The sequence below is a fragment of the Tautonia marina genome, assembly GCF_009177065.1.
Lineage (GTDB): Bacteria > Planctomycetota > Planctomycetia > Isosphaerales > Isosphaeraceae > Tautonia > Tautonia marina.
Genome location: NZ_WEZF01000011.1, coordinates 173,015 through 230,685 on the forward strand (window position 1 = coordinate 173,015; position 57,671 = coordinate 230,685).

General features: G+C 65.1%; 45 protein-coding genes and 1 pseudogene (2 of these 46 running past the window's edge). 27 read left to right on the forward strand and 19 right to left on the reverse strand.

Features of this window, described 5'->3' with window-relative positions:
- Positions 1-88: the start of a DUF309 domain-containing protein gene (locus GA615_RS14925; RefSeq protein WP_152052104.1), read on the reverse strand. Its footprint begins 434 nt before the window's first position; only the first 88 of its 522 coding nucleotides appear in the window; it begins with the start codon at positions 86-88; the stop codon falls past the left edge of the window.
- Between the two features lie 242 nt (positions 89-330).
- On the opposite strand from GA615_RS14925, the gene eutB reads away from it, so the two are divergent.
- The 3 genes from eutB (at position 331) to GA615_RS14940 (ending at position 3,407) form a co-directional block, all read left to right on the forward strand.
- Positions 331-2,634: an ethanolamine ammonia-lyase subunit EutB gene (gene eutB, locus GA615_RS14930; protein WP_152052105.1), complete on the forward strand. Its 2,304-nt coding sequence runs from the start codon at positions 331-333 to the stop codon at positions 2,632-2,634.
- A 90-nt stretch (positions 2,635-2,724) separates the two neighbouring features.
- On the forward strand, positions 2,725-2,997 hold the full coding sequence (locus GA615_RS14935; RefSeq protein ID WP_152052106.1) for a hypothetical protein: 273 nt from the start codon (positions 2,725-2,727) through the stop codon (positions 2,995-2,997).
- Between the two features lie 11 nt (positions 2,998-3,008).
- Positions 3,009-3,407: a helix-turn-helix domain-containing protein gene (locus GA615_RS14940; protein WP_152052107.1), complete on the forward strand. Its 399-nt coding sequence runs from the start codon at positions 3,009-3,011 to the stop codon at positions 3,405-3,407.
- Positions 3,408-3,570: 163 nt separating this feature from the next.
- On the opposite strand, the gene GA615_RS14945 is transcribed toward GA615_RS14940, so the two are convergent.
- The gene (locus tag GA615_RS14945; RefSeq protein WP_152052108.1) at positions 3,571-4,224 is read right to left on the reverse strand and encodes a PEP-CTERM sorting domain-containing protein; all 654 of its coding nucleotides are present in this window, start codon (positions 4,222-4,224) and stop codon (positions 3,571-3,573) included.
- A 225-nt stretch (positions 4,225-4,449) separates the two neighbouring features.
- On the opposite strand from GA615_RS14945, the gene GA615_RS14950 reads away from it, so the two are divergent.
- The 4 genes from GA615_RS14950 (at position 4,450) to ygfZ (ending at position 8,898) form a co-directional block, all read left to right on the forward strand.
- Positions 4,450-5,127: a sigma-70 family RNA polymerase sigma factor gene (locus GA615_RS14950; protein WP_235905446.1), complete on the forward strand. Its 678-nt coding sequence runs from the start codon at positions 4,450-4,452 to the stop codon at positions 5,125-5,127.
- 128 nt (positions 5,128-5,255) lie between these two features.
- A complete protein-coding gene (locus GA615_RS14955; protein ID WP_152052109.1) occupies positions 5,256-6,362 on the forward strand; it encodes an anti-sigma factor family protein in 1,107 nt (368 codons plus the stop codon).
- A 253-nt stretch (positions 6,363-6,615) separates the two neighbouring features.
- A complete protein-coding gene (locus GA615_RS14960) occupies positions 6,616-7,812 on the forward strand; it encodes a lactate racemase domain-containing protein (protein WP_152052162.1) in 1,197 nt (398 codons plus the stop codon).
- A gap of 78 nt (positions 7,813-7,890) precedes the next feature.
- The gene (gene ygfZ / locus GA615_RS14965) at positions 7,891-8,898 is read left to right on the forward strand and encodes a CAF17-like 4Fe-4S cluster assembly/insertion protein YgfZ (protein ID WP_152052110.1); all 1,008 of its coding nucleotides are present in this window, start codon (positions 7,891-7,893) and stop codon (positions 8,896-8,898) included.
- 256 nt (positions 8,899-9,154) lie between these two features.
- Here ygfZ and GA615_RS27525 read toward each other — a convergent pair whose 3' ends face one another.
- Positions 9,155-9,424, reverse strand: coding sequence for a hypothetical protein (locus GA615_RS27525; RefSeq protein ID WP_161602350.1), 270 nt, complete (start codon positions 9,422-9,424; stop codon positions 9,155-9,157).
- Between the two features lie 403 nt (positions 9,425-9,827).
- Here GA615_RS27525 and GA615_RS14975 point away from each other — a divergent pair, with 403 nt between their 5' ends.
- The 8 genes from GA615_RS14975 to GA615_RS15010 all read left to right on the forward strand — a co-directional run bounded on the left by GA615_RS14975 (position 9,828) and on the right by GA615_RS15010 (position 20,532).
- Positions 9,828-10,550, forward strand: a complete 723-nt coding sequence (locus tag GA615_RS14975) for a glycosyltransferase family 2 protein (RefSeq protein ID WP_152052111.1) — start codon at positions 9,828-9,830, stop codon at positions 10,548-10,550.
- A complete protein-coding gene (locus GA615_RS14980) occupies positions 10,547-12,178 on the forward strand; it encodes a hypothetical protein (protein ID WP_152052112.1) in 1,632 nt (543 codons plus the stop codon). Before GA615_RS14975 ends, GA615_RS14980 begins: the two co-directional genes overlap by 4 nt.
- A gap of 175 nt (positions 12,179-12,353) precedes the next feature.
- Positions 12,354-13,628, forward strand: a complete 1,275-nt coding sequence (locus GA615_RS14985) for a GNAT family N-acetyltransferase (RefSeq protein ID WP_152052113.1) — start codon at positions 12,354-12,356, stop codon at positions 13,626-13,628.
- 349 nt (positions 13,629-13,977) lie between these two features.
- On the forward strand, positions 13,978-15,612 hold the full coding sequence (locus tag GA615_RS14990; RefSeq protein ID WP_152052114.1) for a CTP synthase: 1,635 nt from the start codon (positions 13,978-13,980) through the stop codon (positions 15,610-15,612).
- 49 nt (positions 15,613-15,661) lie between these two features.
- Positions 15,662-16,255 (forward strand): Uma2 family endonuclease, encoded by a 594-nt coding sequence (locus GA615_RS14995; RefSeq protein ID WP_152052115.1) that lies wholly within the window; start codon positions 15,662-15,664, stop codon positions 16,253-16,255.
- 114 nt (positions 16,256-16,369) lie between these two features.
- The gene (locus GA615_RS15000; RefSeq protein WP_201750195.1) at positions 16,370-17,695 is read left to right on the forward strand and encodes a sulfatase family protein; all 1,326 of its coding nucleotides are present in this window, start codon (positions 16,370-16,372) and stop codon (positions 17,693-17,695) included.
- Positions 17,696-17,812: 117 nt separating this feature from the next.
- Positions 17,813-18,238, forward strand: a complete 426-nt coding sequence (locus GA615_RS15005) for an FKBP-type peptidyl-prolyl cis-trans isomerase (RefSeq protein ID WP_152052116.1) — start codon at positions 17,813-17,815, stop codon at positions 18,236-18,238.
- A 299-nt stretch (positions 18,239-18,537) separates the two neighbouring features.
- Positions 18,538-20,532, forward strand: coding sequence for a hypothetical protein (locus GA615_RS15010; protein WP_152052117.1), 1,995 nt, complete (start codon positions 18,538-18,540; stop codon positions 20,530-20,532).
- Between the two features lie 21 nt (positions 20,533-20,553).
- Here the strand turns inward: GA615_RS15010 and GA615_RS15015 are convergent, their stop codons facing one another.
- The 6 genes from GA615_RS15015 to GA615_RS15040 all read right to left on the reverse strand — a co-directional run bounded on the left by GA615_RS15015 (position 20,554) and on the right by GA615_RS15040 (position 27,280).
- Complete coding sequence (locus tag GA615_RS15015; protein WP_152052118.1) at positions 20,554-21,096, reverse strand: YkgJ family cysteine cluster protein; 543 nt, start codon at positions 21,094-21,096, stop codon at positions 20,554-20,556.
- A 39-nt stretch (positions 21,097-21,135) separates the two neighbouring features.
- Positions 21,136-21,840 carry a site-2 protease family protein gene (locus tag GA615_RS15020; RefSeq protein ID WP_152052119.1) on the reverse strand — a complete coding sequence of 235 codons (705 nt, stop codon included), beginning with the start codon at positions 21,838-21,840 and terminating at the stop codon, positions 21,136-21,138.
- 39 nt (positions 21,841-21,879) lie between these two features.
- Positions 21,880-23,058 (reverse strand): N-acetylglucosamine-6-phosphate deacetylase, encoded by a 1,179-nt coding sequence (locus GA615_RS15025; RefSeq protein ID WP_235905449.1) that lies wholly within the window; start codon positions 23,056-23,058, stop codon positions 21,880-21,882.
- A 5-nt stretch (positions 23,059-23,063) separates the two neighbouring features.
- A complete protein-coding gene (locus tag GA615_RS15030; RefSeq protein ID WP_152052121.1) occupies positions 23,064-23,756 on the reverse strand; it encodes a hypothetical protein in 693 nt (230 codons plus the stop codon).
- A 381-nt stretch (positions 23,757-24,137) separates the two neighbouring features.
- Entirely contained in the window at positions 24,138-25,490 is a 1,353-nt protein-coding gene (locus tag GA615_RS15035; RefSeq protein WP_152052122.1) for a hypothetical protein, read from the reverse strand.
- A 284-nt stretch (positions 25,491-25,774) separates the two neighbouring features.
- Positions 25,775-27,280, reverse strand: coding sequence for a type IV pilus twitching motility protein PilT (locus tag GA615_RS15040; protein WP_152052123.1), 1,506 nt, complete (start codon positions 27,278-27,280; stop codon positions 25,775-25,777).
- 278 nt (positions 27,281-27,558) lie between these two features.
- On the opposite strand from GA615_RS15040, the gene GA615_RS15045 reads away from it, so the two are divergent.
- From GA615_RS15045 to GA615_RS15070, 6 genes are all read left to right on the forward strand, one after another.
- Positions 27,559-28,632 (forward strand): hypothetical protein, encoded by a 1,074-nt coding sequence (locus GA615_RS15045; RefSeq protein WP_152052124.1) that lies wholly within the window; start codon positions 27,559-27,561, stop codon positions 28,630-28,632.
- A gap of 132 nt (positions 28,633-28,764) precedes the next feature.
- Positions 28,765-30,105 (forward strand): pentapeptide repeat-containing protein, encoded by a 1,341-nt coding sequence (locus GA615_RS15050; RefSeq protein WP_152052125.1) that lies wholly within the window; start codon positions 28,765-28,767, stop codon positions 30,103-30,105.
- 105 nt (positions 30,106-30,210) lie between these two features.
- Positions 30,211-30,519, forward strand: coding sequence for a DUF433 domain-containing protein (locus GA615_RS15055; protein ID WP_161602351.1), 309 nt, complete (start codon positions 30,211-30,213; stop codon positions 30,517-30,519).
- Positions 30,516-30,866: a DUF5615 family PIN-like protein gene (locus GA615_RS15060; protein WP_152052127.1), complete on the forward strand. Its 351-nt coding sequence runs from the start codon at positions 30,516-30,518 to the stop codon at positions 30,864-30,866. The genes GA615_RS15055 and GA615_RS15060 overlap by 4 nt, the downstream gene beginning before the upstream one ends.
- A 107-nt stretch (positions 30,867-30,973) precedes the next feature.
- The gene (locus GA615_RS15065) at positions 30,974-32,503 is read left to right on the forward strand and encodes an MATE family efflux transporter (protein ID WP_152052128.1); all 1,530 of its coding nucleotides are present in this window, start codon (positions 30,974-30,976) and stop codon (positions 32,501-32,503) included.
- 77 nt (positions 32,504-32,580) lie between these two features.
- Positions 32,581-36,252, forward strand: a complete 3,672-nt coding sequence (locus tag GA615_RS15070) for a hypothetical protein (RefSeq protein ID WP_152052129.1) — start codon at positions 32,581-32,583, stop codon at positions 36,250-36,252.
- Between the two features lie 4 nt (positions 36,253-36,256).
- Here GA615_RS15070 and GA615_RS15075 read toward each other — a convergent pair whose 3' ends face one another.
- The 4 genes from GA615_RS15075 to GA615_RS15090 form a co-directional block, all read right to left on the reverse strand.
- Positions 36,257-36,625 carry a DUF7670 domain-containing protein gene (locus GA615_RS15075; RefSeq protein ID WP_152052130.1) on the reverse strand — a complete coding sequence of 123 codons (369 nt, stop codon included), beginning with the start codon at positions 36,623-36,625 and terminating at the stop codon, positions 36,257-36,259.
- A gap of 212 nt (positions 36,626-36,837) precedes the next feature.
- Positions 36,838-38,265: an arylsulfatase gene (locus GA615_RS15080; protein ID WP_152052131.1), complete on the reverse strand. Its 1,428-nt coding sequence runs from the start codon at positions 38,263-38,265 to the stop codon at positions 36,838-36,840.
- A gap of 143 nt (positions 38,266-38,408) precedes the next feature.
- Entirely contained in the window at positions 38,409-39,329 is a 921-nt protein-coding gene (locus GA615_RS15085; RefSeq protein ID WP_152052132.1) for a carbon-nitrogen hydrolase family protein, read from the reverse strand.
- 64 nt (positions 39,330-39,393) lie between these two features.
- Positions 39,394-40,617, reverse strand: a complete 1,224-nt coding sequence (locus tag GA615_RS15090; RefSeq protein ID WP_235905452.1) for a potassium channel family protein — start codon at positions 40,615-40,617, stop codon at positions 39,394-39,396.
- Between the two features lie 145 nt (positions 40,618-40,762).
- Between GA615_RS15090 and GA615_RS15095 the strand changes: the two genes are divergently transcribed.
- Both GA615_RS15095 and GA615_RS15100 read left to right on the forward strand, forming a co-directional pair.
- Positions 40,763-41,755: an SGNH/GDSL hydrolase family protein gene (locus GA615_RS15095; protein WP_161602352.1), complete on the forward strand. Its 993-nt coding sequence runs from the start codon at positions 40,763-40,765 to the stop codon at positions 41,753-41,755.
- On the forward strand, positions 41,752-45,201 hold the full coding sequence (locus tag GA615_RS15100) for a PVC-type heme-binding CxxCH protein (protein ID WP_152052135.1): 3,450 nt from the start codon (positions 41,752-41,754) through the stop codon (positions 45,199-45,201). Before GA615_RS15095 ends, GA615_RS15100 begins: the two co-directional genes overlap by 4 nt.
- Before the next feature lie 104 nt (positions 45,202-45,305).
- Here the strand turns inward: GA615_RS15100 and GA615_RS15105 are convergent, their stop codons facing one another.
- The 4 genes from GA615_RS15105 to GA615_RS15120 form a co-directional block, all read right to left on the reverse strand.
- Complete coding sequence (locus GA615_RS15105) at positions 45,306-45,740, reverse strand: PPC domain-containing DNA-binding protein (RefSeq protein ID WP_152052136.1); 435 nt, start codon at positions 45,738-45,740, stop codon at positions 45,306-45,308.
- The gene (locus tag GA615_RS15110; protein ID WP_152052137.1) at positions 45,737-48,844 is read right to left on the reverse strand and encodes an FAD-binding and (Fe-S)-binding domain-containing protein; all 3,108 of its coding nucleotides are present in this window, start codon (positions 48,842-48,844) and stop codon (positions 45,737-45,739) included. Before GA615_RS15110 ends, GA615_RS15105 begins: the two co-directional genes overlap by 4 nt.
- Before the next feature lie 62 nt (positions 48,845-48,906).
- A complete protein-coding gene (locus GA615_RS15115; protein WP_201750196.1) occupies positions 48,907-50,049 on the reverse strand; it encodes an enolase C-terminal domain-like protein in 1,143 nt (380 codons plus the stop codon).
- Positions 50,050-50,121: 72 nt separating this feature from the next.
- The gene (locus tag GA615_RS15120; RefSeq protein ID WP_152052138.1) at positions 50,122-51,876 is read right to left on the reverse strand and encodes a thiamine pyrophosphate-dependent enzyme; all 1,755 of its coding nucleotides are present in this window, start codon (positions 51,874-51,876) and stop codon (positions 50,122-50,124) included.
- A 478-nt stretch (positions 51,877-52,354) separates the two neighbouring features.
- Here GA615_RS15120 and GA615_RS15125 point away from each other — a divergent pair, with 478 nt between their 5' ends.
- Positions 52,355-53,248, forward strand: a complete 894-nt coding sequence (locus GA615_RS15125; protein ID WP_152052139.1) for a glycosyltransferase family 2 protein — start codon at positions 52,355-52,357, stop codon at positions 53,246-53,248.
- Between the two features lie 3 nt (positions 53,249-53,251).
- Positions 53,252-53,674 (forward strand): lipid-A-disaccharide synthase N-terminal domain-containing protein, encoded by a 423-nt coding sequence (locus tag GA615_RS15130; protein ID WP_152052140.1) that lies wholly within the window; start codon positions 53,252-53,254, stop codon positions 53,672-53,674.
- Between the two features lie 251 nt (positions 53,675-53,925).
- Here the strand turns inward: GA615_RS15130 and msrB are convergent.
- Positions 53,926-54,312: pseudogene (msrB, locus tag GA615_RS28730) on the reverse strand (peptide-methionine (R)-S-oxide reductase MsrB); the annotation flags it as partial.
- Between the two features lie 428 nt (positions 54,313-54,740).
- On the opposite strand from msrB, the gene asnS reads away from it, so the two are divergent.
- Positions 54,741-56,156 (forward strand): asparagine--tRNA ligase, encoded by a 1,416-nt coding sequence (asnS, locus tag GA615_RS15140; protein WP_152052141.1) that lies wholly within the window; start codon positions 54,741-54,743, stop codon positions 56,154-56,156.
- Between the two features lie 57 nt (positions 56,157-56,213).
- Positions 56,214-57,233 carry a Gfo/Idh/MocA family protein gene (locus tag GA615_RS15145; RefSeq protein ID WP_152052142.1) on the forward strand — a complete coding sequence of 340 codons (1,020 nt, stop codon included), beginning with the start codon at positions 56,214-56,216 and terminating at the stop codon, positions 57,231-57,233.
- A 161-nt stretch (positions 57,234-57,394) separates the two neighbouring features.
- Here the strand turns inward: GA615_RS15145 and GA615_RS15150 are convergent, their stop codons facing one another.
- Positions 57,395-57,671 carry the 3' portion of a hypothetical protein gene (locus GA615_RS15150; RefSeq protein ID WP_152052143.1) on the reverse strand. It continues 155 nt past the right edge of the window, so 277 of the gene's 432 nt are visible here — the last part of the coding sequence; its start codon lies off the right edge, out of view; its stop codon occupies positions 57,395-57,397.

Consider the following 57,671-nt stretch of genomic DNA (forward strand, 5'->3'; position numbering starts at 1 on the left):
CCAGGTGCCCACCGGCGCCGCTGATCGGGTGCGGCCAGGGGCCTCCGGGGACGTAGGAGTAGGGGGGGAGGGGGTCGTCGGGAGCCATCGGCGAGGACCAAGAGGGGCGCGAGGGGATTCCCGATGCGCGACGGGAGGCCGCCGGAACCGACCCGACCGGGGGACGCGAACAATTCTCCTGGAGCATTGCGCGGCCGAGCGGTATTGTACGATGTCTAAGACATTCGAGACAGCCTGACCGGGACCGCATGGCCGTGATGCCGCCGGGGTCAAGCCTGGCTCGAACGGGTCCATCGTCAATCCCCCTTTTATGGGAAGACAACGCTCGTGATGCAACGCCGAACCTTCCTGAGCGCACTGGCGGGCGGGGCCTCGGCCGTCGCCTTCACTTCGATCTCGCAGCGATTGAGGGCCGGAATGCTCGCGGACGAGCCGCCGGTACGGCTCGATCCGTCCGGAGCGGGAGAGAGTGTTTTCGACCGGGTCCGGACGATGGCAGGGGCCTTTGACGCTCGGCTCTACACGAAAATCCTGGGCGCGGCCAATGCGTTCAAGGAGGGGGATGAAATTGTCGGCGTGGCCGCGGTGGATGAGGATTCGCGCGTCCAGGCTCGGACGCTGTTGAGCAACACGAGGATTGAGGAGATCGATGCACACCCGTTGATTGAGGACAGCCTGTCGGCATTGCTGCGGCGGTCGCGGGATGATCGGGCGGCGCAGCGGACGGAAGGAATGACCGTCGGGGACTTGAAGCGGTTCCTGCTCGATCGGGATGAGGACGCCATCAAGGGGATCATGCCGGGGTTGTCGAGCGAGGTGATCGGCTGCGTCGTGAAGCTGATGAGCAACGAGGAGCTGATCGCCGTCGGGTCGAAGGTGTTCAATCCGCTGCCGGGGAGCAAGGTCGGGGCGAGGGGGTATCTGGGGGCGAGGATCCAGCCGAACTCACCGACGGATGATGTGATTGACATTCGATGGCAGGTGTTCTCGGGCTGGTCGTTCGCGGTGGGAGACGTCTTGCTCGGCAATAACCCGGTGTCGAGCACCCCGGAATCGGTCGGGGCGATCGAGAAGACGTTGAAGGAGGTGATCGCCACGTTCGGGCTTGAAGACGTGCTGCCGCATTGCGTGCTGTCGCATATTGATGTGCAGGCCGAGGTGGAGGCATCGCAGCCGGGAAGCACGGCCCTCTGGTTTCAGAGCATCGCCGGGAGCGATGCGGCGAACCGGACGTTCGACGTGAGCACCGAGAAGATGCTGGGCTATGCCGACGCCCGATCGGGGCCGTTCGGCCTCTACTTCGAGACGGGGCAAGGTGCGGACTTCACCAACGGCCACGCGCAGGGCGTGGACATGGTGGTGCACGAAGCGCGCAAGTATGGCTTCGCCCGAGCCCTGGCCCAGCGTGTCGCCCAGGCCCGAGCAAATGCGGGGGCCGAGCCCGACGCCTGGTTGATCGTGAACGATGTGGCCGGGTTCATCGGGCCGGAGGTCTTCCGGACGAAGGAGCAGCTTGTCCGCTGCTGCCTCGAAGACATCGTGATGGGCAAGCTGCACGGGTTGTGCATCGGGTTGGATGTGTGCTCGACCCTGCACATGAGCGTATCGCTCGACGACCTGGACTGGTGCCTCGATCAGGTGACCCCGGCCTGCCCGGCGTACCTGATGGGATTGCCGACGAAGATCGACCCGATGCTCGGCTATTTGACGACCGGGTTCCAGGATCACGTGCGGTTGCGGGAGACGTTCGGGACGCGCGTCGAGGATCGCATGTGGGCGTTTTTCCAGGCACTCGGGGTCATCGACGCCGACGGCAGGCCGACCGAGCATTTCGGCGACCCGCTCTGGGTGTACTTGCAGTATTGCCGACGCAAGGGGGACGCGCGGAGCGACGCCGAGATCCTCTCCGACGGGACCGCCCAGATGGACGCCGTCCGGAGCCACGGCGTGTTCCTGCCCCGAGGGCACGGCGAGCGGCCGTTCGACCTGGAGCCGGGGCTCGGCGAGGCGATTACTCGGATTTACGACGACGCGAAGGAGAGCATCTGGGCCGAGCTTCCCCCGGCGTTCGTCGCCGGGGTGCCGGGGGCGGTTTCGGTGGCGACCCGATCGGCGGATCGAGAGGATTACATCCTTCACCCCGAATCCGGCGAGCGCCTTTCCGACGCGGGCCTTGAGACGATCCGGCGGCTCCGGCAGAACCATAACGGGCGCTTTGATGTTCAGATCGTGATTTCCGATGGTTTGAATGCCCTGGCGATCAGCGAGGAGGGGCACCTGGCGCCGTTCCTCGATCGCCTCCGCGCCCAGCTTGAGCGCGACGGGTTCCGGGCCGCTCCCGAGCACATCGTCGTCACCTCCGGCCGGGTCCGCGCGGGCTACCGGATTGGCGAGACGCTGTTCGGCGGCCTCGACGGGCGGCGGGCGGTCTTGCACCTGATCGGCGAGCGGCCCGGCACCGGGCACCGGACGTTCTCGGTTTACCTCACCTCGGCCGACGGGTCCGTCTGGGGTCGGGAGGACGCGGTCGACCACAACATCACCAAGGTCGTTTCGGGGATCGCCACGACGGCCCTCTCGCCCGCCCGGGGGGTGGACGAGACGATGAGCTTGTTGAATATCGTAAACCCCTGAGACGGCAGTCTGTCTTGGACACTTGTCCGGACAGTAATCGTTTGCCTAAAATTCAACTTCACCTATCAGGCTCATGAAACAAGGCTCTCGATGATCGAGTTCGACTTGATCGTCTGGGATGATGAGGACGATCCAAAAGGAAACGTCCAGCACATCGCGGCGAATGGGTTGACGATCGAGGACGTTGAACAGGTCTTGAGAGACCCGTCACAACGGGTCACTGTGAGCCGCTCGACGGGACGACCTCTTGTCTTCGGGATGACCGAGACGGGGACGATGATCCTCGTCGTTTATGAGATTCTGGAAACCGAACCCGTCACGGTCATTCGCCCCGTCACGGCGTACGAACCGGAGTCGGTGTGAGGAGTCATTCGATGCATCCCCGAACCCGTCACTCGCTGGACCAACTGCCTCCAGAGGCGAGAGCCGCCGCTGAGGCTGCCATCGCCCGAGACAAGGCCCGGCGGGCGACTCCCGAAGGGCAGGAGGAGCAAGCCCAGGTCATCCGGAAGGTCCGCGAAGAATTCCCTCCCCTGACGATCGATCCGGAGCTCGCCGATGCGCTTGCGCAGCTCCGAGCCGAGAGGCAGCGGCAAGGGTTGAGCCTGTCCGAACTTTCGGCACGTTCCGGGATCGACCGGGCTACGCTCTCGAAGCTCGAAACCGGCAAGGTACCCAACCCCACTGTCGGAACCCTCCGAGCCCTGGCAGGTGCCTTGAAGAAGCGGATCTCGTGGTCGCTGACCGACGACCCCGCCGTTGCGGGGCGTTGAGAATGGACCGGGCAGGAGATCGCTCCTTGCTGGGTGCCCTGGCCAGGAGGCGAAGGCGTGAGGGTCGCTGCGTGAGGCAAAGGTTACAAGCATCGGGATAAACACCGGGCTTGCCCACGAAGACGTGGGCAGGGCACCCGGCAGACTGGGTAGACTCAAATCGTCATTCCGCCGAAGGCTTATCCATCGACTTGCGACGCCAGTGCCGGATGACGAGAGCCGCAAGGCCGACGGCGCCCCAGCCGGCGACGGTCGAGGGCTCGGGTACTGGCTCGGCGAGGTATTCGGCAGGGATCGGGGGCAGGATGAAGGATGCGATGAGTTCGCCCTCCGAACCGCCGGTGACGTAACCGGAGAACGACACCTCATCCCGGAAAAACTCGATCAGCGGAAGCTGGATCTGCGGAGAGTCGTGCCATTGCCAGTCTGATGACAAAACCGTCCCTTGCCAGGCACCATCGGGTGTCATGCCGCCATCGGGTCTGGTCGTGACGAAGCCATCCATCTCCACGTCGAAGGAGAGTGAAGGTCCACCCGTTGCCACCGGCCCCTCGATCAAGCGATCGAAGTGAAGTTGGAGCCGGAAGTTGGCTGACACCGGCTCGGCCTGTCCGTGTTGCGGCGGTCGGACGTGAATGCTGTTGAGGCGATAACTCTGCCACGCCGGCTCGTCGGGGAGGATTGCCGAGAATGTCCTCGGCTCATTCGAGCCGAAGCCGGCCTGATCGCTCATCTCGAACGTGACCCGGATTGGGGCCGCCGCGGCGGGGGTGGCGAGCAATGCCAGAGCAAGGCAGGACAGAAAGACCGGTCGCATGGCAAATGCTCTCCAAATGGTCGGACCATCGCCAGTGATGGAGTCCCATGTGGGACAATAGCGACCAGGGAGGGAGCGTCAATACGAATTGGTGCAATTACGATTACACCGGGCGACTTCATGACGTATTGAGGTATACCGCAACCGGTCCCCCTGACCGAGGCGTCTGGGAGGCGCGGGGTATCGGGGCGGGTCGGGATTGGGGATCATTGAGGAGAGAGAGCGATGGCCCGTCGGTCGAGGGGGAGGGTCGGCGGGAACCTTTGGGCGACGAAGGGCGTCGAAGGGCATACGATGACCGGGTTCGAGGATGACCAGGAGCTGGTCGAGGCGAGTCGGGCGGGTTCGGCGGAGGCCTTCGGGGAGCTGGTCAGGAGGCATCAGGATCGGCTCTATCCGACCCTGGTGAGGTTGACCGGGTCGGCGGAGGATGCCCAGGACCTGCTGCAGGAGTCGTTCCTGCGCGCCTACCGGAAACTGGGGAGGTTTCGGGGGGGTAGCTCCTTTTATACGTGGCTGTACCGCCTGGCCGTGAACCTGGCGTTGAGTCATCGGAGGCGTCGGAAGGGGCCGGCGAGGCTCTCGGAGCTGTGGGTCGATCGGGAGACCGAGCTTGACCCGGCGGACCTTTCCGAGCGATCCGACCCCACCTTGCCGGCCGAACGGGCCGAGCGAGACGCGATGATCCAGGCCGCCCTGGACGCGCTGGCACCCGACCACCGGGCCGTGGTGGTCCTGAAGGAGTTCGACGGCCTGCGGTACGAGGAGATCGCCGCGATCCTGGACATCCCCGTCGGCACCGTCCGGAGCCGATTGCACCGGGCCCGCAAAGAGCTTCGCGATCAGCTTTCGGACTTCCTGGATGAATCGCCGGTTCGCCAGGGGCCGCTCGACTCGGACTGAAACGCCTCGGACTGATTGAACATGGCGGAGGGATCGTCTCGTTTTCGAATCCTTCTTGATCCGTCTCCGTCTGGTTGTGCTTGCCTCGCGTTCGCTTCTTCCTCATTCTTCCTTCCCCGTTGCTCCCAATGCCCACAATTGACGATTCCCTGATTCACGCCTACGTCGATGACGAGCTTGACCCCGAGTCTCGCTTGCTCGTCGAACAGGCGGCCGAGGCCGATCCTCGGGTGGCTCACTCGCTGAGTGAGCTGGCCCGATTGCACGGCCTGATGGCGAATGTTCACCGGCCACCCGACCTGCCGGACGTTTCCGGGGCGGTGGTGGCACGCCTGAATCAAGCGGCCACCCGGCGGCGAGCCTTGCAGCCGATTGCCTCGTCGACCATCCTGGCGCTGGCGGCGCTGTTGATGGTCACCCTGTTCTGGAACCGGCCGGTTCCTCAGGGCGGTCAGGGGCAGGGGCCACTGGCGGGGGTCGAAGACCCTGCCGATGCGCTGCCGGAGGAGACGATTGCCCCGGCCGGGACCGAGGCCGAACCAGAGGTTGAGGTCGCCGCCAACGACTCGACCCCGGAGACGATCGTGGCCGAAGCGGCTCCCGAGGACCCGGACGTGACGGTGGCCGAGGCCCCCGTGGAACTGGCCGCGGACCAGGCAGCGTTTCTGCTCGACCTGGTCGATTTCGACCGGTCCCGGACGTTCGTGATCGAGCCGATGGTCGGCGTCTCGGCCGAGGAGCTGGCCGAGGAGCTGAACCATCTGCTCCGCGACACGCTACGGAGCGACCCCCGCTATGGCCATCTGGCGACGGCGGAACCCGAGGCGGACGGCCGCCCGGCCGACCTGTTCTTGCTGGTTGCCAACCCGACCGAAGAGAAGAACCTGCTCGACCAGCTGGAGGAATCGCTGGGGGACCGCTGCCGGGTTGTCGAGCCGGTCGAGGCGGATCCGGCGCAATCGCTGCTGCTCGGCGATGCCGGGAGCCTGGTGCTCAAGTCCGTGGAGCAGGCCGCCCCGTTGCGATCGCGGGAGGAGCGGCTGCTGGCCAATCGCGGGCACGATCACGAGCCCGAGGCCAAGGGGAACGACCGGCTCGTGATCCCCCCGCCTCAACCGCAAGGGGTGCTGGAGTTTCCGTTGCCACCGAGGCCATCGCCCGAGGCGGTGGAAGACTCGGCCAACACCGATGACCGTCCCAACGTGATGGTGTTCTGGGTCAGACCATCGCGCTGAGGAGGCTCGATCGACCGGCTTGAACGAAAGGGGGGGAGCCGTCCTTGCCGCCAACGGCGAAGACGACTCCCCCCCCTTGCCGCGCGCCTGGCGAAGGTTTCGGGCGATTGAAGAGGGGGGGATGACCTTCCCTTTCGGTTCGCTTGAAGCGGGGAAGGGCCGGGCCTAGGATGAGGGGGAAGGCCGGTCGTGATCGGATCAGATCACGGAATCCGGCGGGGGTGGGTCTTCGGTGGATCGAGGGATGATTCCCATGCGGGTCGCGGTCGAGTTTCAGGACGATCAGATAGCCTTCGACGTGAGCGACGATCGTCTTGTCGCCGCCTGGAACGGCCCGGAGGGGATGCCGCTCGACGCCGTCCGCGAGCAGCTCCGCCGCGACCTCGAAGCGCCGAGAGGCTATCCGCCGCTCCGGCAAAATGTCGTGCCCGGCGACCGCGTGGCCCTGGCGATCGACCCGAACGTGCTGGACGTGTCGCGACTGGTCGCTCTTGTGGCCGAGGTGCTGACCGAGGCAGGGGTGGAGTCGATCGAGGGGGTCAGTCTAGGGCCGATTCCGCCGTCGCAGCGCGACGATTGGCCGGCGACGATCCGGCTGGAAACGCACGCTCCCGGCTCTGAGAACGCGCAAACGATGGCCTACCTGGCCAGCACCCAGGCGGGGCGTCGGATCTACCTGAACCGAACCCTGACCGAGGCTGACGTGGTGGTGCCGGTCGGGGCGCTCGGGTTCGACGAGGTGCTCGGCTACCGAGGCCCCTGGAGCACCATCTTTCCCGGCCTGAGCAATGCCGAAACCCAGCAGAGCGAACGGGATGCGCCCGCAGGGGTCGGCAAGCGAGGGGCGGTGCTGGAGGAGTCGGGCGAGGTGTCGTGGCTGCTCGGGAGCCTCTTTCACGTGGGGGTCTTGCCCGGTCGATCGGGAACCGCCGGGCTGGTCGTCGGCGAGGCCGGCGCGGTGCGCGAGGCGGGGATTCAGGCCGTGGACGCCGCCTGGACCTTCCGCCCCGAGAGCCGGGCCGAGCTGGTGATCGCCGGCATCGGCGCTCCGGGTCGGCCGACGAGCCTCAACGACCTGGCGCGGGGTCTGACGACGGCCGCCGGGCTCGTCCAGCGAGGCGGCAAGATCGCCATTCTCTCGCGCGTCGAAGGAAGTCCTGGCCCGGCCTTGCAACGTCTGACGGCGCTCGACGACCCCTCGCGGGGGGGAGTCAAGGCTCTCCGGGACGCCCGGAAGGAGCCCGATGCGCTCACCGCCCTTGCCATTGCCGAGGCGTTGGCCTGGGCCGATCTTTACTTGCTCAGCGCGCTGGACGATCAACTCGTCGATGACCTGGCGATGATCGCGCTCGCCTCGGCCGACGAGGCGCGCCGCCTGGCCTCGGGGGCGTCGTCGTGCCTGGTGCTGAGCCAGGCCGACCGGACCCGGCCGCAGGTGATTGAGGATTAACGGGGGATCTGCCCTCTGGTCGAGCTGACAATTTCCCCGACTGGCCAATCGAGACGATCAACGGACGAGATGTGACCGATGCCCAGCTTCCCGACTCCCGCCGCGATTGCTCTGGATTCGAAGGTTGTGATGGCCGACTTGCCGGGAAGGGCCAGGGTGCGGGTGATCGGGCCGGACCGGGCGAAGTTTCTGCATAACCTGACGACCAACGACATCAATCGCAAAACCCCAGGATCGGGCTGCGAGGCGTTTGTCACCAGCCCGCAAGGCAAGACGCTCGGGTTCATCACGCTGGTGATTCTCGACGACGAGATTCTGCTGCGCACCGAAGCCGAAGGGCTGCCGCCGATCTTGCCCCATCTGCGGAAGTACGGCGTGCTGGAGGAGGTCGAGCTGGAGGAGGCGACCGCCTCGACGTTCGAGCTGCATCTGGCCGGGCCGCTCGTGGAGGAGGTGATGGCGGCGGTCGGGGTGGAACGCTTGCCGGAAGGAGAGCTTGACCATCTGGCGGGTCACGTCGCCGGAAAATCAGTGCGATTGGTCCGGGAACGGCCGCTCGGAGCCGATGGGGTGACGGTGATCGGGGCGATCGAGGATGCCGAGGCGGTGCGATCGGCCCTGACCACGGCCGGCGAGGCGCTGGGGCTGGCGATGCTCTCGGCCGAGGCGTTCGAGGCGTTTCGGATCGAAGCCGGGACGCCGGCCTCGGGTCGAGACGTGACCGAGAAGAATCTGCCGCAAGAACTCGACCGGAATGATCGGGCGATCAGCTTCGTGAAGGGGTGCTATCTCGGCCAGGAAACCGTGGCGCGGCTTGATGCGCTCGGGCACGTCAACCGACTCATCCGAGGCTTGGTGATCGACGCCGAGCCGCCCCCGCCGGGCGGATCGAAGCTGTTCGCCGGGGACAAGGAGGTGGGCTGGATCGGCTCGTCGGCCGTTTCGGAACGCTCGGGGCAGCCGATCGCGCTGGGATACGTGCGGACCTCGCACATGAAACCCGGAAGCGTGGTGAGCGTCCGGGATGAGTCGGGCAGCGAAGCCCCGGCGACCGTGCAAGGCTTGCCGATGGGCAGTAGGCAGTAGGCAGTAGGCAGTAGGCAGTAGGCAGTAGGCAGAAAGTATCTCGCAAGAGCGGGAGAGAAGGTTGAGTTCTGCCTCCCTCTCCCCCGCGAACGGGGAGAGGGGTTGGCCTTCGATCAAGGACGCCACGCCTTGCGAGCTGGCGGGGAGCCCCCTCACCCGGCCTGCGGCCACCTTCTCCCCCGCGAGCGGGGGAGAAGGTTTGAGACAGCGCGACAGATCAGGTGGCAGGGGGATGGGACCGGACGAGGACGAGCAATCAGGCCGGGTCGGTCAGGTCGTGGAGATCGTGCGAGCGGAGCCGGTCGAGTTCGACGATGGTTTGAGAGGCCCGGCCGTGGTGGAGGTCTTCGAGGACGAGGGCGCCTCGGGGAGCGATCGGGGCCGAGCGGTGCTCGGGATCGCTGTCGGATCGGGCGAGCCGGCCTTTGAAGACCTGGCCGCCACAGTCGATCCGGATCTTCGGGAAGCGGGTTCCCTGGCCGCGCCGGATCTGGACCAGCCGCTCGTGGCACTCGTCGAAGGTCATCGGAACTCCTTTTCCCTGACGACCGATGGCCGAATGGGCCCTTTGTGGCGACCTAAACGATCGCCGAAACTTTAACGATTCACTCAGAAACTCCCTTCGGCTCGGGAGGGGCCGCGAGTTGAGCGAAAGTCCATCAAAAAGGTGTTGTATGGCGGTCACCGCACCGAAAGCCCGGATCGAATCGAATCGGGGCGAAGGGAATCTCCCGACGAGGTTGCCTTCCCTGGCAATTTGCGTCGGGCGGGGGGATGATGGCACGACTTCTGCGGTGGGTCAAGTCGAGCCGAAGCGATCGGCTGCGTTGACTTACGAGTCGCCTGGCCTAGAATGCGAAAATTGAGTGAGATTCGCCCCTTGCCAGAGCGACGCGTCGCACCCCGACCGGCCCCGAGTACCTTTTGCCATGCGCCTGCTCACGGCCATTCCCGTTTACAATGAAGAAGCCCACCTGGAACCGGTTCTGGCCGAGGTTTTGCGCCACGCGCCGGGAGACGTGCTGGTGGTCGATGATGGCTCGACCGACGGCACGCCGGAACGGCTCGCCCGGTTTCCGGAGGTGAAGGTCATTCGCCACGAGCGGAACCGAGGCTACGGGGCGGGGCTCCGAAGCGCCTTCGAGGCGACCCTGGCGGGAGGGTACGACGGCCTGGTGACGCTCGACTGCGACGGCCAGCACGAGCCGGCCCTGATCCCCGAGATTGCCCGTCATCTGGACGAGGCTGACCTGGTTTCGGGCAGTCGGTATCTGAAGATTTTCGACCCGAGCCAGGTTCCTCCGGAACAGCGTCGCAAGATCAATGTCGAGGTCACCCGGTGGCTCAACGAGTGCCTCGGGTTCCACCTGACCGACGCCTTCTGCGGCTTCAAGGCGTATCGGGCCAGTGCCTTGCGGCATTTCACGATCAGCGACGACGGCTATGCCATGCCGCTTCAGGTCTGGGTGCAGGCGGCCCAGCATGGGATGGCGGTGGTTGAGGTGCCGGTGCCGTTGATTTACCTGGACGAGTCTCGGGCGTTCGGCGGGGCGCTCGACGACGCCGAGTATCGCCTGAACCATTACCGATCGGTGTTTCAAGAGGCGCTGCGTGAGGCTCGCCTGGAAGTGGCCGGGGGGTGTTGCGGATGACGATGACCCCTCGTCGTTTGCGGGCCCCGGCCGAGGACGGCGGAATTCTGGCCGACCCTCCGCTGGCCGAGGCTCCCGGTGTTCTCGCCGCCAACCGAGCGCGGCTTGCCTCGTGGGATCACGACTTCCAGGGGCGTCGGGCTGGCCGGCTCCGGGCGATGGCCCGGCACGAGATTCTGGAGCAATCGCGTCGGTTTCTTCGCCGCTTCGGCCTCGACGACCTGGACGGGCTGCCCGATCCGGGGAGCGATCCGAACGTGCCGTTGATCGTCACCGGGCACCAGCCGGAGCTGTCGCATCCAGGGGTCTGGGTGAAGAACTTCGCCACCGAAGCGATTGCCGGGGCGGTCGGCGGGCTGGGCCTGAACCTGATCGTCGATAACGACATTCCGAAGGCGGTGGCCATCCGTGTTCCGTTTCGGGAAAACGGCCGGTTGCTCTCGCGCTATGTGGCGTTTGATGAATGGTCGGGGGAGTTTCCGTACGAGGATCTGCGCATCCGGGACGAGGCGGCCTTTGCGACCTTCGCCGATCGGACGCTGGAGCTGATGGGCCCCTTGATCGACGACCCGTTGCTCCGGCACGACTGGCCGAGGGCGATCGAGGCCACCGGAACGACCGACCGCCTCGGCCTTCGCCTGGCGGCCATGCGACGGACTCGGGAAGCGGCGTGGGGCGTGCGGAACGCCGAGCTTCCGCTCAGTCGCGTCTGCGAGTCGGAGGCGTTTCTCTGGTTCGCCTGCCATTTGCTCGCCCACCTGCCGCGGGTTCGATCGGTGCATAACGCGGCGCTGGAGCGCTACCGCAAGGCGCACGGCATCCGGAGCCGGAACCATCCGGTGCCCGAGCTGGCCCAGGAGGGGGACTGGTACGAGGCCCCGTTCTGGATCTGGCGGCGCGAATCGCCTCGGCGTCATCCGTTGCTCGCCCGACAGGTCGATCCGACCCGGATGGAGCTTCGGATTGCCGGGGAGGACGAGCCGCTCTGCGAGTTGCCGCTCGGCCCCGATCGAGACGCCTGCTGCGCCGTCGAACGGCTGCGGGAGCTACCGGCCGAGGGGGTGCGCTTGCGGACTCGGGCGTTGACGACGACCATGTTTGCCCGCGCCTTGCTGGGCGACCTGTTCCTGCATGGGATCGGGGGGGCGAAGTACGACGAGCTGGGAGACGAGGTCTTCCGGGGCGTCTTCGGCCTGGAACCGCCGGCCTTTCTGACCCTGTCGCTGACGCTCTGGCCGGGCTTGCCCGATGATCCGGCCTCGGCCGAGCAGCTTCGGAGCGTCGAGGCCCAGATTCGTGATCTGACGTTCAACCCCGACCGTCACCTGGCCGAACCGCTGCCCGAGGCGGCCCGATCGGCTCTGCTGGCCAAGCAATCGGCCGTGGAAGGCCCGACCGGGTCGCGTCGCCAGCGGATTGCCCGCTACTATGCGATTCGAGAGGCCAACCGGGCCCTCGAACCGTTGGTGTCGGCCGAACGGAGCGCGTTGCACCAGCAGGCCGAGCGGTTGCGGGCGGGCCTGGCACGCAATGCGCTGGCAAGAAGTCGGGAGTATGCGGCGGTTCTTCACCCTTCGGATCGGCTCCGAACGGCCCTGAAGGGGGCCTCCCGGGTGACTTCGACGTAAGCTTCGGCAGAATTGCCGGAAATTTTCGCCGCTCGCCCGAGGCGGAGGGCCGTTCGGTCCCCTACAATAAGGCATTCGGTCGTGCCGCGGCCTGCCGGATGGCCGGCTCGGGCCGCGGGTCCGGACTGTTCAGCCCGAGCCGCCGCGAGCCGGCGGCCTCCTGGTGCGTTCGCTGATGAAAGAGTCCCCGTCCAGCTCGCGATTGCCCGTCCGTCGCGGCCCCGTCGAATTCTGCCAGGGGAGCGAGGCCGATCACGAGGCCATCTATCAAACCCTGTTGCATGTCTTCCACGGGCCCGACCGCGAGGCGTTCCTCGGCTCGCTGAGCGACCCGTCCTACAAGCCCGAGCAGCGCCTGCTGGCCCGGGTTGAGGGGAAGGTTGCCAGCCATGCGCACCTGACCGAGCGGATCGTCCGCTACGGATCGGTCCCGCTGGTGATGAACGGCGTGATGTGGGTCGGCACCCTGCCGGAATACCGGGGGCAGGGGTACGCCCAGGAACTGCTCCGCCTGGCCGACACTCGCGCCCGGGCCTCCGGGGCGGTCTTGATGGCCCTGACGACCGCCATGCCCCGCTTCTACCGGCCGATCGGCTGGGGACTCTGCGGCAAGCAGACCCTGGGCAAGGCCCCGAGCCGGACCTTGCCGATCGGCGGGGATGCCGCGGCCGATGGTCAGCCCGGCCCCTGGCACGTCCGGCCCTGGCGGCAGGTCGAGCTGGGCGACCTGATGGAGCTTTACGACCGCAACTACGGCCAGACGACCGGCTCGATCGTGCGGTCGGAAGAATACTGGCGCTGGATTATCGGCCGGAAGTACGCCCATGTGATCTGGGTGGCCTGCCTCGGCGAGAAGGTCCACGGCTACGCCTTTGTGAAGGATCACAAGATTCTGGAACTGGCGGTCGATCCGGACCGGCCCGAGGCCCTGCCGGCCTTGCTCGGCCGGGTTCGGTCGGAGGCGCTGGAACGGGCCTATCCCGAGGTGGTCGTGCACGCGCCGATCGATCACCCGGTCATCAGCACCTTCCGACAGATCAAGGGAACGATTCTCGACGTGGATGAGCTGGAAGGCAACGCGTCGATGTACCACATTCCCGACCCGGAGCGGTTCCTGCGCACGATCTTGCCCGAGCTGTCGAAGCGGGTGGCGGCCTCGAACGCCTCGCCGGTCGAGCTGGGCCTGACGGTCGAGGATCGCCGTTTCCTGCTGCACATCGAGCCGACCAAGACCCGCACCTCGATCGACCCCGACCGCCTCGGCCGCCGCCACCTCACCCTGACCGCCGACGCCTTCGTCCGGCTGGTCATGGGCCACACCGACCCTGACGCCCTGCTGGAGGAAGATCCCGGCATGCAGGCCTCGACCGCCACGGCGCTCGACTCGGCCCGCATCCTGTTTCCTCGTCAGCCGATCTGGCGGAGCCCGCTGGATGCGGCCTCGGCCTAGAGCCGTTCCCGTAGGGTTGTCGTGATCAGCGGGCAGAGTCTCCTTCTCCAGTCTCGTTGTACCGCTTCCACTCCTTAATGGTGGGTTTTTCCCGGGTGGCCTGGTGGCTCGTCAACCGGGGTTTCCGGAGCGACGAGCGGTCTCAGTGGGGCGTCCCGTTGCCTCTTGCGGCGACGCCGCCCCGGTTGGCGAGCAACCGGGGCCACCCAGAGCAAAGGGGCGACACATCCTGTGAGAGTGGAAGCGGGAGGCCAACCGATGGTCGGTGCGATGGTATACTGTTGGTTTTGAAGTCGCCGAGGGGTCATCGGAGCGCCGGGGAAGGCTCGGCGGGGGAACGGGAAACGGAATGGCAAAGCATATTTTCGTGACGGGCGGCGTGGTGAGTTCGCTGGGCAAGGGGTTGACGTGCGCGTCGATCGGGATGCTGCTGGAGCATCGGGGGCTGAGGGTCCGCTTGCAGAAGTTCGACCCGTACATCAACGTCGATCCGGGGACGATGAGCCCGTATCAGCACGGCGAGGTGTACGTGCTCGACGACGGGTCGGAGTGCGACCTGGACCTGGGGCATTACGAGCGGTTCACCGATGCGCCGTTGACGAAGGATTGCAACTACACGACGGGGAAGATTTATCTGTCGGTGATCCAGAAGGAACGCGAGGGGAAGCACTACGAGGGGAACACCGTGCAGGTGATCCCGCACATCACCGACGAGATCAAGGCGGCCGTGCTGAGGCTGGCGGATGATGATGTGGACGTGGTGATTACCGAGATCGGCGGCACGGTGGGCGACATCGAGGGGTTGCCGTTTCTGGAGGCGATCCGGCAGTTTCCGCTCGACGTGGGGAAGGAAAATTGCCTGTTCATTCATTTGACGCTTGTGCCTTACTTGAAGGCCGCCGGAGAGCTGAAGACGAAGCCGACGCAGCACTCGGTGACGGCCTTGCGGCAGATCGGCATTCAGCCGGATGTGCTCATTTGCCGAACCGAGCACTCGATGAGCGAGGACATGAAGCAGAAGATCGCGCTGTTCTGCAACGTCGAGCCGAAGGCGGTGATCGAGGAGCGCGATCGAGAGTTCAGCATCTATGAAGTGCCGTTGAGCCTGGTGGGGAACGGGCTGGACGACCTGATCGTCAAGAAGCTGAACCTGAAGGCGAACCCGCTGGAGATCGACGACTGGCGCGACCTGGTCGAACGGATCAAGCATCCGGACGCCGAGGTGACGATCGCGGTGGTGGGGAAATACATCAAGCATCGGGATTCGTACAAATCGGTGTACGAATCGCTCGATCACGCGGGGATCTCGCACCGGGCGCGGGTCGTGGTGCGTCGGATCGAATCGGAGGAGCTGAGCCAGGGGGACCCGGCGGCCTTGCTGGCGGGGGTCGATGGGATCTTGATTCCCGGCGGGTTCGGAATGAGGGGCGTGGAAGGGAAGGTGGAGGCGATCAAGTACGCCCGGACCAAGGGGATCCCGTTTTTCGGGATCTGCCTGGGGATGCAGTGCGCGACGATCGAGTTTGCCCGCAACGTGCTGGGTCTGGAAGGGGCCAACAGCACCGAGTTCGACAAGATGACGCCGCACCCAGTGATCGCCTTGATGGAAGGGCAGCGCGTGGTGCGCGAGCGGGGTGGCACGATGCGGCTCGGCTCGCAGAAATGCGTGCTGCGACCGGGGAGCATTGCCCATCGAGCCTACGGCACCGATGAGGTCTGGGAGCGGCACCGTCACCGCTACGAGTTCAACAACGGCTACCGGATGCACATGGAAGACACCGGCCTGATTCCGACCGGCACCAGCCCGGACGGCTCGCTGGTTGAGATCATCGAGATTCCGGACCACCCGTGGTTCCTGGCGGTTCAGTTCCACCCCGAGTTCCGCTCGAAGCCGACGCGATCGCACCCGTTGTTCCACGACTTCATTGCCGCGGCGCTGGCCCGGCGCGAGTCGGGCCGGGCGGAGGTCGAGGCCAGGTCCTGATCCAGGCTGGAACGCACGGTCCCCTCAGCGCCTTGGAGGACAGCCCATCATGGCAAGCATCACCAGCGACGCGCCCACGATTCTCTCTGATGAGGAACTGGATACCCCGGAGGTGATGACGCTACCGGACCTGTTCGAGGTGATCGACGGCGTGGTAGTGGAGAGTCCCCCGATGGGTCTGGACGAAGGACTGCTTGCAAACGAGCTCAAGCGATTTCTTGATGCGTACCTCGCCCAGCACCCGGCGGGCCGGGCACTCACGGAAATTCTCTTTGATCTGAGTCCGGCGGTGAGTCGGAGTCGTCGACCCGATGCGGCGTTCATCAGTTTTGATCGATGGCCGAAGGGGAAGCGACTGGGACGAGGAATCGCGATGCCCGCGACGCCCGAAATCGCTGCCGAAGTTGTGAGCCCCGGCGACGGAGCGGCCGATCTGATGGACAAGCTCCACGAATACTTCGCCGCCGGCGCGCAACTGGTCTGGATCGTCTATCCGAGCGTTGAACAGGTTTACGTGTATGACTCGGTTTCGACTGTTCGCATCCTCGGCCGGGCCGACCGGCTCGACGGGGGGGCGGTGCTGCCGGGATTTCAGTTGCCGCTGGCCGAGCTGTTCGGCCCACCGGCCGAAGCGGGAGCCTGAGCCACGGGCCGCCGGACTTCGGCGTCGGTGCGCTCTTGGGATCGGCGGGGGGGACCGTTATGGTAAGGGGCCACACATCGCGTCGTGCCCCATCCTTCGAGTGAGGTCCTTTTCATGACGGTCTTGAGACTCCGAAGGCTCATCGTGCTTGGTGTCGTCGGCTTGGTGTTCCTGGCTCTGGGAAGCGGCTCGGCAACGGCCGAAGACCCCAGCAAGACGCCGCCGAACGTGGTCCTCATCATCTCGGATGATCACGCCTGGACCGATTACGGCTTCATGGGGCATCCGGCGGTGCAGACGCCTCGGCTCGATCGCCTGGCGAGCGAGAGCCTGACCTTCAGCCGGGGGTACGTGCCGTCGAGCCTCTGCTGCCCGAGCCTCGCAAGCATCATCACCGGCCTGTTTCCGCATCAACATAAGATCACGAGCAACGATCCGCCGATTCCGGAGGGGATGACCAACGCCGAGTTTTACCGATCGTCCTTCTTCACCGAGGGTCGAGAGGTGATGAACCGGCACATGGAAGCCGTCCCGACCTTGCCGAGGCTGCTGGCCGAGCGCGATTACCTGAGCCTTCAGACAGGCAAGTGGTGGCAGGGGCATTACTCCCGAGGAGGGTTCACCCACGGCATGACCCAGGGGCAGCGGCACGGCGATGAGGGACTGGTCATCGGTCGGGAAACGATGGAGCCGATCGAAGCGTTCGTGGCCGAGGCGAAGGCACAAGACCGCCCCTTCTTCCTCTGGTATGCGCCGTTCTTGCCCCACACGCCCCACAACCCGCCCGAGCGCTTGCTGGAGCGGTATCAAGACGTCGCCCCGACGCCGTCGATCGCCCGCTACTGGGCCATGATTGAATGGTTTGATGAGACGTGTGGCGAGCTGATCGACCTGATCGACGAGGAAGGGTTGGCGGAGAATACGATCATTCTTTATGTCTCAGACAACGGCTGGACGCAGGACCCCGAGGGGCCGGGGTTCATTCGGTCGAAGCGGTCGCCGTACGATACGGGACTGCGCAGCCCGATCATGGTCCGATGGCCGGGCCAGGTCGAGCCGCGCTTCTCGCACGAGCTGGCCAGCTCGGTTGACCTGGCCCCGACGATCCTCAAGGCGGTGGGGCTGGAACCGACCGAGGCGATGCCGGGGATCAACCTGCTCGATGTCGAGGCCGTGGCGCGTCGGCGAACGATCTTCGGCGCGAACTATGAACACAACGCCATCGATCTCGATGATCCGGCCGCCAACCTGCGCGAACGATGGGTAATCGACGGCCCGTGGAAGCTGATCGTGCCGACGGAATTGAGCGAATTGACCGAGCCCGAGCTGTACCAGCTCGACGCCGATCCGGCCGAATTGCGCAATCTGGCCGAGGCGCAAACCGAACGGGTTGGGCAGATGATGGAGACGCTCAACCAGTGGTGGACCCCGCGTCCGTGAGGGTCGTCCGAGAGAATTGGGGTTTGCAGCGTAGACCGGAATGCGTTATCCGTGGAGGTTCGACTCTGCGTCCCAAGGCGTGGAGCATTCCGCGACTCGAACCATGGGAGCTTCGTCATGGCCCAGGCCCAAACCGGCAACACGGTCCGCATTCACTACACCGGCCGGCTGGCCGATGGCACCGTCTTTGACTCCTCGGACGGCCGGCAACCGCTCGAATTCACGATCGGCGAAAGCCAGGTGATTCCCGGTTTTGAGGAGGCCGTCACCGGCATGGAACCGGGGCAGGAAACCACGGTGACGATTCCTTCGGATCGAGCCTACGGCGCTCATCGCGAGGAACTGGTCTTCGATGTTCCTCGGGCCCAGTTCCCCGACGACCTCGACCCCCAGATTGGCCAGCAGTTGCAGATGACCAACGGCAGTCAGACGGCCGTCGTCACCGTGTCGAGCCTCTCGGACGGATCGGTCACGCTCGACGCCAACCACCCGCTCGCGGGCAAGGATCTGACGTTCGACATCGCTCTGGTCGAGATCCGCTGAGCCTTGCCACGGGAAAAGCACGACGAATTCCCGAGAAGAACACCAAGGGTGAAGGACATGGTTCCTTCCCCTTTCTTCTTGATTCTTTTTTCGAGTCGGTGGCTCGAAGTCTGCTTGTCGATCCAGCCGGATCTGGTTTATAAGGTCTTCCCTTTGATGGATTTGACTGGTGTGAAGGCCCGTCTCGCGTAAAGATGTCCGAAAGGCAAAGGTCAGGGAATGACCTCGAAGCCTTGCCAGGGAGGGTCGTCATGGCGATTCGAGGTGAGAAGGTTCGTGTTGCGGAGACATCGCAACCGATGAAATCGCTCAGAGGCCATCACGCTGCGGCAAGGCCCCATCCTGACGAGGCGCCTGTCACCCCGAGGCGAACCTTCGTCCCCCGTCAGCACGCGAGGGTCTTCGCGGCAACGCTCGCCCTGATTGTCGGGCTCGCGGCGATTCACCTCTCGCCCACGCTTTTCACCGGGTATCTGTCCGACGACGGAATCACGTCGCTCGTCCCAGGGATGCTGACCTACACCGGCGAGAGCCTGACCACCCGCGTGGTGAATTCCATGCGGAACGTCATGCTCAGCGGGCGATTTTATCCGCTTCACTGGATTCCTTTCAATGGCATCTTTGCCGCAATCCCTGATGTCTTTTTCTATAAATGTTATATTTTATTGATGATTCTCGGGAACATTGCCCTGTTCGCCACCTTTGTCCGATCGTTGACCGGCGATCGGGGCCTGGCCTGCCTGGCCTGCCTGGGGACGATTTGCGCCATGCAGGTTCGTCCGTTCCATGATCCCATCCTCTCGTTCTTCGGCCTCTTGCAGATCGTCGTTGCACTCCTGCTGATTTCGCTGATCGCGCTGGATGCCGCGCTGACCGGCCGGGGCCGTGGTTGGCTCATCCTCGGCGTGGTTGCCTATTTCGTGGCCATGCTCACCTACGAGGTGACGTATCCGCTGTTTGTCCTCCACCTGTTGTTGATTGTGTATCGTCGTCCGGGCTGGCGGGCGCGTCTCCAGGATGCCATGCCGTTTTTCCAGGTCGTCGGCCTGTGCGTGTTTCTCTCAATCTTGCTGCGCTGGCTTCATCCGAACGCCAAACCTGAACCTGGCGGAAATCTTCCCGGATATGTCCATGACATGAATCTTGACGCAGCCGAGATCCTGACGACGCTGGGCCGGCAGGCGGTCTCGGCGTTGCCTCTCTCATCCTTCATCGAGGACTCGGCAGGACTGTTCGGGGACGTCCAGGGACCGGCTGCATTCGTGAGATGGGTCGGGCAAACCGAGGTGATGGGCCTCGGGGTGCTTGCCATGCTCGCGTGTTCCCTGAGCCTTCGGCAGCTTCACGACGGGAAGGAAGCCCCCTCACGACGGGCATATGGGTTTTTCCTGCTGTTCGGCCTGGTGCTCGCCGTCTTGCCAGGGTTAACGACCTCGGTCTGTATGAGATACCAGGAGCTTGTGACCCCGGGCACGGGCTATGTTCCTGTTTACATTCAGTATTTCGGGGTTGGTTTGGTGCTGGCCTCGGGAATCGGATACGCCGTCACGCGGTGGAGTGCGTCCGGCAGTCGGGCACGCAGGGTGGCGAGGGTTGTCACGGCGACGAGCCTTGCGGGGTTGATCGGCGTGTCGTACCGGGCGAATGCGGACACGTGTGTGGCGCTGGTCTCACCCCCTGGGTCGCGGCATTTCAATGAAACCGCGTTCCGGATGGAGGGGGGCTGGCATCATGCGCGTGTCAATCTGGAAACCGCGTTGCGGGCCGGGGTGCTGGATGAGGTTCCGGAATATTCACAGCTTGTTTTGACGAATGAGTATGCTCCCTGGCATTCGACGGTCTTCAGCCTGTTCTTCTACGCGATGAACGCGGAGAAGATTCTCGCCGTCATGCCACCCTCGTTTTTGAGCGGGGCCTCGATGACGACCGAGACTCACCGCGCGATGCTCGGCCAGCATCCCATGAATGCGGAATCACGCTACCGGATCACCGATGCCAGCTTCGGCCCCAGGACGGGCTTTGTTCTGGTCTGGCCCGAGGAGGAGGACGGGGCGGAGGGACGGGGGACCGGGGCCCGGCTGTTTGTTCGATTCCCAGAGGCCGACCGTGAGGGGGCGGAGAAGCACTTCCGGCTGGTCGGCTCGTTCAAGGACCCGGAACGAGCGGGAACGTTTTCCCAGCGTCTCCACGAATTCCCCCTGCTGGAAACCGGGACCGGCTGGAGCATGTATCGTTTCGGCAACGAGCTTTCACACATTCGTCCCGAGACGCTCACGCTGACGTTCGATCGGTGAGAGAGGGCCTGGTCTGGCTGGTCAGGGGGTGCCAGACTGCCGGGTGAATAGGTCGCGGAGCCGGACGCGGACGCGGGCCGAGACCTCGCCGTGGGCCTGGTGCTGGAGCTGCGCAAGCTGCTCCTCGACCGGGCCGAGGGTCCAGCAGGCTTCGGAAGGAAGCTCCTCGATGGGTGGTCCGGTCACGTCGTTCAGGGGGCAGATGTCGCGCAGCTCGATGAGGGAGTCGCCTTCGTCGGCCTCGTCGAGCCAGCGGAGGGGATAGCCCTGCGTTCGGCAGACGTAGGGGCGATGTTCGTAAATGCGGCACGCCCCCTGATCGTCGAGGAAGGCGCAGGAGCCCTCGGGGTGGGGGGCGCCGGTTGCGAGCAACGGGGCATGGTGACGGCGGATGAGGTCGGCCTCGACCGGGAAGACGGTGAGATCATCGACGCAGCACGAGGCACAGCCGCGGCGGCACTGGAGGCGGTCGCGGTGCAGGTCGTCGAGCGGGCGTGTCGCGCGATCGACCGCCTGGTGCAGGGTGGTGATCGGGTCGGGGTCGTCGTTGATCGGGTTGGACACGCAGGCGGGCTCCAGGGGCTTCCCTCAATGAGGCGTCAATTAACCCTCGCGCTCGGCCATGATCATGCGGTGATGATGAGAGAGCAGGACGTAATTCGTGAACGCGAGGTAGCCGAGCAAGAGGGTGAGGATCAGATTTTGCGCCCAGATGCCCGCAAGGGCCGCGCCGGTGCCGGCGGCCAGGAACGAGACGATGTGCGACCGACGCGCCCCGTGGCGAGGGCTGACGCGATCGAACATCGTCATCATGAGCTGCCCACCGTCGAGCGGCCAGATCGGGATCAGGTTGAAGACACTGTAAAGGATGTTCAAGATCAAGAGCATGGAAAACGCCAGCTCGACCTCGGGGCTGAGGGCGACATTGGAGGTGTTGAGAATCGCCCAGAGAACAACTGTTGCGATGGCGAGCAGGAACCCGGCGACCGGCCCCATCAGGGTAACCAGCAACCGGGCACCGAACCCGCGTTGCTCACGATCGGACGCACAGACACCGCCGAAGCCGTGCAAGACGATCCAGGGTTGCTCACCGCCGAACTTTGCGGTGAGGCCGTGACCGAGTTCGTGAACCAGGACCGAAAGGAACACGCAGGCGGCGATGATGAGGGTGTTTTCCGGAGCGGTTTCCCCACCGAATCGCATGCCGATGATGGCCGCGAGCAGCCAGAAGAACGGCGTGACCCGGATCGGGATACCAAACAGTTGAAAGTTCAGATCGAGGCGGGTCGGGTTCGGAATGCCGAACATGGAAGCGTTTCCTTTGTCGCCAGGGAGGGGCCGATCCCATCAGCCCCGGGCGTTGCGGTCGTCGGTCGGGCAGGTTTCGGGAGAGGCAGGGGTGGACTGGCCGGCCACCATCGTTTCCATCAACCGGAAGCGACCGCCGGGCAGAGTGAAGCGGATGAGGTCGGCCGGAGCCCCGGGGGCGATGACCGGCTCGGGCTGGCCGATCAACCGGGCCGGTCTGGTGGAGGCGCAGGCGATCGCCTCGCTCGCCGAGAGGCCGGCGGCCTGCATCAATCGGTCGATGCCGATGGGTAAGGGGCGGTTCGCTCCGGCCAGGTACGGCGTGCCGGCCACGACGACCCGGCCCGACGCCTCGACGGCCCATCGGCCGTAGGTTCCCGGCGGCAAGCCGGCCAGGGGGCTGGCGTCGCTAACCAGGACGACCCGCTCGGGAGTCTTGGCGCGGACGAGAACGCGGATCACGTCGTCGTCGAGGTGGTGGCCGTCGGCAATGAGCGAGGCGCAAAGGCGGTCCTCGGCGGCCTGGGTCCAGATCGGGTTCGGATGCCTCGGAAGCAGGGCGACAATGCCGTTGCCGAGGTGGGTGCTGAGGCGAGCCCCGGCATCGGCGGCGCGGCGGATCGTCTCGGGATCGGCGGCCGAGTGGCCAAGGGCAACCGTGACGCCCGAATCGGCCACGCGCTTGATCAGGTCAAGCGCTCCCGGCCGTTCCGGGGCGAGGGTGAGGATGGTGACCCGGCCACCGCTGGCCGCTTGAAGCTGCTGGAACAGGGTCCAGTCGGGGTCTCGGATGGCCTCGATCGGGTGGGCGCCGCGGTAGCCGTCGTCGGGAGAGAGGAAGGGGCCTTCCAGGTGGATACCGGCGACGCGGTGGGCGACCTGGGGATCGGCCTCGCAGGCGGCGGCGATGGTGGCGACGCCGTGCCGCATGTCGTCGATCGGGGCGGTGATGAGGGTCGGGCAGATGCGCGCCGAGCCGTCGGCATCCTGCGCGAGGACGATGTCGCGGACCTGCTCGACGGTCAGGGTCGGGTCGGAGAACGAGACGCCGAGGCGGCCGTTGGTCTGGATGTCCCAGAGGGCCGGGGCGATCCAGGAGTCGTCGGGGGTGATCGCCTCGGGGCCGTCGGCGGGTTCGACCGAGGCGATCTTCGGGCCGTCGAAGCTGACGCGAGTCCAGCGACCATCGGTCACATGGCGGGCAACGATTGCAGACACGGTCATCACTTCCCGTCTTGGATCAAGACAACGTTGTCGACGCGGCAGACGACATCCTGGAAGTCGTCGTTGGTCGAATATTCCCAGCCGATCAGGTAGCTGTTCGGGACGGTTTCGCCGGTTTCGGGATCGACGTAGGGGTAGATCATGGCCTTGTACGGTTGCTCGGCCAGGCGCTGATTGATGGCGCGGACCTCGGCGGGCTGGGTGAAGACGCCGCCGTCGTCGAGGCCGTCGTTGGAGACCCAGAAGCCGAAGACGCGGTCGCCGGGGTCGATCTCGACGGTCGAGCCGTCGAGCAAGGGAGGGGGGATGTTCTGCCAGCGTTCCACGTCGGGGCCTTCGTGCTTGAATTCGTAGGACCACAGCTCCCGCTTCGTCGGCTGGCCAGGCTCGGCGCCGGGAACGTAAATGCCCCCGCGGTTGACGGTCACCATGCCGAGGGCGAGGATCGGCGTGTAGGCAATCGGGCCGTCGCCGGCCTTGCGGAAGAGCCCAGGGGTGGCTTCGGCAGTGGTTTCCAGGGGGTTGAGCAGGTCGTCGAACATGTCGAGCCCGTAGATCCCCTTGAGAACCGCGACCCAGTCCGGCTCATTCGGGCCGGGGGTGATCCTCGGTTGGTTCGGCGTCTGGGCGGCGGCCGAGCTGGTCAGGGCGATCAGGACGAGGAGGGGGCGGAGGGGTCGAAGTCGGGGCATCGCGGTCTCTCGTCTTCGAGGGGTCATTCAAAGCGGGTGGGGCGTGTTCGCGCCGAGAGACCACCATCGTAGCAGGTTGGGGCGATGCCGGGAACGGGCGCGAAGGGCTCCGGGGGCGCCCAGGGATTCTGTCAGTGGGGAGAGGGATCTCGCGCAGAGTCGCAACGTCGCAGAGGGGAGGAGAGAGGAGAGAAGCGTCTTTGAGCGAGGAGCCTCCCCCGTCTTCATCACCAGCTAATGTGTTGGTGCCTCCAGGGGCTTCCGGGGTACGGAGGACCCTCAGGCACGAGGAGGGCCGTTCAGCCCTTCTTCTGATTGGGACGATCACCCCAACGGGGCCAGGGGCGATCGTCCCGAAGCAAAGGGGGAGAGGACGGAGGGTCAATCGCCCAGGAATGCTGCACGGGGCAGATTGCGGGCGGGCAGGTTCGGCAGGAGGGGAAGCCGCTCTGGCCGGGCGAACTCGGCTCGCGCGGCGAAGGTCGGCCGTTGGCGCTGCATGGCGAACAGGGTTGGTCGGGGGGTCTGGTTCAGCGCGGCGGGCCGTTGCCAGGCGGAAGCCAGGCGGGTCGGCCGCTCGACGTTGGTCATGGCGACCGGGTTGACGGGCATCGGCAAGGGTCGCATTCGTCGATGCGACTGGTGAATGTAGATCGTCAGGGGGTCGGAGACGGCGAACTCGTTGACGTCGAGCCGGATCGTTCCGGTGGTCGGGGCGATGATGGCCTCGCCGGTCTGGGTGAAGGTGCCGGTGGTGGGGAGGATCTGGCCGACGCCGTTGGAGAAGGTGCCGGTACGGCTGCTCTCGTCGGCCGTCCCGTTGGAAAGGGTGCCGGTGCGGCTGCTCTCGTCGGCCGTCCCGTTGGAAAGGGTGCCGGTGCGGCTGCTCTCGTCGGCCGTCCCGTTGGAGAGGGAGCCCGAGAGGTCGGGGGTCGTGACGGTGCCGGTCACTTCGGTCTCAAAGACGCTGAACTCGATCGGTCCATCCGATTCGAACTCACCGGCACCGACGCCGACCACGTCGATGTCAATTTCGAGGGTTCCGAAGATCTCGTCGGTCAGTCCTTCGGCTTCGGCCACGGTGCCGTCGAGGTCGGACTCGAACCCTTCGATCGACACGTCCCCTTGCAGGTTGGAGATGGTGCCCGACTCGATCGAGAGGTTCCCCTGCAGGTTGGAGATGGTGCCGGGGTTGATGCTCAGGTCGCCTTGCAGGTTGGAGATGGTGCCGGGGTTGATGCTCAGGTCGCCTTGCAGGTTCTCAAGGGTCGTGCCGTTGATCGCAAGGTCGCCGGTCAGGCCCGTCAAGGTGGTGGCGTCGATCGTCTGGGTGCCATCGAGGAACCCGTTCGCCTGCTGTCGGACGATGATCGAGTTCATGTCGGCTCGGATCGTCGACGGCAGTTCGAAAGTGGCGCGGTAGCGGCCGAGGAAGTTGGTTGTGGCGGTCGTCAACGGTTGGCCGTTGTTCAGGACATTTCCCTGTGCATCGAGGCCGAACACCTCGACAATCGTGTCGAAGTTGGCCGCGGACGGCTGCGCGGTGCCGACGACCGTGATCGGTGTCGGTTGCGTGATGACCACCCGACCATGACCGACCCGGACGAAGGGGGAATCGGCCACGACCTCGACGGTGGGCTTGGCGTTGATCAAGACACTCATCAAGGCCCGCGTTTCGAGCACCTCCGGCAAACTCGACTCAAAGCGGCGAGGCGTACGCGATCGGCGCGGCATTGGGCAATCACTCCCTGACGTCAAAGCTGCACGCCAACCTCCTCTGGCGTTGGTCAAGCGGGGTCTTCCCAGCGAAGGACCTCGCATCCTGATCGATCAAAGCGTCTTATCGGCTCTCCTTCGAATGCGATCGATCGGAAAATGGACCCGCGCGTGGAATTCCGATCGACTGATCCGACAAACGTGGAGAATCGGTCGATCGGGCTGTGGGGGTGGGGCGAAGGCTGCGGCAGACCAGGACCAAATCCGAGCTTCGGCCCTGGTCTGCGAAAGGTGCCGAGCCGTCAGCGGTGGAGCATCGAATCGAGCGAAGGAATGACGTAGGTTCCCAGCTTCATCTGGTCGAAGATGGCAGGCTCGGAGGCGTAATCGCGGGCGGTTTCCAGGGAAATGAGATCCTTCTTGTAGAGGTCGTAGAGGTACTTTTCAAAGATAAACGAAGCTGAGGCATCTTGTTGCATGCCAATCTTGATGCCGATGGTGTTCCCTTCCAGGATGGCATCGGTGACGGCCTTCGTATCGTTGAACAGGAACTCGAGCGCGGGCAGGCGCCCGCCGCCGGTTTTCGGGACGAGTCGCTGGCAGATGACGCACTTCAAGGCGTCTCGAAGCTGGAGCTTGACCAGGTCGCGCTCGACCGGATCGAAGAAGCTGACAATTCGGTTGACCACCTCGTAGGCAGTCCCTGAGTGCAGGGTGCTGATCACGAGGTGGCCGGTTGCGGCGGCGTTGATGGCCGACCGGATGGTATCGGGGTCGCGCATCTCGCCGATGACGATGACATCGGGGTCGTGTCGCAAGGCGCCTCGGACGGCCTCGTGAAAGGTGCCGATGTCTTCTCCCACGTCGCGCTGAGAGACGACCGACTTCTTGCTCTTGTGGACGTACTCGACCGGCTCCTCGATGCAAAGAATATGCAATGACTTATTGGAGTTAATCCAGTCGACGAGCGAGGCGACCGTGGTCGACTTACCGCTGCCGGTCATGCCGGTTACAAGAATGAGGCCAAAGTGAAGGGCGCCGAGGCGCTCCATCGCGGATCGGGGTATGTTCAAGTCCTCGAACGAGGGGATCGTTTCAGGCAGGAAGCGCATGGTGCAGTGCGGGACGCTGGCCTTAACGAAGGCCGAGACGCGTGAGTACCCCAGGCCGACCTGGTGGTAGATGAAGCTGCACTGCTGACGCTCGGCGAATTCCCGGGCATGCTTCTCGGGGGCGATCTCGTCGATCAGGGCGAAGATCTGCTCGGACGAGAGGGACTCGAACGCCTGAACCCGGCGCAGGATGTTATCGACACGGAAGACCGGCGGAGCTCCTGGATAGAGGTGCACATCGCTGGCCTTGAACTTGATCATCGCCTTGAACAGGGTTTCGGGGCTCAGAGGGGTGGTGCGGTACTCCTCGCCGTGAACGCGCCAGACCTCGCCCAGGGGGAAGGCGTGGGAGAAGAGGTCGCAGGCATCGTGAAGCTGTTGGACCGTCTCATTCGACGGGGCCGAGCAGTGGAGGACGAGCGAGCCGTCGACCTCGGCCAATTCGCAGGCCACCGGACTGCGCTGGGCGAACCCGCGAATCGACTCCATCAATTGCATTCCGGGCTGAGGGAACCGGACGGTGAAGTCGTGGAAATCTCCCTCGAAGCTGGGGCGTGAGGCAGTAATCTCGATCCCTCGGGATCGAACAACCATCCGACGGGGGGCCCCGTGGATGGCGCGCAGTTGCTCGTCGGCCATCTGAACAATCGACCAGAAGCTGTTCTGATGACCGAGCCCGAGCACAACCTCTTTCATGGCCGCACTCCTCAATACGTTGACGCGAGAGGGAGCGAGTCCGAACCGGGAGCGAGAGCCGCTCAACGCACGCGAAGAAGACGATCCGGTCGCCAGGCCGAGGTGACATCGACGTGGTTCTCAAGGATACACGACGACCGAGGCGGAAGATATGGTTGGACCTTGGGTCTTTTGATTGGAATTCGAGCGCGGGGGTGTTGGGAAGGGACTCGGGATTGGATAGGGTAACGCACTGAACCGACCGATCGTCTCGATGCTTCGCTTCAGGACCGTCCGCCATGCCTCACGCTTCCCGCCGGACTGCGACCGAGATGCAACTCGTGAACGGCTCGACCGGAGACCCGCTGGTGTTCGTCGATTATCCGGGTCGAGACGACGCGTTGCTGTTCGATGCGGGCGAGAACGGCAACCTAAGCATCGGGCGGTTGGCCGACCTGGCCGGCGTGTTTCTCAGCCATCATCATGTCGATCACCTGGTCGGGTTCGATCGGATCCTGCGGGCGAACCTCGACCGAGACAAGGATCTCCACGTGGTCGGGCCGGAGGGGACGATTGATCGGATCACAGCACGGGTGCGGACGTACGACTATCCGTTTTTTCCCTTTCAGAAGCTCCGCCTGCACCTGACCGAAGTGAGGGAAGCGGAACTGCGATCGGCCGTGCTGGAGTGGGGGGCGAAGCTGCCCGAACCGGCGATCTCGACCCGAGCGGTCGACCCGAAGAACCTGACACCCACGGTCTTCGAGAACGGCGTGCTGCGAGTCGAAGCCGCGCGGGTCGATCACACCGCGCCCTGCCTCGCCTTTGCGATTGTCGAGACGCCCGGCTTTCACGTCGACGGCCAGGCCCTTTGCGAAGGGCCACTCCGGCCGGGAGCGTGGGTGACGCAAGCCCTGGAGATGCTGCGAACAGGCCAGGACGAGGAAACGCCGGTGGAAATTGACGGGGGCCTGTTCCCGCTCGGTCGGCTCCGCGATCGATACTTCCGCAAAACTCGGGGGGCTCGGATCGCCTACGTCGTCGATACCCTCTGGAGCGAAACGAGCCGGCCGGCCCTGCTCGAACTCTGCCGCCGCGCGAGCCGGTTGTATTGCGACTCGTTCTACGCGCATGCCGATCTGAAGAAGGCCAGAACCCACAAGCACATGACCGCGACCCAGGCGGCCGAACTGGCCCGAGAGGCGCACGTCGAGCAACTGACGCTCATTCATTTCTCGAATCGCTATTTCGGCCGATACCTCGATCTCGTCACCGAGGCCGCGGCCATCTTCCCCAACACCTCGGCCGAACTGGACGAGACGGCAAGCCAGGCCGCGCCCCGCTCCGGCAAACGCCGCCGCCGCGAGGGATGAGGCGATCCTCGGGCCGCCCCTTGGTGTCGTTGAACCTTGCCGGCACTTTGTCCACAAGATCGAGGCCGAGCGGGCGAATGCCTCTCTCGACAGACCTGAACACGACGATCTTGAGAACCCCAAAGGGACGTTATGGACACCACCGAACCGATCGAACGGGACGAGACGCCGCGTCCGTCCGAATCGGAGCCGAACGCTTGCGACCGAGTTTCCGACGCCGAAGCGCAGCGCAACGGCTCGCGGAAGGAGCTGCGGGCCGACGAGGCCGAGCAGAAGATCCGCGACGGGGTTCCGATCAACCATGCCGTGATCGTCGGGCGGCTCCGCCTGCGAGGAACATTTGAGAAAGCGGTGCGGTTGCAGAACGTCGAGATTCCAAACCTCATCATTGACGGCGCGGTTTTCGCCGAGGAGGTCGTCTTCCGAAGCTGCCGCCTGAACCGGCCGATCATCCAGCGCAAGACGCGGTTCGACGGCGGTCTGTCGATGCAGGGGAGCGAGCTTCTCCGGGCGAAGTTCGACGACGTGAAGATTCAGGGCAAGGCGAATTTTCAGAGCGTCCGCTTCCGGAGCAAGCTGGACATCCTTCGCGTGCGCTTCTTCGAGGCGGTGAACTTCTGGGAGGCGCGGTTCGACGGCTGGGTCGATTTCAAGATGTGCCGGTTCGACGGCCTGGCCGACTTCCGGAGCATTTGCGCCGACGAGGGATTTTCCATCCGCACCTGCCACTTTGCCGGCGATTTCCTCGTTCGAGGGGCCAGCGTGGCCAAGAAGTTCGAGTTCAACGATTCGGTGTTTGAGGGGATGATTGACTTCTCAAAAGCCAAGCTGAACGATTACGTGTACCTGGAATCGATCACGCTTGGCGACGGTGCCCGGTTCGCCTTCTGGAACGCCGTGGCCGAGCGCGTGCAGATTCGTCCCGAGCAACTGGAGGGGCGGATTGCCAGCGAGTGTGAAAACGATCATGCCAAGGCCATGTGCGAATATGGCTTGTTGAAGCGGAACTACGAGGCGTTGCACCGTCATGAGGAGGAAGACTGGGCCTTCTACCACTTCAAGGTCAACGAGCGCCGATCGAAGCCGAGGGCCTGGACCCGGCCGTGGTCGAAGCTGAGCCAGGCGTTTGAGTGGCTCGTGCTCGACCTGGGTTGCCGATACGGCACCAGTCCGTTTCGGACGGTGGCCGCGGCGGCGGTGATGATCGTCGCGTTCAGCCTTGTGTACATGATGGGCGTGACCCTGCTGCCGCTCGAAGCCGGGAAGATTCCCTTCGACGGCGAGCCGACAACGCTGGCCAACCGGGTCGTCATCGGGCTGGTCACCAGCGTTTCCGCCTTCACCGACGGCCTGGGAAGCCTTCGAGAGACGGCCAAGGGGTGGATGAACCTGTTCCTGGTGGCGGAATCCTTGCTCGGGACGCTCGTCTGGGGCCTGTTCATCGTGGCCTTTAGCCGGAAGGTGATTCGTTGAGCCAGGGGAGTCGGGAGGATGGGACGATCCTCCCGCGCTCGGCAGATCGCTCGGATGACGATAGAATGGGAGGTGTCTTCCATCTGCCATCGTTGGGGGAGCGTCATGGCCACAATCACCTACCCGCACCTCATTGAGACTGCCGAAGGAACTCCAATCATTGAGGGGACGCGCATCAAGGTCCTGTTCATCGCCCGCGAACGTCTTGCCGGGAAGGATGCCGACGCCATCCAGCGCCTCCTTCCCGACCTGACGCTGGGTCAAATCCATTCGGCTCTGGCCTATTATTATGACCATCAAACCGAGATGGATGAGGAGATCGCGCGGCGAGATCGGATGTTCGAGCAGCGGAAGGCCGAGGCGGCCGAGTCTCCTCTGAAGCGGAAGCTCAAGGACCGAGGATTGATTCCGTGAGCCTCCGGCTGTATCTCGATCATCACGTCCCGTCTGCCGTGGCCGAGGGGCTCCGACGGCGAGGAATCGACGTGCTCACCTACACCGAGGACGGAACGACTCGATGGGATGACGAGCGGTTGTTGGCCCGTGCGACCGAACTCGATCGCATCCTGTACTCTCAAGACGATGATTTGCTGGAAATTGCCCACCGCTGGATGGCCGAAGGGAGGGAATTCGCCGGCCTGGCTTACGCTCACCAACACCGCATCACCCTTGGCGAAGCGGTTCGGGATTTGGAACTTCTCGCACTGGCTGCATCACCCGAGGATCTGAGGAACCACGTCGAGTTCCTGCCATACTCGTAATACGAGAACGGCTCAGGAGCCTCCGAACCCGAGAACCCGGCGGTGTGTCTGGAGCGGATTGAAGACTCGGCGATCACAAAGGGCTCGGGCAACCAGGAGGCAGGGAGATGGATCGGCTCGGGTCGAGGCAGGGGGGGACCCGAGGGGCCTTCGTGCAGAAAATCCGCGATGGGCTGGCGGTGGAATTACCGCCGATGCTCCGGCTGGCCGGGCCGGTGGTGCTGGCCGAGCTGGGATGGATGGGCATGGGACTGGTCGACACGATGTTCGTCGGCCGGCTCAGTGCCGAGGCGATCGGCGCGGTCGGGATCGGCCATGCGGTCTTCTTCGTGACGACGATCGCGGGGATGGGGCTGTTGCTCGGGCTCGATACGCTCATCTCGCACGCCTTCGGCGCGGGGAAGCTGGACGAGTGCCGCAAGTGGCTCCGACATGGGATTTACCTGGCGCTGGTCCTCTGTCCGCCGTTGATGCTCGTCTGCTGGCTGGCCGGGGGGCAACTGGAGCGGATGGGGATTGATCCGGCCGTCCGACCCGAGGCGGAAACGTACGTCCGGCTGGTGACGCTCAGCTTACCGCCGTTGCTGCTTTACACGGCCTTTCGGCGCTACTTGCAGGCGCAGAACCGAACCGGGGCGATCGTCTTTGCCCTGGTCTCGGCCAATGTGGTGAACCTGGTCGTCAACTGGCTTTTGATCTTCGGCAACCTCGGGTTCCCGAGGCTCGGGGTGGCCGGGGCCGCCTGGGCGACCGTCCTTTCTCGGGGGTGGATGGCCCTGGTCCTGCTGCTGGAGATCGTCCGGATCGACTGGAAACTCGGCCCAGAGGCCTGGCGAGGCGGCTGGAGGCCCGAGCGTCGGCGGTTCCGGTCGCTCGTGGCGCTCGGCTTGCCGGTCGCCGGTCAGTTGATGCTTGAGATGGGGGCGTTTGCCACGGCGACGTTCCTGGTCGGTCGGCTCGATCCGGCCTCGCTGGCGGCGCATCAGATCGCCCTGAACGTGGCGAGCCTGACGTTCATGGTTCCGCTCGGCATCAGCTCGGCCGCGGCGGTGCGGGTTGGCCAGGCGATCGGCCGCAACGACCCGGGCGGGGCAGGTCGGGCCGGATGGTCGGCCCTGGCGCTGGGAACGGTGTTCATGATGGTCGCGGCGATCACGTTTGTGTTGGTGCCGAGGGGGATTCTTTCGATCTTCACCGATCAAGGCGAAGTGATCGCTGTCGGGGTGGTCTTGCTGTGGGTCGCGGCGGTGTTTCAACTGTCCGACAGTGTTCAGGTGATTGCCACCGGAGCCTTGCGCGGCTCGGGAGACACCCGCACGCCGATGTTCGCCAACCTGGCCGCCCACTGGGCGATCGGCCTGCCCATCGGTGTGGGCCTTTGCTTCGGCCTGAAGGTGGGCGTGATCGGCATGTGGATTGGCCTGTCGATCGGGCTGATCGTGGCGGGAACGCTCCTGCTCTGGGCCTGGTCGAGACGGGTCGCGGGCTTGCGACCGGATCGACCGAGCGTGGTGGAAGCCGCCACGGTCGAGACGGGGGGAGTTCGACCGCCCAGAGTGGGATCGACGCCCATCGAAGGCGCTCCCGCCTCGCGCGTTGCGTCATCTGGTCAGGGGGGCTCGACCACGATAGCATGAAACCCTCGCGTCGTCGGGAGACGACGGACGGCAGGGGTGAGGAGCCAATGGGCAGGCGGTCGGACGGTGCCAGGGGAATGTCGCTGGACGAGCTGAAGCAGGCGATTCGGGCGGCCGACCCGAACGCGGTGCTCGTGCCCCCGCGCATCCTGAGACGGGTGATCAAGCACGATCGGAAGATGGCCTCGCTCGGCTTGCAGGTGCCGCACCGCAAGACCTACGTGCTCGACGCCAACGCCGCCACCAGCATCCTCGAACGGGACGAGATGGGGCTCGACGTCGAGGCCGAGGCCGCGCTGACCGGCTCGGTCATCCTGCTGGCCGAGCCCCCCCCGGAACGCCTGGCGACCATGACACGCGGCCAGATCTTGCTGCGCTACTGGCGGATGCTCTTTCACGCCCGGATCGACGAGGAGCTGGAGCATCAGCGGCGCGGCGGGTTCCTGTCCGACTCGATCTTGCGATCGCGGGTCGATCGGATCGGTCAGACGGTCATCGACGAGGCCCGCATGGTCCTTCGGCTCGAAGATTATCTGCTGCCGCCGCGCGACCTCTGGGAAGTGTACCGGGAATTCGCCGCCGTTTATCTGGAGTTGCGGCACTTCGCCCCGCGATTGCTCGGCTCGTACTTCCCGTCGATTGAGGACTGCGAGGCGGTGGACGCCGTGCTGGCCGAGGATGTCAACGCCCCGGCCCTGTTCGATCGGACCCGGCCGCCGGGAGCCCCCGAACCGGCCGCCCTCGGGGCCTTGATCGAGGCCGCGGCCGACGAGCCCCCGCCGCCCGATGAAGCCGTGGGCACCTGCCCGTTGCCGGCCACGCAACCGGCCCGTCGGCTGGCCGAGGGGCTCGTCCGCCGCTCGGAACGCTCGGAACGGCGCGGCAATGTCGTGCGAGCGGCCATCCAGCTCGCCCGATCGTCGAAGTTTATCGACCCGCTGGGCCCCCCTTCGGCGTCCGATCCGTGGACGAGGGCACGAGCCGCCCTCGGCGTGCTGGGAGAGCGGCTGGTCGAGGCGCTGGGACTCGATCCGAACGAGGCCGACGACTGGCGGCGCGCCTTGCCCGCCTTGCTCGCCCCGGCGTCGGAGGGGATCTGGGCCGTCGAGGCAAGACTTTTATTTGACCTGCAAAAGCTTTGTGTCGATTACGAGCGGCCGATTTACACGGTCGATCTGGTCGAGTGGTTTCTGACCTTCGGGCGGCGGCCGATCAAGCGTCTGTTGCCGCATCAGCGCGAGCTGCTGGCGGTCAAGCACTTGCGATCGGCCCATCGTCGCCTGCGGCACGCAAGGATTTCCGATCCCGACCGCCGACGGCTGGCCCACCTGATCTCGGGGGCCTTGCACCGCGCCGAGGTCACGCTGCGCGACCAGTGCCGCGAGCCCCTGGCCGACTCCCTCCGGCAGAACGGGTTGCAGCCCCGGTCGGTGGCCGAACACGTTTCGTTCGACAAGTCGGTGGAGGAGCTGCTCGACAAGGTGGTGGAGCAAGGGTTCTTGACCATGAGCGACCTGCGCGACGCGGTCGCTCGGAACCACGTCAAGCTGCCCGATCTGTCGGGTGCCCAGGAATTTTTCAAAGGTGACCGCCTGTTACGCGCCAATCGCCGGATGGCCGTCTCGCTCGACGGGATTTACCGTCGGGGAGAGGTTTACCTGAGGTGGTTGCAACGGTTTAGCTCACTGGCCTTTGGCACACCCGTCGGCCGGTTCCTGATGAATTACGTCGTCTTGCCCTTTGGCGGGGCGTTCGTGGTGCTGTTCTTCGTCGATCACCTGTTTGCGGTCGTCACCAAGCAGCTCGGCTACGGCAAGGACCCCGAAAAGGCGGCCCAGGCGGCCGAGCTGGTCGTGGCCGGGGCAGGGGGCCTGATCGAAGCCGTCGAGACGACGGCCACGGCCGCCGTGACGGGTTCGGGATCGGGCCTGGGGGCGATCACGGCCCAGATGACCGAGACCGCGGCCGACACCGTCTCGGTCATCGCCGCCGAGGAGCTATTGACCCTGCGCCGCGAGGCCGAGGCGGCCGGCACGCTCGACGTGGGGGACCATTCCGGCGGCCTGCATCTGATCCCGCACGACCTGGAAGCCTGGATCTGGGTGACGCTCGTCTCGGGCGTCTTTCTGATGGGCCTGATCCATCTGCCCTGGTTCCGCCGGCAGGTGGTTCGGCTCCTGCGGGCCTTTTATGAGGTTGCCAAGGGAATCCTGTTTGACTTTCCGCGGTGGGTGTTCCGTCAGCATTACATCCGGCTCTTGATCAGCACGAGGAGCTTTCAACTGCTCTGGCGCATGCTGGTCAAGCCGATCGGCCCGGCATTGCTCCTCTGGCTGATCCTGGGGATGATCGGGGTGGACCCCGAACAGGCCCGAGCGCTGGCCATCGGCATGTTCATCGCGTTTGGCCTGGTCTTGAACCTCCGGGTCGGCCGGGACATGGAGGAAATTACGTCCGATTACCTCGTCCGGACCTGGCGGGTGATCCGGGTGAACATCTTCGGCGACCTGTTTCGCTTCATCATGGACTTCTTCGCCAGAGTCCTCGAATACGTCGATCGCCTGCTTTACACGGTGGACGAGTGGCTTCGCTTCCGAGGGGGAGAGAGCAGCATCTCGGCCGTCATCAAGGCGATTCTGGGGGTCTTCTGGTTCTACATGACCTATGCCGTGCGGTTCATCATCAACCTGCTGGTCGAGCCGCAACTGAACCCGATCAAGCACTTTCCGGTCGTCACCGTCTCGCACAAGGTGATGGCGCCCTTGTTGATCCTGATGATTCCACCGCTGGCCGAGGCGCTCGACGACAAGGAGCTGGCGACGACCATCTGGTTCTTCACGCAGTTGCTCTTGCCCGGTGTGTTCGGCTTCCTCGTCTGGGAGCTAAAGGAGAACTGGCGGCTGTACGACGCGAACCGGCCGAGGCTCTTACCAAGGGTCCTCGTCGGCAGCCACGGCGAGTCGATGTCGCGCCTGCTTCGCCCCGGTTTCCATTCCGGAACCCTGCCCCGCACCTTCCGCCGCATGCGACGGGCCGCTCGCAAGCGGGCCCGGTTGCCCGAGTTCGAGGTTCGCCTGGAACGGCTCCGCGAGCAACGCCACCATGTTGAGGAATCGGTCGCGCACTTCATCGAGCGTGAACTCGTGAACCTGCTTTCCTACACACGAGCCTGGGAGGATCTGGAAACCGAGATCGCCGCGGTGGAATCGAGCTCGAACCGGATTCGGGTCTCTCTGCGCGTGGCGGATCTGGGCGATGAGCCCCTAGTCTTGATCTTCGAGCAGGCGTCGGGATGGATCCTGACGAACGTTGCGGCCCCTTCCTGGATCGATCGGCTTTCCGACGACCGCCGCCGCGTGCTTCAGGCCGCGCTGGCCGGCTTGAACCAGATGGCCGGTGTCGAGCTGTCGGTTCCGCAGGTGCAGCACGTCCTGCCGCCCGAGGTCCGCTCGTTCGGCTTCTCCGACGAGGGGTTGGTGGTCTGGGTCGGCGACCGCTACCAGACCGAGGCCACCTACGACCTAACCGCCGAGACGCGATTGCTCTACCCCTCGGTCACCGGCCCTCGCCCAATCCCTCCTCTACCCACGATCGAGGCCGACCGCCTCTTGCTCGACCACGACCCAATTACCTGGGCCCGCTGGGTCGAGACCTGGGAAGCCGAGCACGACGGCCAAGCTCCTCCCGAACCCTTCCGCCGCGCCTTCCGCCTGCTCGCCGATCCCGAGCCGAGCCAGGCCCCGGCCTGAGGCGTCAGCGATCCCGTCTTCGAAGCGCCCAGGAAACCAGGAAGAACGCCGCCGGGCTTGCGAAGATGAGGAACCACGGCCCCCTCGGCCATCCTCCCGAACCGGCCAGGTGTACCAGGTCAAACGCGACCACCCCCAAAATGGCCACCAAGGCCCCCAACCCCTCACGCCACCAGGCCAGGATCAGGCCGACGACCACCGAGATCGGGAAGCAGAGCAGCAGCAGCGCCTCGAACCCGGTGAGCCGCCACGGCCAGGGCGGCTCTCCGATCACGAACAGGCTGATCAGCCCGATCGACAGCAGACTCAGGATTCTCCCCGACCACCGCGCCACCCCGGCCATCGTGATCGGAGCCATGACAATCGCGTCCATCGCCGCGTTCCTCCGCCCTTCGAGGCAACGCCCCGGCATGCACGGTTCGATCCGGGGTCACTCCTGATTGCCTCGTCCTTCTGCTTCACTGCGAATCGAGGAACGCCAGGTGCCAGCACGAGAGGGCGGAGAATTCAATCGTCTCGCCAGGTTCGCGGATGCGGACCCTTTCCATCCAAACTCGATGGTCCGCACGGCACGGCCCGACGCGGTTACTTCCTGGCGTACCGGAGCGGCCAGACCTCCGATTCCGTGCGCTCGGTGTCGAGATACTGGGTGATGGCCGCGACGATCTTCGGGTGATCGGCGGCCACGTCGGTCGTCTCGCCCAGGTCGTTCGCGAGGTCATACAGTTCGAGCGGACCATCGGGCGAGAGGCGAACCCCCTTCCAGTCTCCCATGCGAGCGGCCTGTTTCGAGGCGCGGCCTTCGTGGAATTCCCAGTAGAGGAACTTGTGATCCTCTTGCTCGCGGCCGGCGGCCTCGGGACCGAGGAGGGCGGGGACCATGGAAATGCCGTCGATGTCGTCGGGCAAGACGGCAAGGGCGCTCGCCCCGGCCAGCTCGGCCAGGGTGGGAGGAACGTCCCAGAAGGCCCAGATCTGATCACTGACCGCTCCGGCGGGGACATGACCGGGCCATCGGACGATCATCGGCACGCGAATGCCCCCTTCGTACAGGTCGCGTTTGATGCCGCGCAGGGGGCCGTTGCTGTCGAAGAAGTCGGGGGAGTACGCGGGGCCTCCTTCGCGGTGCGGACCGTTGTCGGAGGTGAAGAAGATGATGGTGTCATCGTCGATCCCGAGGTCGTCGAGCGAGGTCATCAGGCGGCCGATGTCGCGGTCCATCCGGGCGATCATCGCGGCCTGCCCCTTGATGGGGTTCGGCCAGTCCTTCTCGGCGAAGCTGCCGTAATCGGGGACTTCCATGCCGTCACCGGTCGCTCGGGACCCTTCATTGTTTGCGTGAGGAATCGTCAACGCGAGATAGAGGAAGAAGGGGCCGTCGCGGTGTTGCTTGACCCAATCGAGCGCCTCCTCGGCGAACAGGTCGTGCGAGTAGGTGACGCGCTCGATGGCCACGCCGTCGTCTGGGCCGATGACGTTCTCGGGAATCTCGACCCGTTCCTCCTGCCGCCAGAGGTGATCGGGGTAGTAGTTATGGGCGTGCTTTTGATTCAAGTAGCCGAAAAAATGATCGAACCCCTGCTTGTTCGGCACGCCGGTCGAGTCCGGCTCGCCGAGGCCCCACTTGCCGATCAGGGCCGTCTGATAGCCGGCGGCCTTCAGGGCCTCGGCCACGGTCACATCCTCGGGCAAGAGAGGGACGCGGTCGTTGCCTCGGACCCGAGCATGCCCCGAGTGGTAGCCGGTCATCAACACACACCGTGACGGGGCGCAGACGGTGCTGCCCGCGTAAACCTGGGTGAACCGCGTCCCTTCGGCGGCCAGGCGATCGAGGTTCGGTGTCGGGATGGTCTTCTGCCCGTAGCTTCCCAGATCGCCATAGCCGAGGTCGTCGGCCATGATGAAGATGATGTTCGGCGGCTTCGGCTTCGCCCTGGCTTCCTGGGTGGCTCCGGCAGTCGTTACGAGCGTCATTAAGGCCATCAGGGCCAGTCTCAGCGCGATCCTCGGCATGACGGTCTGTCCTTCCGTTCGATGCGGTTCGAGAAGGTTGGGGAAGGGGAGGCGGACCCCTCCGCGACCCGTTCCGATCGATTTACCCTACTGCCCTCACGGTGGATTCGCCACGATCTTGTCACCGGTCGGACCACCGGGTCTTAGGAACGACGCCGGCCGCCCGCTGGCTCGTACCACCGCTGGAAGGTCCGATCAATCTCGACCACCTGGCGACGGAGTTCCGGAAGCATGCGGCGCCAGTGGCTTGCGAGGATTCGAGGGTGGTTCAAGCTGTCGATCGCATAGGTGCGCGTGGCCTTTGAGAGATCGAGGTCGTCGACCAGGACCATCGCGCGGCGGTTGTCGGCCAGTTGGAGGAACGAACCGTCGGGGGCCACGATCTTCGAATCGCCGGCCGACCATTTGCCGCCGCCCTGGGGACCGACGGAATTGGCGAAGACGTAATACACGGCGTTCTCGAAGGCACGGACGGGGATACCGTCTCGCCCCTTGCGTTTGGCACGCGAGACCTCCTCGGCATCCATCCCGGCGTTCGGATGAAAGACGATCTGAGCCCCGGCCATCACGGGCAGTCGGACGAGTTCCGGATAGCGCCGCTCGTGACAGATGATCGCCGTTGCCGGCACCCCATCCAGCGAAAAGAGGGAGATTCCCTTGCCGGGGGTAAACCATTGCCGATCCGATTCGGTGAGCTGGCACTTTGCATAGGTGTGGATCAACCAACCCGTCCGATCAAACACGAGCAGGCCGTTATAGAGCCGACGCCCCGCGAAGATCGGGCTCCCGACCAGCAGATTGACATGCAAACGTTCTGCAATCTCAGCGACCTTGTGCAAGCCGTCGCGGAGCGGGGCTGGCTTCAAGGTTCCGAAGTCGTAGGCATAGCCGGTCGTCGCGCACTCAGGGAACAGCACGGCATCGGCTCCGGCTTCAGCCGCGTGGATTGCCGCGTGCTCAATCCGTTCCAGATTCCCGGCGATCGAGTCGGCGAAGCTCATCTGGACCGCCGCCACGCGCAAGCGATTCGGTGTGGGAGATTCCTCGGGTGTTGACGGGCTCATGGGAAACCTCGCAACGAATCATGCCAAAGCATGAGCATTTCCTGTTCACAGATTATTCAATCCATCAGAGCGAGTGTTCCGGAGGTGGTTCGGATCGTGCTGGTGCCGGTGGCTCGTGCTCCCGAGGGCGGTTCATCCGCTCCAGGTCGACCAACCGGTCGATCGGAGCGATCACCAGCACCTCGTCTCCGGGACCGAGTACGATGCCGTGCTCCGGATTGACGTTCGTGCCATCGCGGCCATGATGCATCACGATATTTACCTGTCGGTCGTGCTGGATCTCTCCGATCGACCGGCCGACCAGCTCTCCTTCGGGAACGATCGTCAGGTCGACCAGGTGGACATGCCGCCCGGCGAGCTGAAAATCCTGGTAGATGCGCCGTCCGGTCGCGGCGGCCACAAAAGCCGGAGCGGCCACCCGGGCGGTCGAGACGGCCGGCAGGGCGAACGAGCCCGCGACCTTTTCGGCCAGCGACTCGTCGAACATGCGCATAACGATCTTCGCCTTCGGGTTCAGGTCGCGGGCGGTCAGGGCGGCGTCGAGGTTCGCCAGGTCATCCTGCGTGGCCAGCACCACGGCCTTGGCCCGGCGGACCCCGGCGGCTTCGAGCGTCTTGATTGTGCGGGCATCGCCACGGATGACCGGCACCTCGCGGTCGAGGATCTCCTCGATCAGCTCCGACTCGACATGAGGCCGCTCGATCACCACCACCAGCTCCCGGAGCTGGAGCATCTCCCTGACGATCTGATAGCCGACCGTCCCTAGCCCGACCACGATCACATGCTGCCGATAGACTGATGCCACCATGCGATGCCACTCCGGCAGGTTTCCCTTGCGCGAGAACACGAGGTAGCCGAGCCGGATGAGCGAATCGGCCACCGCCCCAAGGCCGATGATCGGCACCAGGAAAAAGGCGAGCTGCAGGTACCACTCGTCAGGGAACTCCAGCGCGGCCTCGACGAAAATGAGCAGAAAGACGCCGTGACACGCCTCGGCAAAGTCGAGCGTCTCGCCGTCGTGGTGGTAAAACCGGTGCAAGATCCACCCGCCCCCCACCACCAACGTCCAGAAGACTGCGAGCGGCCATCGGAATTCATGCAGCAAAAACCGTGCATATCTGGCATAAACCCTGACCTTCAGCCAGACCTTTCCCAAATGATCCTTTGGCCTCGGCCCGGCCGCCCAGGTCCAGACGGGCTCGACGAGGCTGGCCGGCGCTTGCGGCCCTTCGGCCCCCTGGGGCTCCCTCGCCGCTCGTTCCTCGATCGGTTCCGACTCACAGCTCACAGCGTCGTCCTCCCCTCGGTCTTGGATTGTAGCCGGTCGGTCGGATACAGTGCAGGGGTGCATCCGCCCGATCCAACGACGGACCGGACCCAATCCAATCACCGCCCGCGCCTTCCTCGAAACCAAGACGATGGGGTCGATTCCGATGAGACACCTGGCGATTGCCCTCGGCCTGCTGCTGGCCGCCGAAGGCTTCGCGGCGCCCTCGATTCGGGCCAATCCTCCCGACGAACCCGCGCCGACGACGCTCGAACTGCAAGACGGAGACCGCATCGTTCTGCTCGGCGATGCGTTGATCGAACGCATGCAGCAGTTCGGCCATTTCGAAACCTTGCTGACACTGGCCGTTCCCGAGAAAACGATCTCCTTCCGCAACCTCGGCTGGAGCGGCGACACCGTCTTCGGCGAGGCCCGAGCCGGCTTCGGCACACCTGAAGACGGCTTCAAAACGCTCGTCGAACAGGTCAAGGCCACCGAGCCGACCGTCCTGATCGTCGGCTACGGCGCGAATGAATCGTGGGACGGCGAGGCCGGACTCCCCCGCTTCCGACAGGGCTACCAACGCCTGCTCGACGCGCTCGAAGCCACCGGGCCCCGCGCCATCGTCTTGCTCTCTCCCATCGCCCGACGCCTGAGCACCGCTCCCACGAGTGGAGACGAGGCCAACCTGGCCCGCTACACCGAGGCGATCGAGCAGATCGCCCGCGAGCGTGGGCACCACTTCGTCAACCTGCTCGCCCTGACCGAGCCGATGGCCGACGACGACACCGCCTCCGACGCGACCGACTGGTACGCCCCGCAGGGCCTCCATCTGTCCGATCAGGGAGACGCCCTGCTCGCCCGCCTCTTGCTTCGCGAGGTGTTCGGCCTGAAGGCTCCCCAGACCGACCCCGAGCGCTTCGAGATGCTCCGGCGCGCCATCTTCGACAAGAACCAGCTCTACTTCCACCGCTACCGCCCCCAGAACGAGACGTACCTGTTCGGCTTCCGCAAGCACGAACAGGGGAACAACGCCGCCGAGGTCGAACGCTTCGAGCGCCTCGTTGCCGAGGCCGAAGCCGAGATTTCCATGCTGAAAATGCCCGAGCAGCCCGTCTTCGATCTCGACCGCATTGATGAGGAGGTTTACGACCGATGAGCCGATTCCTGCCGCATGGCCTGATCCTCCTCCTCTTGATCTGTCCCGCCGCGATCGCCCAGCGCGACCTGACCGACCTGCCCGACCCCGACCCGAAGGCCGAGCTGGCATCCTTTCAGGTGCTCGACGGCTTCGAGGTCAACCTCTGGGCCTCCGAGCCCGACGTCTTCAAGCCGATCCAGATGAACTGGGATACCGAAGGGCGGCTCTGGGTCGCCTGCTCATCCCTTTATCCGCAGATCGCTCCCGGCCAGGAAGCGAATGATCAGATCATCGTGCTTGAAGACACTGATAGAGACGGCACGGCCGACTCGTCGACCGTCTTTGCCGATGGCTTGCTCATCCCGACCGGCATCCTGCCCGGCGACGGCGGCTGCTACGTGGCCAACAGCACCGAGATCCTCCACCTGAGCGACACCGACGGCGACGGCAAGGCCGACACCCGCCGCGTGGTTCTCTCGGGCTTCGGCACCGAAGACACCCACCACATGATCCACACCTTCCGGTGGGGGTTCGATGGGCTGTTCTATTTCAATCAATCGGTTTACATTCATAGTCACGTCGAAACCCCGTTCGGCCCTCGACGACTCGGCGGCGGCGGCATCTGGCAGTATCGCCCCGAGAATGGACGCCTGGAGGTTTTCGCAAGAGGGTTCGTCAACCCTTGGGGACACCACTACGACCGCTTCGGCCAGAACTTCGCCACCGACGGCGCGGGGTTTGAAGGAGTGGCGCATGTTGTTCCCGGAGCAAGCTATACCGCGATCAGCAATCCCGAACGGTTCCTGCACGGCCTGAATCCCGGCAGCCCGAAATACTGCGGCGCGGTGATCGCCAGCGGACGCCACCTGCCGGAAGAAGTCGCCGGCAACCTCGTCACCAACGACTTCCGCGCCAACCGGGTTGTCCGCTTCGCCCTCGAACCGGACGGCTCCAGCTTCGTCTCCCGAGAACAGACGCCCTTGATCCGATCGTCTCACGTCGGCTTCCGACCGATCGACGTCTTGATGGGTCCTGATGGGGCGATCTATGTCGCTGACTGGTACAACCCGATTATCCAGCACGGCGAGGTCGATTTCCGAGACGATCGTCGCGACCACCAGCGCGGACGCATCTGGCGAATCACCGCCAAGGATCGCCTTCTTGTCGAGCGGCCGAACCTGACTGACGCTCCCGTTCCGGCCCTGCTCGACAGCCTGACCGCCCCCGAAGGCTGGACCCGCGAGGCCGCTCGCCAGGTGCTCAAGGAACGCGGCCCCGAGGCCGTCTTGCCCGCCCTGATCCAATGGACCGCCGCCCTCGACCCGACGGATGGCGAGGCCCACCTCGAAGCCCTCTGGCTCCATCAGGCGCTCGACCAGGCCGACCCCACGTTGCTTGCCTCGATGCTCGGCGCGGACGATCCGAACCTCCGCGCCGCCGCCGTTCGCGTAGCCGGGGCCTGGCACGATCGCCTGTCCGATCCGGTCGCGACCCTCGCCCCGCTCGTGGTCGATGACCACCCGCGCGTCCGGCTCGAAGCCGTCCGCGCTCTGGCCCTCGTCCCCGACCCGAACGCCGCCGAGGTCGCCCTGCGCGCCCTGGCCTTGCCCGTGGATTCGACCCTCGATTACGCGCTGTACCTCACGGCGGTCGAAACGGCTCCGCGCTGGCTCCCCTCGGTGGTCGAAGGCAAGGCCGATCTCGGCGGTCCCGAACCGCTGGCCTTTGCCCTGCTTGCGGTTGGATCGTCGGAGGTGATGGATCCATTGATGCGACTCGTTCGATCGGGCGAGCTGCCCGAGCGGTTCGAACCCGATGCGCTGGCGCTGATTGGTCGACTCGGCCAGCCGGACGACCTGCGCCGCGTGTTCGAGGCGTCGCTCGATCCGGCCGCGCCGGTCGATCGCCGTGCCCGATTGCTTGACGCCCTGGCCGGGGCCGCTCGGGAGCGATCCGTTCGGCCGTCCGGGGCGCTCGACGCGGTCGCCGATCTGATTGCAAACGACAACGCTCCCGCCGCCGTTCGAGCCGCCGCGGCCCGAGCCGCCGGGGCCTGGACGCTCGACCCCGGGGCCTCCGGCCTCATTGGCCTGGCCACCGGCGCCGACGCCCCGTTCGAGGCTCGTCGATCGGCCTTGCTCGCGCTGGCCGAGTCGGGCAACGACGAGGCCCGTCGCCTCGTCGCCGAGCTGGCCGCCTCGGCCTCTCCTGCCGCCGTCCGCACCGGAGCGATTGAGGCGCTCGCGTCCTTCGACCTGAATGCCGCGGCCGCGCAAGCCGTGGCCAGCCTGAGCGATGCCGAGGCCGGGGCCAATCCCTCCGGCCTCGTCGCCGCCCTGGCCAATCGTCGAGGAGGTCCCGAGGCCCTGATCGCCGCCCTCGACGGCGCGAGCCTGCCGCCCGACGCCGCCAAGCTCGCCGCTCGGGCCGCCCGATCAGTCCGCCAAGACGATTCGTCACTTGCCGATGCCCTGAACCGTGCCGGCGGCCTCGACGCGGCTCCGAAACCGGCCACTCCTGAAGACGTGGCCTCGCTCGTCGCCGACCTCCGGACGCAAGGCGACGCCAATCGGGGGGAACGCATCTATCGACGTGAGGAGATGCAGTGCATCAAGTGTCACGCCATCGCCGGAGCAGGGGGGAAGGTCGGCCCCGGTCTCGAAAGCATCGGGGCCAGTGCGCCCGATGATTACCTGGTCGAGTCTCTCCTGCTTCCGAACACCGCCATCAAGGAAGGCTATCACGCCATCGTGGTCGCCACCGACGACGGCCGCATCCTCAACGGAATTCCGATTCGAGAGACCGCCGATCAACTGGTCCTGCGCGATGCTGAAGGGGCCGAAATCGCCATTCCGGCCTCGTCAATCGAGGAGCGGGCCCTCGGTGGATCGCTCATGCCGAACGGCCTGGTTGACCCACTGACCCGAGCCGAGCTGCTCGACCTCGCCGCCTTCCTCTCGGCAATGGGAGAGCCCGGCCCCTTCGCGATCGGCACCGAGGTGGTCGCTCGATCCTGGGAGGTCGTCGTGCCCGACGGTCCGAGCGGCGAGGCAATCCGCCGTACTGGCCTGGAAGAAGCGGTGGCCAATAACGACCCGCGGTTTTCCTGGCAAACCGTCACCACTCGTGTCTCCGGCAGCTTGCCGATCGATGAGCTTCCGAGCCTGACCCCCTATCATCAGGCCCCTCCCTTGACGATCGCCCGTCTCTGGTTCGACACCTCGGCGGAAGGTCCGGTCCGTCTCCGTCTCGATTCGGCCGAGGGGCTGCTCGTCTGGCTCGACGGCTCTCCCCTCGACCCGAGCGAGGTCATGGAGCCAACCGTCTCGGCCGGGCGTCACTGGCTCTCCGTCGTCATCGACCGTTCGGCAAGATCGGAGGAGGGCATCCGCGTTTCCTTCGAAGACGTGCCCGGCTCCCCCGCCCGTGCCCAGCCTGTGACGGGCATGGGAAACGGATCGTAAATATCCTCTCATCAGATTGTGCCGAGAACCGGGTTCCTCGCCGTGCGCCTTGCGGACGAAGGGATCGCGGTTCTCAGCCCCGAGTTCTGTACGTCAAACGGCCATCAAGGCCGGATCAAGGCCAGGCCCGACTCCCGGTCGGGCACCTTGTGCAGGTGCTCTGGCTGCTCGTCGATAATGACCTCGAGCGTCGGGCGGACCCGACCCGATTTCAGGTGCCCGCCGACCGTCGAGCCGTCGCGACGTCCGAGCACGACGTGGACGTGCACGGCCGGTTCCTCGCCATCAAGCGCTATGTCGCCCAGCAGAGAGAGGACCTCGGTCTGCTCGCGGACTGGGATCGGCTCGTATTCCTTCGACTCCCAGTGGAAATAGGCGAGTGTCGCCTCCTGAAGCGCGCCGATCGCGGTGATCCGGGAACCGCGCAGATCCATCGAGCGAGCGAAATCGAGCAAGCCCGACATCACCTCGTCGCCCGTCTCAAAGATCAACGCATACGTGCGCAATCCGTGATCTTCATGCAAGAGCTTGTGTTTCATCGGCCTTGATCCTCCGAGAGCGCGTAGGCCAGGGCACCACCCAGTGCCCCGCCGAACAGGACCGCGGCCCCCGTAGCCACGGCCAGGGGTGCCCATTGCGGCGTCGGGTTCCAATGCCCGAGCGGTTCATACGCCCGCTCGGGGAACGGCCTGCGAGGTCCGTCCGGCCCTTCGTGCAAGGCCATCTGCAACACCTGGGCGGTGTGCAGGGCCCCGCGGTCCGTCAGGTGGGCCACCTGCTGCCGACAACTGAACCCGTCGGCGATGACCAGATCCATCGGGGCGGCCTCGCGTACCTTCGGCGCGAGCACTCGTTCTCCGGCTCCCACAGAAACCTCGTATTTTTCCGGCTCGTAGCCGAACGATCCCGCCAGGCCGCAACATCCCGAATCGAGCCGGTCGAAGTCGAGCCCGGTGTGGGCCAGGACCTCCATCTCCGACTCCAGGCCCATGATCGCCTCGTGATGGCAGTGGCCGTGCAAGATCGCCTTGAGGTTTAGCTGCGGAGGTTCATAACCGTTTGCGCCATCGCGTAAGAACTCTCCCAGCGTGAAGGTCTGTTTGGAGAGCGATCGGGCCAGGTGATCGCGTGGGAACAGTTCCATCATCTCATCGCGGAAGACGGAGACGCAGCTTGGCTCCAGCCCGACAATTGGGATCCCGGCCCGGATCTCGTCGTGGAGCGTGCTCAGGATCTGCTTGAGCATCCCTTGCGCCGTTTCCAGGAACCCAAAGTCATACAGCGGCCTGCCGCAACAAAGGGGAGTCCGGGGCGACAGGACCTCGAACCCGGCATGCTCCAGCACCTCGACGGCCGCAATCGCCGTCTGCGGGTGGAAATGGTTGTTGAAGGTGTCGGCCCAGAGGATCACCGGCGACTTGCCCACGTTCCGGGGGGGCCGTCTCGCCCACCACTGGCGAAAGGTGAACGGCGCAAACGCCGGCATCTCCCGATGGGTCGTGATCCCCCCCATCGCCTGGGCCAGCTTGCCGATCCCCGGGGCCTGGGCCAGGGCGTTGGCCAGGTTCGGGGCGGCCGAGGCGACACGAGCCCACCAGTGGATCAACCCCATCGAATACGCCGCCCTCGGGCGCAACCGCCCCTTGTAATGATGATACGTGAATTCCGCCTTGTACGTGGCCATGTCCACGCTCATCGGGCATTCGTTCTTGCACGCCTTGCACGCCAGGCAAAGTTCGAGCGCCTCCTTGACCTCCTCGCTCTGGAAGCCGCCCTCGATGGTCTCGCCCCGGAGCATCTCGTTCAGCAGGTGGGCCCGACCGCGAGTGGAGTGCTTCTCCTCGCGAGTCACCATGTAGCTCGGGCACATCGTCCCCGTGTCCTTCCGGCACTTACCCACCCCCACGCACCGCTCGGTCGCATAGGCCAGGCTCCCGTGATCCTCCGTGTATTTGAAGATGGTGGGCGGGTCGTCGGGCCGGTAATTCGGCCCGAGCCGGAGGGCCTCGTCGGGCGCGAACGGATCGACAACCTTCCCGGGGTTCATCTTCCCCATCGGGTCCCAGATCGACTTGAACTCCCGGAAGGCCTGGACCAGCTCGGGGCCGAACATCTTCGGCAGCATGGCCGACTTGGACTGGCCGTCGCCATGCTCTCCCGTGAACGAGCCCTTGTAACGGGCGATCAGGTCGGCGGCCGAATCGAGGAACGACCGGTAGGTCCGGACTCCTTCGGGATTGGAAAAGTCAAAGGTGATTCGCGTGTGCACGCATCCCTGGCCGAAATGCCCGTACAACGCCCCGTGATACTCATATCGGTTGAGCAACTCCCGGAAATCGCGGAGATAGTCACCCAGGACCTCGGGGGCGACCGCCGCATCTTCCCACCCTTCCCAGGTATCGGGCAGGCCGGGGACCCGGGCCGTGGCCCCCAGCCCCGACTCCCGGAGGTGCCAGATGAGATGCTGCTCGTCCGGATCGGACACCACCTTCATCGCCGGACGGTCCCGCCTGGCCTGCAACGCCCGCTTCACCGCCTCTGCCTTGGAAACGGCCTCCTCATCCGTCTCCCCGCCGAACTCGGCGAGCAGCCAGCCGTTGCCCTTCGGGAGGTGGGCTACATCCTCGACGTTCATATCCTTCTTCAGCATGTCATCGTGCAGAATCTGATCAATTCCCTCAAGGCCGACCGGGCCGTACTCCATGATCGCCATCACATGGTCCGCGGCCTCGTAGATGCTCCGATAGCCGAGCACCAGCAACGCACGATGCAGCGGATTCTGCACCAGCTCGAGCGTCGCGCCGAGGATCGTCACACACGTCCCCTCCGACCCGACGAGCGACCGGGCCACATGGAACCCCTTCTCCGGCAGGAGGTCGTCGAGGTTATAGCCCGACACCCGCCGCGGGATCTTCGGATAGCGTTCCCGGATCAGATCGGCATACTTGTCGCGCAGTCGTCGCAGTTTCCGGTAGATCTCGGCCTTGCGACCGCCCCTGGCGACGATGCGGTCATACTCCTCGTCGCTTGTTGGGCCCACGGTCATCCTGGCTCCGTCGTATGTCAAGACGTCCAGCTCATGCACCTGATCCGACGTGCGGCCGGTCCCTTTCCCCATGATCGAGTGCACGCCGCAGGAATTATTCCCGAGCATGCCACCGATCGCGTTGTACTCGTGCGTCGATGTGTCGGGCGGGAAGATCAATCCGCACGGCTTCAGCTCGTCGTTCAGGTGGTCATAGACCTTCCCCGGTTGCACGCTGGCCCGCCGGGCCTCGACGTCGATCCAGTTCGTTCGGTTGAGGTACTTCGAGAAATCCACGATCACTGCGACGCCGATCACACTCCCCGTGAGCGACGTCCCACCCCCTCGGCCGACGATCGGGACCCCGTAATACCGGCACGCGGTTATGGTCTCGATCACAGCGTCCAGGGTCCGGGGGACCACGACGCCGATGGGGACATGCCGATAATTCGAACCATCCGAGGCATAGAGGGCTCGGCTGCCGGCATCGAAGCGGACCTCGCCGTCGACACGGTCGAGCAAGGTGCGCTCCAGGCCTCGAATGTCGACCTCCCTGGCATAGGAATCCGGTCCGGCACCGATCTGAACGTCTGGGGTCGAGGTCGAATTGATCGACATTGCAATAAGTTCTCCGGCTCGGCGTGACGGATGATCCGGCGTCTCAGCCCGAGAGCTCCGGGTCAGATCGCGAAGGGTTCGGCGTCGGCCCGCCTGAACTCCAGGCCCAGGCCGGGCCGCGTCCGATCGGGGCGGAGGACCCCGCGATCGGGCCTCGGGGCGCCCTCGAACACCCGGGTTTCGATGCGAGCGTGATCGAAGAAATCTTCCGCATGCACCGCGCCCACCACGGCACAGCAGAGCGGGGAGTGCAGGCTCGGGGCGCAGTGAGCCGAGAGGGGGACCTGGAACGTCTCGGCCAGCACGCCGGCCCGGAGGAACCCGGAGATCCCCAGGCAGCGGGTGGCGTCGGCCTGCAGGAGATCGACGGCGCCATCCCGCAAGAGCTGCAGCATGTCAAACTCATCGAACGCATACTCACCCGCGGCAATGTCCATGCGGGCCGGCACTCGGTTGCGAAGCATCGCGAGCCCTTCCCGATCGTCCGACGACACCGGTTCCTCGAAGTAACAGACCCCCTGCTCGCCGAACGATTCGGCGAGGGAAAGCGCCTGTTTCCGTGAATAGGCCCCGTTGGCATCGACGAACAGGGCGACCTCCGGGCCAATCGCCTCGCGGGCGGCCCGGACGCGCCCGACGTCGGTCTCGGGATCGCGGCCGACCTTCATCTTGACCATCGCATAGCCCTCGGCCGCCCAGCCGCCGAGCTGAGTCCTCAATTCGTCCGGGGTCTGCGACGTGAACCCGCCGCTCGCATACGCGGGGATGCTCGATCGGCTCAGGCCGATCAGATCCGACAGCGAGACGCCCAGCAGCCGCCCCTTCAGGTCCCAGAGGGCAACATCCACCGCCGAGATCGCCGTGGCCGCGATCCCCGAGCGTCCCATGTTCCGCACCGCCAGGCGCATGGCCTGCCAGCACGAAGGGATTTGCATGGCATCCTGCCCCGAGACAGCCGGGCCGAGCACCCGGCGGCACACGTCAGCGGCCGATGCATCGCTATACGTATATCCAATGCCCGTCTGACCGGCGGCCGAGACCTCGACCAGCACCATCGTCGTCGCGTCCCATGTCAGGGTGCCATCCGACTCGGGCGTCTCGGTGGGAATCCGGTAGGCCCAGGCACTCAGACGATCGATCCGGGTGTTCAGGTCGAGGCATTGCACAGGCCCTTGCAGATCGTTCATAACACGAACATGACTCATCTCGAACACTTTGGCATGCCCGCCCGGCACACAACGAGCCGGACGGGCACTCGGGACCATTCCGATCCTCCCTCAGATCAGTTCTCGGACCTTATCCTTCATGACGGTGCTGACGATCTCGGTCGCGTCGGGCTGGCCGCGCAGCAGTCCCTTGGTGAACTTGAGGGCCTGATCGGGGGTCGCCTGAGCGGGCATCGGCGGGGTGAACTGGTCGACCGTCGCCTCGACGATGGCCGGCTTGTTCGAGGCGAAGGCGGCTTCGAGCGCTGGGCGAACCTCGTCCGGACGCTCGCAGCGATAGCCCTCGCCGCCGCAAGCCTCGGCGAACTTGGCGAAGTCGATCGGGTGCAAGTCGACAGCGAACTCAGGGTTGCCAAGGAAAACGATTTGCTCCCACTTGATCTGACCGAGGTAATTATTCTTGACGATGACGACCTTGATCGGCAGGTCGTACTTGACGGCCGTGGCGAAGTCGCCCATGAGCTGGGTGAAGCTGCCGTCGCCGGCGAAGGCGACGACCTGGCGGTCGGGATAGGCCGCCTGGGCGGCAATCGCGTAGGGCAGGGCGGGAGCCATCGTCGCCAGCGTGCCGGAGAGGGAGAACCGCATCCCCTTGCGCATCGTGATATGTCGAGCCGCCCAGGTGGTGATCGTGCCCGAGTCGGTCGTGACGATCGCGTTATCCTTGAGCAGGTCGCTGACGGTCGAGGCGAGGACCTGCGGCTTCATCGGCTCGTCTTGCATCTCCCGGTAGGTCTGCATCCGGTCGTCCCACTCCTTGCGATAGGACATGACCTTGTCGAAGTATTTGCGACTTTCCTTGCGTTTGAGCATCGGGATCAGCTCGCCGAGCGTCGCCCTGGCGTCGCCAGCCAGGCCGACCTCGACCGGGTAGCGCAGGCCAATACGCGATGGGTCGATGTCAATTTGCACGGCGCGGGCCTGGCCGGGCTCAGGGTACCAGTTCAGGTATGGCATGCCCGTGCCAACCAGGAACAGGGTGTCGCAGTCCTCGATGGCCTTCTCAGAGGGGAGCGTGCCGAGCAGGCCGATACCACCGGTCGTGTACGGCGAGTCGTCGGGGACGACGTCTTTGCCGAGCAGGGCCTTGATGATCGGGGCGCCGAGCATCTCGGCGATTTGCTCCAGCTCGTCGCCGGCACCCCGGGCCCCCTGGCCGCAAAGGATCGCGACCTTTTTGCCGGAGTTGATGACCTCGGCGGCGGCCTCGATCTGCGCCCGGTGGGGGACGACGATCGGCGGCCTCCAGTTCTTCGAGGTGTGGCCGGGGACATTCTTCATCGACTTCGGGTCGTCGTCCACCGTCCAGTCCTGCATGTCGACCGGGCAGGTCAGGTGGGCCACGGTTCGGGAGTTGAGGGCCGAGCGGCAGGCGGCATCGACGACCGCCTCAGCGTGGCGGGCACCCATGATCATAACGTTATAGGCGGCCACGTCCTTGAACAGGGTCATGATGTCGATTTCTTGCTGATACTGCATCCCGATCTGGTCGTGGAAGGTGTGGCCGGTGATGGCCAGGACCGGGGCGTGATCGAGCTTCGCGTCGTAGAGGCCGTTGAGCAGGTGGATGGCCCCCGGCCCACTGGTGGCCATGCAGACCCCCAGCCGGCCGGTGAACTTGGCATAGGAGGTCGCCATGAAGGCCGCCGACTCCTCGTGGCGGACCTGAATGAACCGGATCTTGTCCTGGACCAGTCGAAGGGCCTCGAAGATCCCGTTGATGCCATCCCCGGGCATCCCAAAGATCGTATCGACACCCCACTCAATCAGACGATCAACAAGAATTTCACCAGTGGTTTTGGCCATGAGTTCATGCCCCCTGAGATGTGCTGGTTCGATTCGAGAACTTCGATGGAGACCCGGCATGTCAGAACAACCCGCATGATCGGTGCCAACCGCACCGCAATCGCATCGAATCCGGCAGTCCTCCCGGGTCGTGTTCCAGACTGCCCCCCTGCGAAGCAGAAGGTGTGGTTCGAGCCCAGGTTGGCCTCCCTCGGTTCCAGGGCGATGGCGACCGATCGGACTCGTCGCAGGGATATGTCCGTGTTGGGTGTTCGGCCCATGCGATCCGTCAACGTGTGCAAAGGGTTTTGCGACCAGCGTGACCAGGCTGGTCATGGATCGATCGGCGTTCCTTCAGCTCGACGATCTGGGCTGGACGCATCGCGCCGTTCGTGCCATAACGCCCGAATTGTTACGGGCCAGGATGGTCCGTCATCCGATCGTGAGCGAGGGCGGTTCGCCGTCCCGTTTCAGGCCAAAGAGGCAGGGAGGCCCTCCGATGTCGCCGATCAGGCCCGACCCGTCGCACCGCCCCGGGGGATCCACCCACCTGCCGACCGTCTCGGCCGGAGCCGCAGGGCAGGGGCCTTCGGCGACGATCAGCCTCTCGATCGTTGTCCCGGCCCGAAACGAGGCCGAGGCGCTCCCGACCCTGTTCGACGAGATCGCCCAGGCCTTCCGGCCGCTCGTCGGCCGATCGCCCGACGACGGCCATCGGCTCGACGGCTTCGAGATCATCCTCGTCGACGACGCCTCGACCGACGAAACGCCGGAAGTTCTGACCCGGCTTTCCGTTCGGTATCCTGAGCTGCGGTCGATTCGCATGGCCTCGAACGTGGGCCAGTCGGCGGCCATCGTCGCCGGATTCCGCGAGGCGAGGGGGGCGTATGTCGCCACGCTCGACGCCGACCTTCAGAATGATCCGGGGGACCTGGCCCGCTTCTGGGACCTCCTGCCCGGCTTCGATGCCGTTCTTGGCTGGCGTCGCAAACGTGAGGACGTCTGGACAAAACGCCAGATTAGCCGATGGGCCAACCGGGTCCGTAACGCCGTGCTCGGCCAGTCAATCCGCGATACCGGCTGCTCGGTCCGGATTTTTCCCCGAGCCGTCGCCCTCCGCCTGCCGATGTTTCAGGGGTCGCACCGATTTTTCGGCCCGCTCCTGCTTCGAGAGGGCTGCGCGATCCGGCAAGAGCCGGTCGGGCACCGTCCGAGGCCGCACGGGCAATCGCATTATTCCTTGCGCAATCGGTCGATCCGGGTGATTGTCGACTTGTTCGGAGTGGCCTGGCTGATGCGCCGGCCGGTACGGTTCGAGGTGGCCTCGACGTCGTCGCAGCCCCCGCAGCCCGCCGCCCCATCTCAGGCGAACTTGGCCAGGCAGGAGGCTTGAGGCATGTCGTGGTTCGAGGCGTACAGCTCGACCGATGCAATCTGGCTCGGCGTCGGCTTCGCCGGCCAGCTTGCCTTTACCTCGCGGTTCCTGGTGCAGTGGGTCGCCTCCGAACGCCGGAGAGACTCGGTCGTGCCCATCGCCTTCTGGTGGTTCAGCCTCGCCGGCGGCCTGACGCTGCTTTCCTACGCCATTCACAAGAAAGACCCGGTGATCGTCGTCGGCCAGGCGGTCGGCGTCCTGATCTACACCCGCAACCTGTACCTGATCGCCCAGGCCCGGCGCGATCGGACTTCCACCTCCTCGTCATCGCTGCCGGCCGACGGGAGCCGCTCGGCCGACGTCCGCGCCCACGCAGCGGCCCCCCCTCCCGTTCCCAATGCCTCCCGAATCGAATCTTCGCTGCCGGTCGATCGGGCCGCCTGAGCCCGGCACGGACCTCGGGCGATAATCACCGGGCACTGCGCGGGATTGGCCAAGATGGGCAATCCCGCGAAGCTTTGCAGGATCAAAGAGGGTGATCCGGGCTGAGTTGGCGGGGGTCCTCAGGACTGCGGCTTCGGAGCGTTCGGGGTCGGCTCAGAGTTCGACTCGTTCCCTGCTTCGTCGGTCGGTTCGGCCGAGGGATCGGGCTGCGGGTCCGATTCAAGCACGGCCTTGGCGGCGGCTTCGGCCTCGGCCTGGGCGCGGTCCTGGAACTTGAGCGAGGCGGAGTTCATGCAGAACCGCAGGCCGGTCGGCCTCGGGCCGTCCCTGAAGACGTGGCCGAGGTGGGCATCGCAGACCCGGCACAGCACCTCGGTGCGGATCATGAAGTTGCTGCGGTCGGTCTCGGTTTTGACCACGGCCTTGCTCACCGGTGCGTAGAAGCTCGGCCAGCCGGTGCCGGACTCGAACTTCGTCTTCGAGTCGAACAGGACCGTGTTGCAGCAGACGCATCGGTAGTAGCCGTCGCCGTGATGGTTCCAGTAGCGGCCCGAGAAGGCCGGCTCGGTCCCTTTGCGTCGGGTGACGTAATATTCCTGATCGGTGAGGAGCTGTCGCCACTCGGCGTCGGTTTTCATGACCCTGGTTCCTTTGGTCGGCGTCGTCTTGGATTTCGGAGCGGATTGGCCAGGGGCCTGAGAACCCTTCGGCTCGTCCCCTCCGGCCTGGACGCCCGCCAGCGCGGCAACCACCAGCACGGCAGCTCCGACAGCCAGGAATCGCGTCGTCATCATGATCCTCCGTTGCGGGATGAGACAGTCATCTCGGGGTGATCTCCCCACTGTTGTATTCTAATGACCCCGCATCGGCCAATCGACCGAAACTCCAACGACACGCCGAGACAGGCAAGACCGCTCGACCGGCAAAGGATCGGCAAGGGCATTTCCCCGCCGATGGACAGCCGGGGGTCTCGCGACGATAATGTCACCTTCGACCCCCAAGCCGAGCCCTTCGACGCCCCGAGGGGCTGCCGAACGCCCTGGACGCCGAGCCGACGCGAGCCATCATGCCCACTTCCTCGACTGCGATCCGAAGCCTCCTGGCCGGCGATGTCTCGACCGGCTCGACCGTGACCCTCGCCGGTTGGATTCGGACCCGGCGCGACTCGAAGGCGGGCCTGTCGTTCCTTCAGGTGCACGACGGTTCGTGCTTCGACCCGGTGCAGGTCGTGGCCGAGGCCACCTTGCCCAACTACGCCGAGGAAATTGCCCACCTGACCACCGGATGCGCCGTGGTGGTCGAGGGAACGCTGGTGCCGTCGCAAGGGAAGGGACAGACGGTTGAGGTGAAGGCCGATCGGGTCGAGGTCGTCGGCACGGTGGACGACCCGGACACCTACCCCGTCTCGGCCAAGCGGCATACGTTCGAGTTCCTCCGCACGGTCGCCCACCTGCGGCCGAGGACGAACACCTTCGGGGCGATTGCTCGGGTCCGGCACACGCTGTCGATGGCCGTGCATCGCTACTTTCATGAGCACGGGTTTTTCTGGGTTCACACGCCGATCATCACCGCCAGCGACGCCGAGGGGGCCGGGGCGATGTTCCGGGTCTCGACGCTCGACCTGGCCAATCTGCCCCGGGCCGAGGGGGGCGGCATCGACTTTGGCGAGGACTTCTTCGGCAAACCAAGCTTTCTGACCGTCTCGGGCCAGCTCAATGTCGAGGCGTATTGCCTGGCGTTGAGCAAGGTCTACACCTTCGGCCCGACATTCCGCGCCGAGAACTCGAACACAACGAGACACCTGGCCGAGTTCTGGATGATCGAGCCGGAGATCGCCTTTGCCGATTTGGCCGCCAACGCCGATCTGGCCGAGGATTTCCTCAAGTCGATCTTCCGGACCTTGCTCGACGAACGGGCCGACGACATGCGGTTCTTCGCGGAACGGATCGACAAGGATTGCATCAATCGGGTGGAGGCGTTCATCAGCTCCAGCTTCGAGCGCATGGATTACACCGATGCGATTACCGCGCTCGAAGCGGCCATCGCCAAGGGGAAGAAATTCGAGTTCCCGGTTCAGTGGGGGATCGACCTCCAGTCGGAACACGAACGCTACCTGACCGAAGAACTGGTCGGCCGCCCAGTCGTCGTCATGAATTACCCGAAGGACATCAAGGCCTTCTACATGCGATTGAACGACGACGGCCGCACCGTGGCCGCGATGGACGTGCTTGCCCCCGGCATCGGCGAGATCATCGGCGGCAGTCAGCGCGAGGAGCGGTTGGAGGTGCTCGACGCCCGACTGGCCGAGCATCACCTCGACCCCGCCGCCTACTCGTGGTATCGCGACCTGCGCCGCTACGGCACCGTCCCGCACGCGGGGTTCGGTCTCGGTTTTGAGCGGACCATTCAGTACGTGACGGGCATGGCCAACATCCGGGATGTCATCCCCTTCCCCCGGACCCCCGGCAACGCCGATTTCTGAAAACAATAACAATCCCACACGATTTGATTTTCTGACCTTGCCGGAGCCTGCTCGCAGATGTCCACCACTCCCGACACTCCTATCCAACCGCTCCGCTGGGGCATTCTCGGCTGTGCCCGGATCACCCGCCAGGGGCTGGTGCCGGGCATCAACGCCTCGCAGTTCGGCACCGTGCAGGCGCTCGGCAGTCGGAACGAGGGGCTGGCGCGCTCGTGGGCCGAGGAGTTCGGGATTCCGGCCTCTTACGGATCGTATCAAGGCGTGCTCGATGACCCGAACGTCGATGCCGTGTACATCCCCCTGCCCAACGAGCTGCACTTGCCCTGGGTCTTGCGCGCGGCCGACGCCGGCAAGCACGTCCTCTGCGAGAAGCCAATGGCCCTCAACGCGGACGAGGCGGAGCAGATGGTCGAGCATTGCCGATCGCGCAAGGTGATGCTCATGGAAGCCTTCATGTGGCGGCACCAGCCTCGCACGAAGGCCCTGCTCGATCTCGTCCGCAACGGGGAGCTGGGCACCCTGCGGTTCGTGCGGTCGTCGTTCTCGTTCTCGATCGACCCGACCGACTGGCGGACCGATCCTGCGAGGGGAGGGGGGGCGCTCTGGGATGTCGGCTGCTACGGCGTAAGCACCTGCCGCCTCTATGCCGGGGCCGAGCCAGTCGCCATCCAGTCGGTCAAGCGGATCGGGCCGTCGGGCGTTGATCTCAGCCTGGCGGCGCAGTTGGTCTTCCCGAACGGGGTGATCGGCCTGGTCGATTGCAGCTTCGAGGCCCCGTTCCGTTGCGAATATGAACTGGTGGGCACGAAGGGATCGATTAAAGTTCTCGAAGCCTACCTGCCGCCTGCGGAGCCGATCGCGCTGCGGTTCGATTCGGGCTCGAACATTCACGGCACCGTGCCCGAAACCCTCACCTTCGAGGGGACCGATCAATACGCCTGCATGGTTGATTCGTTCGCCCGATCCGTCGGGGCCGGATCGCTCCAAGGCCCTTCCGAAGACGGCCTGCTCCAGATGCAAACGCTTGACCGCATTCAGTCGGCCGCCCTGCTCGTGACCGGATCGAGCGGTTTGTGAGGGCGGCTGGCGGTTCTCACGCGGATTGAACCCTTCACCCGGCCTCCGGTCACCCTCTCCCCGACCCGCGGGGAGAGGGTTGAAGTGGCTATCATCGGGGCGGTTCGTGTCATCTCGGGGCGATCGGCGAGGCAAAGGTGCGCGCGATCGCTGCCACGGAATCAGGGCAGGATGTAGACCGTCGGCTCCAGCACGCGGACGGTCGTCGGCACGTAAGACCGAACAACCGGCGCCGAGGTGATGACCCCGGTGGAAACCACCGGATAGGAACGGCTCACGTAGGTCGTCGGCACCAAGCCCGGATCGTACGTGACGTACCGCGACGCGATGACTGAGCCCGTCGGCACGGCCTGGACGTAGCGGGTGGCGACCACCGGCTCGCTGATGATCGTGCCCGACGAGACCACGGTGGTGGTCGGAACCACGCTGACGGTCGGT

Excerpts from the sequence above, each read along its gene's own strand:
- GA615_RS15055 (WP_161602351.1), top strand. The coding sequence starts at position 30,211 with ATGGCCACAATCACCTACCCGCACCTCATTGAGACTGCCGAAGGAACT.
- GA615_RS15005 (WP_152052116.1), top strand. The coding sequence starts at position 17,813 with ATGGCCCAGGCCCAAACCGGCAACACGGTCCGCATTCACTACACCGGC.
- GA615_RS15105 (WP_152052136.1), bottom strand. The coding sequence starts at position 45,740 with ATGAAACACAAGCTCTTGCATGAAGATCACGGATTGCGCACGTATGCG.
- GA615_RS15075 (WP_152052130.1), bottom strand. The coding sequence starts at position 36,625 with ATGGACGCGATTGTCATGGCTCCGATCACGATGGCCGGGGTGGCGCGG.
- GA615_RS14985 (WP_152052113.1), top strand. The coding sequence starts at position 12,354 with ATGAAAGAGTCCCCGTCCAGCTCGCGATTGCCCGTCCGTCGCGGCCCC.
- GA615_RS15080 (WP_152052131.1), bottom strand. The coding sequence starts at position 38,265 with ATGCCGAGGATCGCGCTGAGACTGGCCCTGATGGCCTTAATGACGCTC.
- GA615_RS14935 (WP_152052106.1), top strand. The coding sequence starts at position 2,725 with ATGATCGAGTTCGACTTGATCGTCTGGGATGATGAGGACGATCCAAAA.
- GA615_RS15100 (WP_152052135.1), top strand. The coding sequence starts at position 41,752 with ATGAGCCGATTCCTGCCGCATGGCCTGATCCTCCTCCTCTTGATCTGT.
- GA615_RS15095 (WP_161602352.1), top strand. The coding sequence starts at position 40,763 with ATGAGACACCTGGCGATTGCCCTCGGCCTGCTGCTGGCCGCCGAAGGC.
- GA615_RS14990 (WP_152052114.1), top strand. The coding sequence starts at position 13,978 with ATGGCAAAGCATATTTTCGTGACGGGCGGCGTGGTGAGTTCGCTGGGC.
- GA615_RS14995 (WP_152052115.1), top strand. The coding sequence starts at position 15,662 with ATGGCAAGCATCACCAGCGACGCGCCCACGATTCTCTCTGATGAGGAA.
- GA615_RS15040 (WP_152052123.1), bottom strand. The coding sequence starts at position 27,280 with ATGAAAGAGGTTGTGCTCGGGCTCGGTCATCAGAACAGCTTCTGGTCG.
- GA615_RS15020 (WP_152052119.1), bottom strand. The coding sequence starts at position 21,840 with ATGTTCGGCATTCCGAACCCGACCCGCCTCGATCTGAACTTTCAACTG.
- GA615_RS15130 (WP_152052140.1), top strand. The coding sequence starts at position 53,252 with ATGTCGTGGTTCGAGGCGTACAGCTCGACCGATGCAATCTGGCTCGGC.
- GA615_RS14980 (WP_152052112.1), top strand. The coding sequence starts at position 10,547 with ATGACGATGACCCCTCGTCGTTTGCGGGCCCCGGCCGAGGACGGCGGA.
- GA615_RS14960 (WP_152052162.1), top strand. The coding sequence starts at position 6,616 with ATGCGGGTCGCGGTCGAGTTTCAGGACGATCAGATAGCCTTCGACGTG.
- GA615_RS15030 (WP_152052121.1), bottom strand. The coding sequence starts at position 23,756 with ATGCCCCGACTTCGACCCCTCCGCCCCCTCCTCGTCCTGATCGCCCTG.
- ygfZ (WP_152052110.1), top strand. The coding sequence starts at position 7,891 with ATGCCCAGCTTCCCGACTCCCGCCGCGATTGCTCTGGATTCGAAGGTT.
- GA615_RS14940 (WP_152052107.1), top strand. The coding sequence starts at position 3,009 with ATGCATCCCCGAACCCGTCACTCGCTGGACCAACTGCCTCCAGAGGCG.
- GA615_RS27525 (WP_161602350.1), bottom strand. The coding sequence starts at position 9,424 with ATGACCTTCGACGAGTGCCACGAGCGGCTGGTCCAGATCCGGCGCGGC.
- GA615_RS15035 (WP_152052122.1), bottom strand. The coding sequence starts at position 25,490 with ATGCCGCGCCGATCGCGTACGCCTCGCCGCTTTGAGTCGAGTTTGCCG.
- eutB (WP_152052105.1), top strand. The coding sequence starts at position 331 with ATGCAACGCCGAACCTTCCTGAGCGCACTGGCGGGCGGGGCCTCGGCC.
- GA615_RS15145 (WP_152052142.1), top strand. The coding sequence starts at position 56,214 with ATGTCCACCACTCCCGACACTCCTATCCAACCGCTCCGCTGGGGCATT.
- GA615_RS15000 (WP_201750195.1), top strand. The coding sequence starts at position 16,370 with ATGACGGTCTTGAGACTCCGAAGGCTCATCGTGCTTGGTGTCGTCGGC.
- GA615_RS15125 (WP_152052139.1), top strand. The coding sequence starts at position 52,355 with ATGTCGCCGATCAGGCCCGACCCGTCGCACCGCCCCGGGGGATCCACC.
- GA615_RS15050 (WP_152052125.1), top strand. The coding sequence starts at position 28,765 with ATGGACACCACCGAACCGATCGAACGGGACGAGACGCCGCGTCCGTCC.
- GA615_RS14955 (WP_152052109.1), top strand. The coding sequence starts at position 5,256 with ATGCCCACAATTGACGATTCCCTGATTCACGCCTACGTCGATGACGAG.
- GA615_RS14945 (WP_152052108.1), bottom strand. The coding sequence starts at position 4,224 with ATGCGACCGGTCTTTCTGTCCTGCCTTGCTCTGGCATTGCTCGCCACC.
- GA615_RS15115 (WP_201750196.1), bottom strand. The coding sequence starts at position 50,049 with ATGAGTCATGTTCGTGTTATGAACGATCTGCAAGGGCCTGTGCAATGC.
- GA615_RS14950 (WP_235905446.1), top strand. The coding sequence starts at position 4,450 with ATGGCCCGTCGGTCGAGGGGGAGGGTCGGCGGGAACCTTTGGGCGACG.
- GA615_RS14975 (WP_152052111.1), top strand. The coding sequence starts at position 9,828 with ATGCGCCTGCTCACGGCCATTCCCGTTTACAATGAAGAAGCCCACCTG.
- GA615_RS15010 (WP_152052117.1), top strand. The coding sequence starts at position 18,538 with ATGAAATCGCTCAGAGGCCATCACGCTGCGGCAAGGCCCCATCCTGAC.
- GA615_RS15065 (WP_152052128.1), top strand. The coding sequence starts at position 30,974 with ATGGATCGGCTCGGGTCGAGGCAGGGGGGGACCCGAGGGGCCTTCGTG.
- GA615_RS15070 (WP_152052129.1), top strand. The coding sequence starts at position 32,581 with ATGTCGCTGGACGAGCTGAAGCAGGCGATTCGGGCGGCCGACCCGAAC.
- asnS (WP_152052141.1), top strand. The coding sequence starts at position 54,741 with ATGCCCACTTCCTCGACTGCGATCCGAAGCCTCCTGGCCGGCGATGTC.
- GA615_RS15045 (WP_152052124.1), top strand. The coding sequence starts at position 27,559 with ATGCCTCACGCTTCCCGCCGGACTGCGACCGAGATGCAACTCGTGAAC.
- GA615_RS15085 (WP_152052132.1), bottom strand. The coding sequence starts at position 39,329 with ATGAGCCCGTCAACACCCGAGGAATCTCCCACACCGAATCGCTTGCGC.
- GA615_RS15110 (WP_152052137.1), bottom strand. The coding sequence starts at position 48,844 with ATGTCGATCAATTCGACCTCGACCCCAGACGTTCAGATCGGTGCCGGA.
- GA615_RS15120 (WP_152052138.1), bottom strand. The coding sequence starts at position 51,876 with ATGGCCAAAACCACTGGTGAAATTCTTGTTGATCGTCTGATTGAGTGG.